Raw genomic sequence first — 57,671 nt, forward strand, 5'->3', positions numbered from 1 at the left:
TCCAACCACCGAGATATCCCGCCCTTCCCATTCATGTGGAAGCTCATCTGCCAGCCTGATCTGTGCCCATAACGCTGCCCAGAAAAAACCAGCACCCAGCATGACGGCGAACAGGAGACCTCTGCCTGCCAGTATGAAAAAGCGCGTCCGAAATCGAAAAAGGACCGCCACCACCATTGCTACCGGCACGAACCCGATCGCCCAATAAAGTTCCGGCAGAACCGGCTGCTGCAGTAGCCAAAGGGTACCGAATACAAATGCAAGGCTGTAGATTCCAATTACCACTATTCGATACTAAAGAATTCTGAAAAAACACTGATATCTATCGTGTCATTTATTAAACTTCATGGATTTATAAAAGAAGCTTCAGATAAATATCCAGCAATTAATAAATCGGCATACAAACAGCATTAACGTCATGTATTACCATTATCTATAATTAGAATCTATTCCAAGTACTTCTAAAAGCGCTGTTATTTCACAATTAAAGCAACATGCATCTGACCTGACCGGACTTTTTCGATCCGAGATAACTTGAGGCAATGGCCTCTCAGAGAGTGAGAGGCGTATGGAGGAGACGCAATACAGCGACGAACAGATACTCCGGATCCTGCGTGAGGCCGATAAGGGCACGTAGCCAAGGTGGCCAGGTGCCACGGCGTGAGCGAAACCGCGATCTACGTGTGGCGTAAGAAGTTCGGCAGCATGGAAACGGACGAGGTTAAACGACTGAAGGTGCTGGAGGCGAAGAACGCCAGGCTACGCAAGTTGCTGGTCGACCGGGAGCTGGAAATCGATGTGATGAAGGAGATCAGCTCAACAAAATGGTAGGCACACAGGCTCATCTGGATTACCAAACCCCACATGAATTTGTGGAAGACCTGACCAAAGAATTAACAACCGAGGCCAGAATCTCCAGTTCTTACTGGTGGGAAATACACAGACAAGTCACGCTCTTGATACAGGTCGTTTTGCAAAGAGTATTCTAAAGCTACCGCGGACAATTTTTCTCATCTTGTCATATTACTGTCCGATCACAACCGTTATCCTGACACTTTAAATTCATGAAAAGGAGAACACTATGGACAACGAAGCCCGAAACACCACAAGTACTCCATCTCTCCACAATCAAAGCAGTTATAGTCCACCTGTGTACGAGACAGGTCAGCTACGACGTGCAAAAATGCATGCTGCTCACCTGGCTGGCAATTTTGATAACAGGAAAAATTTCCCTCCGGCATTACTTCAACTACTCGAAACCAGCATTATTCTGAAAACAATGGATTCAGAAGTACTTGCTAACCGGCTCAAACGCGAACAGACTGCAATTCATGCTGATTTGCAAAAAATACGTCATCTCCTCGTGAAAGAACCGGAATGATTATTTCCGGCTTGTGATCCGCCCCCGAACCTGAAGGATTACAACCAAACTACAAAACGATCAACCATTGGGCGAAGTATTGTTTTCAACTTAGCAGAATCCATGTACCATCTCTTTGTTGATGAACTCTTGAAACCTCAAGAAAGACCACGCAAGACTAAATCGGAACGAAAAAGTAGAGCACACTCAGAAAATATATGCCTACAAATAGTTAGGTCGTCAGAAAAGGAATTACGTGATTTTTCACTTTTTCACTGATGATCAATGCATGATATTTCATTGCAAATTAGCTGGAGAGTCTCTGCAAAACCATCTGCATTGCATTTTTGTGTTAAAGATCGGTTCGAAAACACTCATGTATTATGTATAAACCCCGATTTTTGCCTTGAACCAACTGCCTCGTTTGCGTTTCGCAGGATGTTCTCTACCAGATTCTCACGACCTATCATTTTCCTGTTTGACAAGGGAATATAAAAAATGAAACTTTTTATAATAGCCTTGCTGTTGCTGATGATACCTGTTTCATTTGCAGCCGATAATTTATCCAGTCTGCAACAACAAGCTAATAAAGCTTATGAACAGATGAAACAGGCCGAAAGCCAAGCCAGCAAAGCAAGAAAAGAGATGCAGATCAAGCAGGATAACTTGCGCTACTATCAGGGAAAAATAACTGAGACCGAAAAAGAATTCCAGGCTGCGCAACAGGCTTCACAAAGAGCTGAAGAAAATCTGGCCGCAGCCAGAAAAAGATGGAACGATCATTCTGAAGAACTATACCAAAAATGGCGTCAATAGCAATAAAGGGATCCAGGCGTGCGAAGACTACCGGCCCCTCCCCACTGCCAGGATTATTCAAGTGCTTTTCCGAAAGGATGGTGAAAGACGATTGTTTCAGTTCGATCAGGACCGGTTGAAATCATAGCTATGGGTGTCTGGCAGATTTCTTCCATGCGTTTGAGGTAGTCTTGTGCTGCCTTGGGAAGTTGATCAAAATCCTTGATCCCTGCAGTACGCGCCTGCCAACCAGGAAGTTCTTCATAAACCGATTCAATATTAGCCAGCTCATCCGCACCAAATGGCAAAGCATCATAATACCTGTCTGATTGCTTCAATCTGTAGCCCGTACAAATCTTCAGGCTTTCCAGGCCATCAAGTACATCCAGTTTAGTAATACACAACCCCGAAACACCGTTAATCTGGATGGAACGTCTGGCAGCTACGGCATCAAACCAGCCACAACGACGTGGACGCCCGGTGGTGGAACCAAACTCGTTGCCACGCTGTGCCAGATATTCTCCAGTCGCATCTGACAGTTCAGTTGGAAAAGGGCCCGAACCGACACGTGTGGTATACGCTTTGGTGATTCCCAGCACATAATTCAGTATTTGCGGTCCGATACCGCTGCCTACTGAAGCTGCACCGGCAATACAGTTACTGGAAGTAACAAAGGGATAGGTGCCGTGGTCAATATCCAGCAGGGCTCCCTGTGCTCCCTCGAACAACAGATTGTCTCCAGCCTTGTCAGCTTCAAATAGCAATTTAGGGACATCTGCGACCATTGGCTGAATTCTTCCTGCTTGCTTCAGACTTTCATCCAATATTTGGTGATAATCGACTGTTGCTGTACGGTAATAATTTTTCAGCAGAAAATTATGATAATCGAGTACTTCTTTCAACTTGTAAGCAAATCGCTCTGGATAAAACAGATCCTGCAAGCGTATTGCGCGCCGCGCAATCTTGTCTTCGTAAGCCGGACCTATCCCTCTGCCGGTTGTACCAATTTTTTCCGATCCTTTTGCCAGCTCACGCGCGCCATCCACCGCAATGTGGTAAGGCAAAATCAGTGGACACGCCTCACTGATACGCAGTCTGCCAGACACATCCACGCCAGCCTGCTCCAGCATATCCACTTCATCCAGCAACGCACCGGGAGACAGAACCACACCATTACCAATATAACAAACTACATGCCTGCGTAATATTCCCGAAGGGATCAAATGCAACACGGTTTTCTCGCCATTGACCACTAGCGTATGGCCAGCATTGTGCCCACCCTGGAAACGGATAACACCCGCGGCCTGATCAGTCAGCCAGTCAACGATCTTGCCCTTACCCTCATCCCCCCACTGCGTTCCAATAACTACAACATTCCTGGCCATACACTCATTGATCTCTCAGAAATTACTTCCAAAATAAAGCACCACGCTCTTTACAGCGTGATGCTTTTGCCATGTTCTTCCAGAGTTTATCTTCAAGAACCGGCTCACGATTCCAAAGAAGGCTATTTACCCCGACATAGGGCAAACTTCCCACTTACCATTCCGCCATACCAATTCTCTATCACATCGTGTTACCTCTCTGCTGTTTTCCCCAGGCAATCCGATCACCACAATATGCCCCGTACTACGCAACTGCTTGATCATTGCGGCAAGCTCATCATCCTGAGGCTTCCACGGCGCCAATATCCCCCAGGGGTAATCATTTATATCAGTCAGGCGCGACAGCTGTTTCAGATCAAGACTGAATCCGGTTGCCGGCCTTGCTCTGCCGAACGATTTACCGATTTCGTCATAACGCCCTCCCAATGCAATAGCGACGGGGCTTTCCGGTGTATACGCAGCAAATACCATCCCTGTGTGGTAGTGATAACCTCTCAAGTCAGCCAGATCAAAAATTATCTTGTCAACATAGGGCTTCAGTGCTTTCGCAACATGCTCCAGTTGATCAAGAGCCTCGCTGATCTCCGGAAAATCCGGCAGCAATTTGCGTGCACGCAATAGAATCGCTTCATCCCCGTACAATTCCGGTAGCAGTAGCAATGCTTCCCGAACAACCTTATCCGGACGTCCATTCAAGCCAGTGTACACTAGCTCCCTGAGAGCACTTGTATCCTTGGCCCATAATGCGGCATAAAGCTCCGTCTCGAACTCGGCTCCGATTCCTGAATCATGAATCAGACTGCGAAAGACTCTGATATGCCCAAGATCAAGATGAATTGATTTAATCCCAGAAACAGACAGGCATTCTAATAGCAGGCGCTGAATTTCAAGATCACTCTCAATACCGGAATGCCCGTACAATTCAGCCCCTACCTGAAAGGGCTCCCGTGTGCGCGTAATTTCATCGGGTACCGTATGAACAACACTACTGGCATAGCAAAGCCGGGTCACGCCACTGCTGTTCAGCAAATGTGCATCAATTCGGGCTGCCTGTGGTGTCATATCTGCCCGTAATCCCATTGCTCTGCCGCTCAGCTGATCGACAACCTTGAACATACGTAAATTCATACCGCTGCCACTGCCGGCCAGCAATGACTCCACATATTCCAGCAAGGGTGGCATCACAAACTGGTATCCGTGAACAAACAGCATATCCATGATAAGACGGCGGATTTTCTCGATACGATAAGCATCACGCGGCAGCACATCTTCGATATATTCAGGCAGCAGCCAGTTACGCATTTTGAGTGTTGATCTAAGTAAATTAGCCCGGATTAAGAACAGGAACAGCCAAGGGTCATTAGAGGAGAGATCAAATCAGCTAACCAGATAAAGAATAATGAGGCCGGTCAGCATTGTGCTGAGACCCATAAATCTTATCTGGCCATCATTCAGTTGCAGAAGTTTTTGAAAAGCTTCTCGCCAGGCACCTGGAGATGAAAAGGGAAAGATACCTTCCAGAATCAGCATCAGTGCAATCGCGCTCAGCAAGGTATCCCACATGTCAAATCCCAAACATCACTTGAAAAGTATTTTATATAAATAGTTACTTATACCCACCTTCCTCCTCTCCTGAATACAAATTTCAGCTTTGTATTCAGGAGAGGAGCTGCATAACCATTGGAGCTCCTATTTTTTAGGATCCGACGCGCTTTTCATATATTTGAAAAACTCCGAGCTGGGCTCCACAACAAGAATATCCTCTTTGTTCTTGAAGGATTTTTTATACGCATCCAAGCTCCGGTAAAATTCATAGAACTTTGCATCCTTCTGGAAGGCTTCAGCATAAATTGCTGTGGCCTGTGCATCACCCTGTCCCATGGTTTTCTGTGCGTCACGATAGGCTTCTGCCAAAATCACTTCATTCTGACGGTCTGCATCTGCACGTATTTTCTCTGCTTCAGCAGCACCGGTTGATCGCAACTCGTTTGCCACCCGTTTACGCTCTGCCTCCATTCTGCGATAAACAGATTCACTCACTTCCTGCGGCAAATCAACGCGCTTGAGCCGCACATCCACCACTTCCACACCAATCTTTCGGGCATCTGCATTCGCTTTCTGACGCATAATTTCCATGATGTTGTCACGCTCTCCAGAAACGACATCATGTACCGTCCGATTACCGAATTCATCACGTATGCTGGAATTGATCGTTTGTGCAAGACGAACCCGCGCCAGCGTTTCATCTCCCTGCACGCTGATATAGTACTGCTTCACATCTACGATGCGCCATTTGACAAACAGATCCACCAAAACGTTTTTCTTCTCTGAAGTAATAAAACGTTCAGGTTCTTCTGAATCCATCGTCAAGATGCGGGAATCAAAGAAACGGATATTCTGGACAAAAGGCACCTTGAAATACAAGCCGGGAGATGTTTTTACCTCTACAACCTCCCCCAACTGAAATAACAGTGCCTGCTCACGCTGATCAACAACATAAACAGCAGAGCTCCCCACAATTGCCAGAACCAGTAAAAGCCCGGCAAATACAGATGAAACCGCCTTCATTATCTCACCTCCCGTTCACGACTGCGAAAAGACTCACGCGAACGCGAGCTGATATCCGAGGAAAAGTCCTGCGCTTCACTCTGCGGCCTGCTTGCTCCAGCAGACGATCTCATTGCGCCGGAATCACCCTGGATCAGTTTGTCCAACGGCAGATAAAGCAGATTTCCTCCTCCTTTTTCCTGATCGATCAGGATTTTGCTGGTATTGGATAATACTTGCTGAATTGTATCAATATACATCCGTTCACGCGTTACTTCAGGTGCCTTGACATATTCCACCAGCACCTGCTCAAACCGGCTGGCATCACCCTCTGCGGACGAAATAACCTTTTGTTTGTATCCCTCGGCTTCTTCCAGTAACCGGGCCGCGCTACCTCTAGCCCTTGGAACCACGTCATTCGCGTAAGCTTGCCCTTCATTTCTTTGACGTTCCCTATCCTGATTGGCTTTGACTGCATCATCAAAAGCCGCCTGTACCTGCTCGGGCGGCTGCGCATTCTGCATGGTTACCCGGTTGATGGAAATACCAATCTGGTAACGATCAAGAATTTTTTGCATTAATACAGTTGTTTTTGCAGCAACTTCTTCACGTCCCTCATACAAGACAAAGTCCATTTTGCTGTTACCAATTACTTCCCGGATAGCCGTTTCCGCCACCTGCAAAACGGTACTTTCCGGCTCACGATTAGAGAACAGGAAATTTTCGGGGCTATTAAGTACATATTGCACAGCAAACTGGATATCAACGATATTTTCATCATCCGTAAGAATCAATGATTCTTTTAACACCTTGCTGCGCACGTTATTTCGATATCCGATTTCCACTGTACGCACCTGACCTATATCGACATCCTCAACAGATTCAATCGGTGAAGGAACATGCCAGCGCAATCCAGGCAGAGTCGTCTCCACATGCTTGCCAAATCGCAACACCACTCCTCGATGGCCTTCATCAACGATGTAGAATCCGCTTCCCACCCATGCGACCAGAAGCAGGAATATAATAACCACGACACCCTTGCCACTTGGTCCATCAGGACTTCTTTCATTAGAATCCCCGTTACTATTGCCCCCGCCTTTCCGGCCAAAAAGCTCGTTTATTTTCTGGTTAAAGCTACGTATAACTTCTTCAAGGTCAGGAGGACCCGGATTGCCTCTCCTCTTCCCCCATTGCGGATCATTCAAGCCCATGTGGTTTAGTCCTTTTCATTATTTATAAAAGTGGCACTGACATTGTCCTTCGTGCTTACAGATATTGCTGAATGCTGTTTCAATCTACTCAAGTTTTGGTCAAACGCTTCTGTCAGCGCTTGATAGAGATAACTCAAACCCGCTCCTGTCCTTGCGCTGAGATGAATTTTAGTAATTTTACCATACTCGTCGCGCATGTAATTCCCTGGCGATCCCGGTTCAACAAGATCGATCTTGTTTAGGATTAGAACTTGCGGTATAGCATCCGCGCCAATCTCCTGTAGTAATTTATTAACTTCGTTGATCTGCACATCCCGGCTGGAACCGGAAGCATCAATCACATGCAGAAGCAGGTCGGCCCGGATGGTTTCTTCCAGCGTGGCACGAAAAGCAGCGACAAGCGTATGGGGCAAATCCCGAATAAAACCAACCGTATCGGAGATCACAATCAAGCCACGTTCGGGAAGAAAAAGTCTCCTGGTAGTCGTATCCAGCGTAGCAAACAGCTTGTCTGCGGCATACGTATCCGATCGAACAAGGCGGTTGAACAAAGTTGATTTACCCGCATTGGTATAACCCACGATAGAAACAGACATGATCTCAGAGCGCTTTCTTGCACGCCGCTGTACATTCCACTGCTGCTTGAGTTTAGCCAGCTTCTCCTTCAGGAATTTTACGCGCTTTGCCAGCAGGCGTCTGTCAGTTTCCAGCTGGGTCTCCCCCGGACCACGCAGTCCGATTCCTCCTTTCTGACGTTCCAAGTGCGTCCACCCCCTTACCAGCCGAGTGGAAAGATATTCCAGCTGGGCAAGCTCAACCTGCAGTTTGCCCTCGTGACTTTTGGCACGTCGCGCAAAAATGTCCAGGATCAGACTGGTGCGATCTATGACGTGACAAGCCAGCGCTTCAGAAAGATTTCTTTGCTGTACCGGAGATAGTTCGTGGTTGAATATCACCATTGCGGCTCGCACCTGCTCCAGTATCTGCCTGACTTCCTCCACCTTGCCCTTTCCAATAAAGGTAGCAGAATCAGGTTGTTTTCGCGCTCCTTCGACGACTGCAATTACGGACAGCTGATCGCTACGAGCAAGCTCTTTCAACTCATCCAGACTTTCCTTATCATTTCTGCCAAAATCAATATCTACCAATATTGCGGTATTATTCTCTGCCACTTTGGCATCATGATTCATTTTGCTCGGACAGTGTTTCAGCTGCTGCCGGAATAGAAATCGCCTTACCCGGTACTATAGTAGAAATCGCATGTTTATAAACCATTTGCGTAACAGAGTTCCTCAACAGAACTACGTACTGGTCAAAAGAATCAATATGTCCCTGCAACTTGATACCATTAACTAGATAGATGGAGACCGGAATACGTTCCTTGCGCAAGATATTCAAAAATGGATCCTGTAATAACTGTCCTTTAACGCCCACTGTTTACCCTCCCTGGTTGAATTTGTAGTTATTTGGTAACAGACTGTTGAAAGTTATCTGTGTTGCCGATGCGGTGCTAAAAACAGGTTCAGAATGCTCATTTGTCACGCATAAATTCTGCTTTTCTGCCTAGCATCGGCTTACTCCGAATATATTTTTCATATGGCCCGCTAAAGTCAATACCCTCACGGGCAAACCGGCTGACTCCGATTATGTTTTTGCCAAGATCCCAAACCTGTCCGTGTCATCAAATCAGCATAAAAAATCAAAATATATAAAAATTCACCCCGGGTATTTTGACGCTGAAAAAGTATATGATGCGAGAAACCATAAGTCTAACACGGTATATCACGACGTTTGTATGCACGAATAATCAGCAGCTGGCTGACACCATGGAATTCGGATATCACTCAGCTATATTTTCAGCATACAGCACTCGATCGCCAGGAAACCATATCCTGAAAGTACTTCCCTCTCCAGGTTGGCTGGTAACTTCCATACTTGCCTGATGGCGATTCAGAACATGTTTGACGATAGCAAGTCCCAGGCCGGTACCACCGGTTTCGCGGGAACGGCCACGATCCACCCGGTAAAAGCGTTCTGTCAACCGGGGAATATGATTCGGCTCGATACCAATGCCACTGTCCTGAACGTAAAACAGTCCTTTTCCATTTTCCACCGTCCAGCCCAAGGAAATCACTCCATTGTCAGGGGTGTATCGAACAGCATTGCTAATGAGGTTCTCAAATGCACTGCGTAGTTCATCTTGATTGCCAAACAGCATGGCATGACTGGCGAGATCAAGAGAAATAATATGGCGACCGGCGCTCAATGATTGAGCTTCCTGATAAAGTCCCTGCAACAGCTGAACAATATTCACCTTTTCCTCAGTCAGATTATTTCCAGCATTTTCCAGCTGGGACAGTGTCAGCAAATCCTCTACCAAACGGCGCATACGGGTGGTCTGATCAAACATCAGTCGCAGCGCATTTTTTTCCATGTCACCAGATATCTTGTTTTCCTCCAGCAGTGTTTCAAGGAATCCCCCGATTACTGTCAAAGGCGTACGCAATTCATGCGATACATTTGCGACAAAATCGCGCCGCATGATTTCAAGTTTCTCAAAACGTGTTATATCCCGGCTGATCAGCAATTTTTCACTATCGCCATAAGGCACAATTTGAATAGAAAGCAGCATATCGCGGAAGCGTGTCTGTTTGAGCAAAAAGGGCTTGCTGAAATCTCCAGCGTCAAGGTAGGCTACAAATCGTACCTGGCGCACCATGCGAGTTACATGCTGGCCGACATCCATCCCAAGATCGAGACCCAGGTGCAGCTCAGCAGACGAATTACACCATTCGATCTGATCCTTATCACCCAGGATGACAATCCCCTCCGGCAAAACAGAAGTTGCACGCTGCAATCGCTCCAGGGAAATGTTCAGACCCAGACGCTCCTTGTCTCGACGCCTGACGAAACGCGCTAATCTGGCAAAAACGACCCCCCATAAGCCAGATCGATCGGGCACCGTCGAATAGGAATAATCCGAGTAGCGCAGCCATTGATCCAGACAATGCAACGTATAAAGATGGTAAATGACAATCCCGAGCAGAATAACACCGTACAAACCCAGCACAATTGCTGTATCAAATACTATTCCCAGCAGTGCAACAATAACAGTCAACCATACAATGGGGACAAGGCTTAGCCAGAAGGTGTTCACGTAATCATGAGCAGTGATGGGATCGATTTTCCGATTCAGCTACGGCAGCATTGGCTTTCCCAGTCCCGCCTCTCGTTCAGAATAATGTCCGGATTTTATAAAGATGAGAAGAAATTCACAATACGCCGTGGCAGCCAGTCCAGTCTTCCTGGAAACACGCCATGCATAAAGCCAACATGGCCTCCCTGCTGTGGAAACTCCAGTGAAACAAAGGAGGAAACTTCGGATGCCCGCGGCAATACACTTTCAGGTAAAAAAGGATCATTGCGCGCATTGATTAACATCGTAGGTACACGAATAGATTCAAGCCACGGTTTGCTGCTGGATCGACGCCAGTAATCGTTCGTATCGCGAAAACCATGCAGCGGTGCCGTAACCAGATTATCAAACTCATACAATGAACGGCAGGCAGCAACCGCCTTCGCATTCAGCAAGCCTGGAAACTGTTTGTTTTTTCTCAGCGCCTTGCGTTTAAGCGTAACAAGAAAATGACGAGTATAGACCCGGTTAAAACCGGAATCGAGCACCTTGCCAGCTATTGCCAGATCAAGAGGAACTGAAACTGCAACAGCACCTGAAATCAATCTGGCTGACTGAGTACCCTGCTCGCCCAACCATTTCAACAACGCATTGCCACCGAGCGAAATACCCACAACGTAACAGGCCGCTTGCTGTTCTTTGCACGAATTATTCTGCTGCGCCATATATCGCAGCATGCGATCTATTTCCTGCGAATCACCAGCATGATAAGCACGAGGCAGCCGATTGGGAGATCCGGAACAGCCACGAAAATGAATAACAGCTCCGCGCCAACGCAACATCTGCAAGAAATGCATGATATTCAGGGCATAATGGCTTTGTGAACTCCCCTCCAAACCATGAAACAGAATTACCAGTGGCTGATCCGGCTCACCCTCCAGCCAGTCAATATCAACAAAATCTCCGTCATCCATCTCCCAGCGCTCGCGCCGGTAACGAATTTCTGGATTCAGGTTAACGAAATACGGAAAAATAGTCTGTGCATTTCCTCCGGGTAGCCATCTGGGCGCACGATAAAACAAGGGTAACCGGGATCCGGGCAAAGAAAAAGGAGTAGTCATACAAATAATATCAAGCCTTCCAAACAGGCAAATACAGTAAATCAAGCCATCACAGAATAACCAGGTTATCTCGGTGGATCAGTTCATACTCACCTACATAGCCCAGTATCGTTTCTATCCGACTGGTAGGCTGGCGCATGATTTTGCGTGATTCACGGGCACCGTAATTGATCAGGCCACGGGCAATTTCACGACCATCGGCATTCAGACAGGATACAGCCTCACCTCGCTCGAAATTCCCTCTCACCTCCACCACACCAATAGGCAACAGGCTTTTACCCCCTGACAGCAATGCCCGACTGGCACCATCATCCAACACCACACTGCCTCGTACCTGAAGTTGATCAGCCAGCCACAACTTGCGTGCGACCTTCACCGGAACATCGGCCAGCAGACTGGTTCCGATTGTCTCCCCATTGGCCAGGCGAACCAGTACATTATCCACTCTGCCTGATGCAATCACGGTATGCGCTCCGCTACGGGCTGCACGTCTAGCCGCCATCACCTTGCTTTGCATGCCACCACGCCCGATGCTGCTGCCGGCCCCACCAGCCATAGCACCAATATGTGGATCACTGACACTGATTTCAGAAATCATCTTCGCATCAGCATACTTGCGTGGATCATTTGTAAACAGACCTTCCTGATCGGTCAGAATAACCAGCACCTCAGCCACCACCAGATTGGCAACCAATGCCGCCAGATTATCATTGTCACCAAACCGGATTTCATCCGAAACCACCGTGTCATTCTCATTGATCACCGGAACGATATCCAGATTCAACAATGTGAGAATCGTCGAACGGGCATTCAGATAGCGTTTACGACTCGATAAATCATCATGCGTCAACAGAATCTGAGCAGTCAGTAATTGATATTCACTGAAACAATCTGCATAAGCTCGGGCAAGATCCATCTGACCTACCGCCGCTGCCGCCTGCAGCTCGTAAAGTGCAACAGGACGTGTTTCCCAGCCCAAGCGCTGCATACCTTCAGCTACCGCGCCAGATGAAACCAGCACAACCTCTTTGCCCATTTGCTTGAGGCGAGAGATCTGTCTGGCCCAACCGCCAAGCACCTGCCGATCAAGACCGTTTCCTTCATTTGTCACCAGGCTACTGCCAACCTTTACAACAATCCGGTGCGCAGATTGCAGAATTGATAACGTCATAAAAATCAGGCTTCTTCAGTAACAGGCTGTAGTTGTTGCAGATACTCCATAATGGCATAGGTCAGCGCCTGACACCCCCTTCCCGTCAGCGCAGAAATGGCAAACCAACGATCTTTCCAGTCAAGCACCTTCAGAAAATGTGCGTAAACAGCCTGCTGCTCATCCTCAGGCAGCAGATCCACTTTATTAAATACCAGCCAGCGCGGCTTATGATAAAGCGCCTCATCAAACTTGAGTAGCTCGTCTACCAATGCCCTGGCTGACTGAACAGGATCAATACTTTCATCAAAAGGAGCCACATCAATAACATGTAACAGCAAATAAGTACGGGTGAGGTGTTTAAGAAAACGGTGTCCGAGACCAGCTCCTTCCGCAGCACCTTCAATCAAGCCAGGAATATCCGCCATCACAAAGCTGCGCCCGGCATCGACCCGCACCACCCCAAGATTGGGGTGCAGCGTAGTAAATGGATAATCAGCCACCTTGGGACGCGCAGCGGAAACAGCACGAATCAAGGTAGATTTACCGGCATTAGGTAACCCTAACAGCCCAACATCTGCCAGCACCCTGAGTTCCAGCCTGAGTTCGAACTGTTCTCCTGCCTCACCGTGGGTAAATTGCCGCGGAGCACGATTGGTACTGGACTTAAAATGGAGATTACCCAGCCCACCGTTGCCCCCCTTTGCCAGCAACATCTTCTGCTGATTATGTTTTAGGTCTGCCACGAGCTCGCCTGTTTGATTATTGATAATCATCGTACCAACCGGCATCCGCAACACAATGTCTTCCGCTCCTTTACCGTAACAATCGGAGCCTCGCCCATTTTCTCCCCGTTTCGCACGAAAAACCGGCGTAAAACGATAATCGATCAATGTATTGAGGTTGTGATCTGCCAACACATAAATACTACCACCACGGCCCCCATCCCCTCCATCCGGCCCGCCCTTGGGAATAAATTTTTCACGGCGGAAGCTGGCAACACCATTACCACCATCTCCAGCAAAGACCTGTATTTTCACTTCATCGATATATTTCATGAGTGCTCCGAGCAACTACTCTGATTGCAGACAGAAAAATTTATCCTGGCAGGAAGCTACAACCAAAGCAAAAAGCCCCATTCAAGCAATGGGGCTCTTCTTCGGCTTATTCGATCCGACGGGTCAGATGATTAGGAGGGAATAACTGCAACTGTCCTCCGGTTAAATCGACCTTTGACGGCAAAAACAATTTTTCCATCCACCTTAGCAAACAGCGTGTGATCACGCCCGATGCCTACGTTATCACCCGGATGAAACTGGGTACCGCGCTGACGTACGATAATTCCACCTGCCCTGATTACCTCACCACCATAACGCTTCACACCTAATCGCTTGGAATGAGAATCACGCCCGTTTCTGGAGCTTCCGCCCGCTTTTTTATGTGCCATGAACCAATCTCCTTATGCAGAAATACCGGTTATCTGAATTTCAGTGTAATTCTGACGGTGCCCCTGTTGCTTCCGGTAGTGTTTACGACGGCGCATTTTGAATATACGTATCTTGTCGTGCCGCCCGTGGCTGATTACTGTTGCACTGACCTGTGCCTGATCGAGCAGCGGGGTCCCCGTAGAAATAACTTCTCCATCCGCAACCATCAGAATCTGGTCCAGCTGAATAGCACTCCCTACTTCCGCAGGAAGTGTTTCCACTTTCAATTTATTGCCGACCTGAACCCGATACTGTTTGCCACCTGTCTTGATTACTGCGTACATATCCATCTCCCGTCCTTCCTAGAACCGCGCATTATAATAACATCCGCGAATTTTGTGTAATAAATTCAATCACGCGCCGGCATACATCACTCAAAAATCAACACACCTTAAGGAATCTCTGATTAAATCCCACATGGACACACTGTGTTTTGCAGATAGAGTGCAAAGGATTGCGGAAAAAATCATGCGTTCACTATGTCGCACTTTTTGCGATCATAACGATTCCGCTGCAATATTTCCCTGACACCTGCCTCCCAGGCACACTTTTCAACCTGCTGATAAAGTGCATTTCTTGCCCCTGTCACAGACAGGGGCTGACCACTCAAGTGCAGTGCTATAATCAGTCGGTTTATTTCCAAGCAACAGATACCTCATGCCGATACCCCATCTCACCAACACACTGAATGCACCCACCCTCGATCTGGAGAAACGTATTCTGGCTGCCAAGCCGACGATTGAACACTGGTTACGCAAGCAATGGCAACATCACTCTATCCCTTTTTATTGCTCGGTAGACCTGCGCAACAGTGGCTTCAAGCTGGCACCAGTTGATACCAACCTGTTTCCCGGTGGATTCAATAATCTTAATCCAACTTTCATCCCACTATGTATTCAGGCAATGATGAACGCTGTCGAAAAAATCTGCCCGGATGCACACAATGTCCTGCTCATTCCAGAAAATCACACCCGTAATATTTTCTACCTGCAGAATATCGCCACGCTGCAATCCATCATGCAGCAAGCCGGTATGAATATCCGTATCGGCTCATTATTGCCAGGGATTGATCGCCCTGTGTCCGTACCGCTGCCTGGTGGCGAGCCTTTGTTACTGGAGCCGGTACAGCGCAAGAAAAACAAGCTGTTTATCCAGGATTTTGACCCATGCGCCATTCTTCTGAATAACGATCTATCCGGTGGGGTACCTGAAATCCTGCAAAATCTGGATCAGATTATTATCCCACCTCTCCACGCAGGCTGGGCCACTCGTCGAAAATCCTGGCATTTCAGCGCCTATGATAATGTGGCCCAAGACTTTGCAGAACTAATCGATATCGATCCCTGGCTTATCAACCCTTACTTTACCTCTTGTGGAAAAGTTGATTTTCAGGAAAAAGAGGGATTGGACTGTGTCGCTGCAGCTGTAGATGAAATTCTGAGCCAGATCAGAGAAAAATATGCACAATATGGCATCAATGAAAAGCCGTTTGTCATTATCAAGGCCGATTCGGGTACTTACGGCATGGGAATCATGAGTATTAAAGACGGCGCTGAAGTCTACAAACTCAACCGCAAACAGCGCAACAAAATGACGACAATCAAGGAAGGGCTCGTTGTAAAAAACGTACTGGTGCAGGAAGGCGTGCATACATTTGAAAGTATCCACCAGGCCGTAGCTGAACCTGTCATTTACATGATCGATCACCATGTAGTGGGAGGATTCTATCGGGTTCATGCCAACCGGGGAGTTGATGAAAACCTGAATGCACCAGGCATGCATTTTGTGCCGCTGGCATTTGATACCACTTGCATGCAGACCACCGACCCTACTGCCCGGCCAGATGCCGCTCCCAACCGTTTTTATACCTATGGTGTCATCGCCAGGCTGGCACTGCTTGCCTCCGCTATCGAACTGGAACGATATATTCACCTTCCCTCACCCGCACTGGCAGTGGCTGAAACCTGATGAAACTGGCTTTTATTCTGGATCCGCTCGACAGCATCAAAATTGGCAAGGATTCAAGCTATGCCATGATGCGTGAAGCGGCGCGCCGTCATCACCAGCTGTATACTTTGCAGCAAAATAACCTGGCCTGGAAAAACCATCAGGTAATCGGTTTTGCGCGATCACTGACACTGATCGATTCACCAGACAATCCTTACCGTTGGTATAAAGAAGGCGCTGTGGAAGAAATTCCACTGACTAAATTTGATGCTGTACTCATGCGCAAGGATCCGCCCTTCGATACCGAATATATCTACAGTACCTATCTGCTTGAACTGGCCGAACATCAGGGCGCTTATGTTGTGAACAGTCCGCGAGGCATTCGAGATCACAATGAAAAACTGGCAATCACAGAATTTCCGGAATTTATACCACCTTCATTGGTAACCAGCCAGGAGCAGCTGATTCTCCAGTTTCTCGCCGAACACGAGGATATTATCCTGAAACCACTGGATGGCATGGGGGGTGCCGGTATTTTTCGCATGCAGAATACCGATCATAACATCGGCGTTATCATTGAAACGTTAACGCGTTACGGTACTCGCACCATCATGGCGCAACGCTTTCTGTCTGAAATCCAGGAAGGAGACAAGCGCATATTACTGATTGCCGGGAAACCTGTCGATTATGCGCTCGCGCGCATCCCAAAACCAGGAGAAACACGCGGCAACCTGGCAGCCGGTGGTATCGGCAAAGTACAGCCGCTGTCAGCACGTGACAAAGAAATTTCCGGGAAACTCGGACCAATCCTCTATGCTCGCGGTCTGATGCTGATAGGACTGGATGTTATTGGCAACCATCTAACTGAAATAAATGTCACCAGCCCAACCGGTATGCAGGAAATTTCTGAGCAGACAGGAATAAATGTTGCAGGATTAATGATCGACGCGCTGGAAAAAATATCCATTGAAGCTCGAATAAATAAAAAGGCCTGATCAATCAGGCCTTTTCCTAAGCAAACAGAATGGATTAATAACCGCCCTGCCAAGCGTCACCCGATTCTTCCCTTGCTTTCTGGACAAGCGCTACGACATCGCCACATTTTACTCTAACGACTTTTCCATTCTCAACTTCAGTATGGCTTTTTACAACATCGGTCGGTTTTTTATCCTTGCAAGCCAGGTAGCTCAATAAATCCTTGGCACTGATTGGTGCCAGGGAAGATTCCAGGTTACCACTTGCAAACGTTGCTGTGGAACCCAGTACAAAAACAGAAACGAAAGCTGCGACGATCACCTTGTTCATTTGCACTCCTCTTCAAATTTCCTAAAACAAAATTTCTTACCTGATAACTTTTCTTTCAGGCCCTCCCGTAATCTGCTCCCCGAATTATCAGTACAGATCACCATTTTAGGAACCTCTGTAAAACCATCTGCGTTGCCATTTTTGCGTTAAAAGCCGGCTTAAAATGCTCATTTATTACGCATAAACTCCGCTTCCTCACCGACTTTTGCCGTGAACTGACTACCTCGCTAATGTTTTTCAGAGGTTCCTTAATCCTCTCGTCAGTCATGGTTAATACAAACCGGCTACATTCTATCAAGTAATTCATTCATGTTGCATCTAAAAAACGAATGGTTTATTACTTTCCCTGCCTACCGCAACAAAAAACACAGCCATCAACTTACTATTCCTTATTCTGGGATACGATGCAAAGCAACCCCTTTCATTTTGGTATGCTGTCCTATATAAGAAACCTCTGATCAAGCCCTCCATGAATCGCATTGCAAGCAGAATTGTTATGATCGCAAAAAGCACGACATAGCGAGCGCATAATTTTCCCGCATCCTTTGCGCACTGGTTTTGCATTCCATCCGCAAAGTACAATGCGCAGCCACGCTGAATTTAATCAGAAGTTCCTTAAGACACACCGGCTTTATTTAAAGCCCGAACCTTCTCCATGCTGATAAATTAACAAATGAAACACAATATTCATCGCCCACGCACACTGATTCTTCCACCTGCACCCTACGCTGCAGCCATACTTGCCGGTTGGTGGATGGATCGCAATATTCGAGCACTTCACTGGGGATGGAATACAACAACCCAGCCATTCGGCTGGCTGTGTATATTTTTAGGGCTGCTGTTGCTCACATGGACAGCCATTACTCTCTGGTATCATCGAACCACTGTTAATCCCTACAAAGCCGCCTCCAACTTGTGCACCACCGGGCCATTCCATTACAGTCGTAATCCAATTTATCTCGGTGACTGGTTGATTTTCATCGGTGCATCAATATTGCTGTCAACCTGGTGGCCACTGCTCTTTACGCCACTGATCTGGGCAATATTACGCTACGGCGTTATTCGCCATGAAGAAGCACATCTTGAAGCCAGATTCGGAGATGCCTACCTGGATTACAAAACCAGAGTACGACGCTGGCTTTAACAGGCCGTTAGAACCACCCTCTAAACACACACTCACCTCGACAAATTACATACTTCTCCAGCTTATTGCTACACAATCATCTGCTTTTCCTTTCCTTTCCCATAACAAATCTCTGCTCATCGCGAACGTAAACGGCACGAGACAATCTAGAAAGAGTATCAACAGAATGTGTAAAGTCACTTTTGCTCCTGCCGTTATGGTGTCTCAGTATCAACCACAACGGTTGATACTCTTGTGGAGAAGGGGCAGTGTGCTCAGACAACAGCACAAGGCACAATCATTCAGGATTGCCGCATAGCTACGCAGCTAGAGGATGCGAAAACGGTAAGAAAATTGACGAATCAACTCAAATCAAACCAAGGATATAAGCCATGCTTTCATCACTAGGAATCGGTTCTGAACTGGATATCAGCAGGATTATCAGCCAATTGATGCAAGTTGAACAACGCCCACTCACTCAGCTCAACACCAAGGAAGCCAAACAACAGGCACAACTTTCCGCCTTTGGCAGCCTGAAAAGTGCACTCTCGACATCTCAGGACAGCGTCAAGGCGCTGGCAAAACCCTCGCTGTTCAACGGCTTCAAAGCCACGCTGGCAGATACAACGTTAGCCGCGGCAAGCACTTCCTCCAGCGTGGCAACAGGCACGCATCAAATCGAAGTGCAATTCTTGGCGCCGGCGCAAAAAATCAAATCGGAAGCATTCTCCACCACCGGTACGCTGATCGGCAGCGGCTCACTGACGATCAGATTCGGAACATATAACGAAGACGGCACCTTTACTGCTAGTACAGAAAAGATAGCAAAAGCCATCACAATTGACTCGACGAAATCAACGCTGACGGTGGAAAAGGACAAAAATAGCGTTGAAACAGCTATAAAGGCACTTATCACCCCTTACAACGAGCTGGAAGAAACCATTGGCAACCTTTCGCGTTACGACGCGGCCAACAAGCAGGCATCAGTACTGACCGGAGATTCTACTGTGCGCATGTCCAGAGCCAGGTACGCACCATGCTGAACGGCAATCAATCCACTGCCAGCGGAATCAGCTCGCTATCCGAACTGGGTATCAACTTTCAGAAGAATAGCACGCTAGCATCGGATAACAACAAACTGAGCGCTGCGCTAAATAATCCGGACAAGAACGTCGCCGCATTTTTCACGACGCAGGTAGAAAGCGCCGGTAGCTTCGTCTCCCGCTTGGGAAGTCTAATCGATAACATGATCTGCAGCGATGGCCTGAAAACCAGCCTGGAAAAGATAACGAGTGGAGCACTGGCAACACGACTCGATCAGCTCTATGACTACATGACCGTTCGCCTACTTACAGCCAATATTCAAAATAACCTCGCTATTATCGAAGAAGTCAGCCGGTTGCCGAGTGAGCTGCAAGAAACCTGGATTTCCATTGGAAAACAGCCTATAAGAAAAGTAAATGCAAGAACAACTGCCAACCCAGCGATCAAACAAATAACTGAAGCAGGTGCTATCGCATGAGTTTCGACAGTTCTTCGTCCAACCATCCACCGGATAACGGTAAAAACGAGATGCAAGTGATCGCCACGTACGAGGCAATCCTGGCAATCGCCGATCAAATGCTGCAAGCAGCAAGAAACAGCGACTGGGATGAACTGGTCGCACTGGAGCACGACTGCAAACACCTGGCAAACCGATTGATGAAGCAACACACCCAGCAACCATTAAATGAAGCTCAGCAGAAAAAAAAATTTGATCTGATCCAGCAAATACTCGCCCGTGACGCTGAAATACGTGCTATCACTGAGCCGCAAATGACACTCCTGCAAAACATGCTGACCACAAACGGAAACTAAGACAAATCTATTGAACAGATGCGTAATGACACTCTGGATTATCATGACTCACAGCCCCAGCTGTTTATCCAGCCAGAGTACTGTGCAAGTCTAAATCTGAATATAGCCAGTTAAAGAATCCCAATAAAGTGGATTCTTTAACTGGCTATAAAAACTACTGTGATCAAAATATAAAACTATTGCCAGCAACGCGCTTTTATAGCTGCTGTTATCAGGCTCTTCGGATCAAATCAATCTGTATCCAACTGACAGACTCAGGTTTAATGATTATGATCTGTTTTTATAACTTTCAATTTCTCAATCTGTTCAGGTGTCAATATACTGAGAATCGCTTTCCGTTCCTCTACATGGTGCGCGATCATTTCATTAAAACTATCAACATGCTTCTGTCCCAGTTTACGTAAAGTTTCTTCATCAACAGCTGGCTCGGCAACCGCTTTACGAAAAGCTTGCATGCTTTCTTTCATTTTATTCTTGAGGCGCCCATGTACCTCGGGATCTTCTTTCAGATGGATACGTACAATCTTGCCAAGCTGTTCATCAGAAAGTCCAAGCACTTCTGCTTGTACGGCAACATTATGCGTATAGCTGTGATGGTGATGATCTCCTTTATCTCCATGATCGTGCCTTTCTTTGTTCCCATCTTTATTTTTGTCTTTACCCTTACACATACCTTTTTCTTGCTTTGTCTGATCTCCATGATTATGACCATGGCTGCCATGATCTGATTCATTTGAATATCCCTGCCCCTTCTCCTCTTCCCCTTCTTTACTTTGAAATTGATGTTGTTGAGCCTGCACCAGAACAAGAGTAGCCACCTCCCCCTGCTGGATCGGCGCTACAGTAACTGGAGAAACTGCTGTTGCCGTAGCAGGAATGGCAAATAAAGCACCAACAAGAATGGATAATCCGGTCAATCTGATATTCATACAACATCTCCTGTTATAAAAATAATTACCAAGAAATTACCATAAAGCCTTGTTATCTCAAAAAATGTAACCTTTATCCATAATACCAAACGTAATAAACAATAATACTGCAGAAGTTATCGTAGACAATCTGTCTTGCACAAAATTTATAAAACCCCGAAACTCTTACCACGCAACGTACTTCTATTATCAATAGATTTCCCAACTGCCGAGAATTTTCTACTCTCCTCTAACATGGTAATGCTCTTGACATGGCATCTGAAAAAACAATTGAAGAACGTCTGGGAGCACTGCGTGCAGTCATCACATCGCACAATTTTCATTATTACGTGCAGGATGCACCGGTAATTCAAGATGCAGAATACGACTTGATTTTCCGTGAGCTGCAGCAGCTGGAGCAACAGTATCCACATTTAATCACACCGGATTCACCGACTCAACGGGTAGGTGCTCCCCCGCTGAAAGCATTTGCCCAGCTCGCCCATGAAACACCGATGCTGTCACTGGCCAACGCTTTTTCGGATGAGGAAGTCATCGCATTTGACCGGCGCGTCCGAGAAGCTCTGGATGTGAAAAAAGTCGATTACGCGGTTGAACCTAAATTTGATGGCCTGGCTGTCAGTCTGATGTATGAGAACGGCATGCTGGTACGGGGTGCCACTCGAGGGAATGGTTATACCGGAGAAGATATCACCCTGAATCTACGTACGATTTCATCCATCCCACTGCGACTGCCAGTCGTTCCAGCGCGCAGTCGATTTGAAGTGCGCGGCGAAGTCGTCATGCTGAAAGCGGATTTCGAACAACTCAATCAGCGTCAGCAGCAAAAAGGCGAGAAAATCTTCGTCAATCCACGTAACGCAGCAGCCGGTTCACTACGTCAGCTTGATTCACGCGTTACCGCAACTCGCAAGCTAACGTTCTTCGCATATGACATCGGTATGTTGCGCAATCATCAGCCAGATTTTTTAGAACACAGTGCTGTTCTGGCTTATTTAGCCTCCCAGCAGTTCCGGGTGGCACAGCAGAATCGGATTGTAACAGGCGCGGATGCTCTGCTCGCCTGTTACCACGAGATGGCAGCTTCACGTTCAACCCTGCCCTATGAAATTGACGGTGTAGTCTACAAAGTCAATAATCTGGCGCAGCAGGAAACACTCGGCTATGTCTCGCGCGCACCCCGCTTTGCCATTGCCCATAAATTTCCGGCACAGGAAGCCAGCACCGAACTGCTGGCGATTGAAATTCAGGTCGGCCGTACCGGTGCATTGACGCCGGTTGCACGCCTGGCACCGGTATTCGTCGGAGGCGTCACCGTCACCAATGCTACACTGCACAACGAGGATGAAATTCAGCGTAAGCAGATTATGATCGGTGATACCGTGATCGTACGACGGGCGGGTGACGTCATCCCGGAAGTAGTTGCAGCCATACCGGAGCACCGCCCTGCTGATGCACAATCGTTTGTCATGCCGGATCACTGTCCGATATGCGACTCCCGGGCAGTACGTCTGCCGGGGGAAGCCGTGACCCGCTGCACCGGCGGGCTGTATTGTCCGGCACAGCGCAAACAGGCACTCTGGCACTTTGCTTCCCGCAGCGCGATGGATATTGACGGGCTGGGTGAAAAGCTGATCGACCAGCTGGTTGAACGTAAACTGGTACACACCCCTGCCGATTTGTACAAACTGGATGTTGAAACACTCGCCAAACTGGAACGCATGGCGGAAAAATCCGCGCATAATCTCGTCACCGCAATTGAGCGCAGCAAACACACCACGCTGTCACGTTTTATTTATGCACTGGGCATTCGCCATGTCGGCGAAGCAACTGCGAAGGCACTTGCCAGTCACGCCGGCGAACTTAACGTACTGATGAAGATGCGCGCCGATGAGCTACAGCAGATTCCGGATATCGGACCGGTTGTTGCACAAAGTATCGAGGATTTTTTTATCGAGGCGCACAACCGTGATGTCATCGCACAGCTGATACAACACGGTCTGCAGTGGAAAAAAACGCCCCCGGCGGCTCAGGCAACTTCTGAATCAGGATTGATATTTTCCGGAAAAACTTTTGTCCTGACCGGCACCCTCTCCACAATGACGCGTGAACAGGCTAAAAATAGGATTGAACAACAGGGCGGCAAAGTCACTGCCAGCGTTTCATCTGTCACCAGTTATGTTGTCGTCGGCACCGATCCTGGCAGCAAATATACCAGAGCAACTGAATTAGGCATTCCTGTACTCGATGAAGATCAGCTGTTGTCACTACTGCAAAAACAGAGTGAATGAATAACGCATAGCACAGCAGCAAGTCGGTCACCCTCTCCGTCACGGCTACGTTCTCTTACACGCGCATTCCGTCTATGCTGCCGGTTATAATAAAGCACGAGAAAATACTTCATTATTATCAGGATCAATATGATTGCAATCATCGGTGGCAGACGTATGAACAAACTTGCCGGCCTGGAAGTCACGCATCGTCAAGTCATCAGAACCCCTTACGGAGAACCATCCGGCTCATTAATTTTTGGCATGATCTGCAAGCGGGAAATTGTTTTTCTGTCGCGACACGGCCACGGCATTACCATCCCCCCTCACATCGTCAACTATCGTGCTAACATCTGGGCCCTGCATACCCTGCAGGTCAAAACAATCATTGCGGTAACCTCGGTTGGTGGTATTCGTAAAGATATGAAACCTGGAAAGATCGTGATTCCTGACCAGATCATAGACTACACCCATAGCCGGGAGGCCACTTTCCATGATCGATCTGACAAAAGCATCACCAATACAGATTTCACACAGCCCTATTGCCCTGTTGCACGCATCTGTCTCCTGAAAGCAGCGCAGGAAGCAGGTGAATCAGTCATTGACGGGGGCGTCTATGCCGCCACCCAGGGTCCCAGATTTGAAACAGCTGCAGAAATCAACCGTCTGGAACGGGATGGTGCGGATATCGTCGGGATGACAGGCATGCCGGAAGCAATTCTCGCGAGGGAATTAAACATTTCTTACGCAACTGTTGCCGCTATTGCAAATCATGCAGCCGGACGCGGGGAAAGTACGCAGGCTATTCCGTTTCAGGCTGCGCACAAAGCGTTGGAAGATGCCATGATAAATGTCAGGAATATATTAGAGCATTTGGTAAGGCACGAAGATGATTAAACCAGTATTAAAAATGGGGGAGCCACGCCTGCTGCAAACGGCACGTCGTATCGATCAGTTTGATACGCCGGTGCTCAAAGAACTACTGCAGGATATGCAGGACACAATGGCGGCACTTAATGGTGCCGGATTAGCGGCACCACAGATTGGCGTGGATCTGCAGGTAGTCATTTTCGGTGTAGAGTCTTCTCCGCGCTACCCTGATGCGGAAAACATCCCGTTTACCGTGCTAATCAACCCAATTCTAACGCCGCTGACTGAAGAACAGGAAGAAGACTGGGAAGGTTGTCTGAGTATTCCAGGCATGCGTGGATTGGTTCCACGTTACACCCGGCTGCGTTACCAGGGCGTAGATGAAACGGGTACTCCTATTGATAGAACAGTGACCGGGTTTCATGCTCGCGTGGTGCAGCATGAATGCGATCACCTGAACGGGATCCTCTACCCGATGCGGATAACTGATCTGCGCAAATTTGGCTATACCGATACGCTCTTTCCGGACCAGAGCATCGCAGAAGATTAATTCACGGACGTCTCATCTGCCTAATAAGGTTTGACGACCACCAGGATAACGATGGCAAATAATACCAGAACCGGTAATTCATTGAACCAGCGATAATAAATATGGCCATGCCGGTTACGGTCATTCTTGAAGTCGATCAGCAGCTTTCCGCAATAGAGGTGGTAGGCAACCAGTAACACCACCAGCCCCAGTTTAGTATGCAGCCATCCCCCGGAAAAACCATAGCCCAGCCACAGCCACGTACCAAAAACGATCGTCAGCAGCCCACCGGGAGCCATAATGCCATAATAGAGTTTGCGCTCCATCACCTTGAACCGGTCTATACCCGCCTGATCCGTACACATGGCGTGATAGACAAACAGCCGGGGCAAATAAAACAACCCGGCAAACCAGGTCACCATGAAAATAATGTGCAGTGATTTAATCCAGAGCATAATGAAATATCAGGTTTAGAATCAAAAAAAACTTCAAGCAATCAATGCAGTCACTCATTCTTGAAACCAGGTAGTTGCTTCATGGAAACAGAAATATCTCTTATCTGCCCAGAAGTTTTTGATATGACTGCATATTCCGGTAATTATAACGAACTGTTCGTCCAGTTCCTGCCAAAATAAAGGTACCGGATGTTTTAGACACCGCAACCCGATCGCTGATCCACGACAGATAGCAGGTATGAAATATCATGATAACCAACCATAGCAGCAGACATTTATCCTTCAGTACAAAAATACTGATTGTTCTCATCCTGCTTATCACGTATGGATCTCTTTACCCAGGAAATTTCACAAGCACTGCCCCGGGAGCATTTGAACAATTTTTCACAGACCCGAGATGGACACCCTCTATCGGCGACATCTTAGGCAATATCGTACTCTTTCTCCCGCTTGGTATTGCCGGAGAACGAGCTATTCGTTCTCAAAACAAGACACTGAAGCTATTATTACTCAGCATCGCCAGCTTTATATTCTCGCTCGTCCTACAAATCCTGCAGATCTGGCTACCTACCCGATCCGCAGCACTGGCAGATGTATTCTGGAATATGGTGGGCCTGTTCTCAGGAATTGGAATAAGTATCCTGACAAAACAGATGCTCTCGTCATTGCCTGGCAGACAGTCTTTTTCAAACAACAAAGCCATCCTTCCCCTGGCAATACTATGTCTCTGGCTATGCAGTGAATTATTACCTCTCGTTCCATCTCTGGATTGGCAAAAATTCAAGGATGCCCTTAAACCCCTGCAAACACCGGATTTCAATTTTCCCCTTGCCTGGATGCATGCAGCGAGCATCATCACAGCTGGAAGTATTCTTTCTCTACTGACTCCAAGATCTCTGGCCTGGCTAACAGGAGCACTATTACTTACTCTGATCGGAAAAATCACGATTGTAAATCAGTTCCTTGATGTATCAACCCTATCGGGACTATTAGCGGGTTATCTGGCCAGCATTTTTCTATCGAAAACCGATCCATACATCCGGGTAGCCGTCGCTTTCTGGTCATTGCTATCTGCCTGGACTATTGATGCCCTAACCCCCCTCTCGTTCACGACTGGCGGCACCTTCAACCTGATCCCCTTCACCTCCATGCTTGAAGGTTCAATGCTTACCAACGCGATGGCATTGTCTCGATCCTTTTATATCTACTCTGCCCTGTTATGGTTTACCTCATATATCGGTGGAAATTCACGAGGTATGACTCTGGCACTGATCTTCTGGTCGATAATCATCGAACTGATTCAAATGGGACTACTTGGGCGCAGTGCTGACATTACCGAACCGCTACTGATCGGGCTGATCGCATGGGGGCTGTCCGAATTCAGACAGTTTGAACATCGGGTTGAAGCGCTTGATTCCAGCTCTTTCCCTGTACGAAATAAACCCATTCCATCCACATCCCGTTCTCATCAGGCTGGTTCCTCCGAAAATCAACCTGCGTTCAGGCTCAAGAAATGGATGCCCATCATTCTTTTGTCAACGGGAACTGCAGGCCTACTTTGGTTAGTTTTGCGCCTGCCCCAAATACCTTATAACCTCAAAGAGCTATTTCTATTTGACGGCAACATATTGTTTATATTCATTTTTGTTCTGGCATTACTATGGATCGGGGCAGGGGCCGCATGGATCAGCCCCAAAATACTTTCCAGTACCAGGCCATATATAAGCCTGCCAGGATGGGTGTTTGCAGCCAGTCTTATCAGCCTGGGGCTACTCTCAATCAGTGTCACTCAGGAAAGTATTGCCGATATCACCGGATCAAATAATCTTTACTGGTTTGTTGTTAACAAAGATATCTGGGGTGAAAGCTGGCGGAATATTTTTATATGGCTTGGGCCAACATTGATTTCCATACTGGAAAGACCGGTCCGCTATACAGCACTACATGCACCTCTTATTATCTTTCTGGCACTGATTATCAGCTTCTTTAGCCTGCGCAAGCAACGTAAACAAATTACAAGAAAAATACTCACTCTGATTATCAGTGCGCTACCTTGGCTCTGGCTAGCCAAAACCATTGCCTTTAGCTGGTCCTCAACCGATAACCTGAATGAATTGATTGCCCGCAGTGGCGCCATGGCTATGGGAGGAGGTTTTTACCTTTACGTTCTACTTTTCGTACTCTGCGTCAATGCCGTCATCCTTGCCAATATGTCTGGTCATGCTACAGAATGGATTGTGGGAACAGTGTTATCTCTCACAATGCTGCCGCTAGGATGGTTGCTACTCTCTTTGGGACTGGAGCCCGAAGTTCACAAATATGGACACACTTTCTCCGGAGCCCAGTTTCTACTCGGCCCTGACCGCAGACAAATTCTGTCCGAAACAGAATTATTCGCCCGCTGGTGCCTGGTACAAACCGGCTTCATCACTATTGTCAGCTCAGGCATACGCAGTTTCGGCAGAATAACCCAGCAACACGTGTAATCACTTTCTTCGAATAGCGATAAAGTGTTTCCCTACCAAGGATGAGTTGGTATAATTGCCGCCTTTGGGTCGTTAGCTCAGTCGGTAGAGCAGCGGACTTTTAATCCGTTGGTCGCGAGTTCGAATCTCGCACGGCCTACCAGATACAGGCACTTGATCAGAAATGGGCAAGTGCCTTTTTTTATTGCTCAATCAAGTATATATGCTCCAAAATAATTCATACAATATTCTTATATCGATTGTGATGAATAAGATCTATCATTCATCATCAAATAATATTCTCTCTCATGTTTTTTATCGATTTCATCATCCATATTGATAGCCATCTGCAGGCGCTTGTCTCGGAATACGGAATATGGGTCAATGGCCTTCTTTTCCTGATTATATTTTGTGAAACCGGGCTGGTCGTACTCCCTTTTTTACCTGGAGATTCCTTGTTGTTTGCCGCAGGATCACTGGCATCATTGCCAGGATCACAGCTTAACCCCCATATCCTGTTTGTCGGGCTAACGCTGGCGGGTATTCTGGGAGACAGCGTTAATTACTGGGTAGGCAAAGAATTCGGGCTCAAGGTTTTTACCCCGGCAAGATTCCGCTTCCTTAAACAGGAATATCTTGACAAGACGCATGCCTTTTATCTCAAATACGGCGGCAAAACGATTATCATCGCCCGCTTCATCCCCATCATCCGTACTTTCGCTCCGTTTGTTGCAGGCATTGGCACCATGCCTTATCGCACCTTTCTTGCTTATAACGTCATCGGTGCCATACTGTGGGTCGGAACATTCATTTACGCCGGATTTTATTTCGGGCAGCTTCCGTTCATCCAAAAAAACTTCAAGCTGGTTATTATTGCGATCATTATTTTATCGATCACGCCACCTGTAATCGAGTACCTCAAACACCGCTACGGAAAAAACAGGGCAGACCTGGACTAACTGTCCTGTTCGAGCATACCGGGACAAAAATTTTACGACACCGTTCGCCGGTCGGGATTCCCCAGTAGGGATGGCAGAATAACAAGCGTACAGATCAGGGTGAATGCCAGCCCGACAGTAAGTAATGTCCCCATACTCGCTGTTCCTTTATGTGGTGAAAACATGAGGCTGGAAAAATCAACTAGCGCAGTCAGTGCACTGTAAAAAATAGCACGCGCCGTACTGGTATGGATCAAAACTTCGCTTGCAGTCTGGTTATCCATGCTGCGATGTACCATGTGCAAACTGCTATCAATTCCCAGGCCCAGCAAAAGGGGCAGTGCAATAATATTGGCGAAGTTGAATGGCGTATCCAGCAAGACAGTGAAAACACCAGTAAATATGCTGGACAGCAACAACGGGATCAGTACCAGCACAGTATATTTGATACTGCGCAGCATGAGCAGCAGTGCAATCACCACCCCTACCAAAGTCAGTGAAAATGCCTGAATAAATGCATCGATTACCGCATCACCCGCCTCCAGACTGATGACAGGTATCCCGGTTGCATGAGGAGCCACTTGTTGCACCGATCTGACAAAACGACGCAACGATTCATTATCACCAATATCATCAGACGGATACACTGCAACAAGATATTCCCCCGAGTGACTGTGCCAGCGATTGGCGAGCGATGTGGGCAGCTCCTGTTCACTGAAAGGAGCGGCTTCAATCAGGTTGTATAAACGTCGAAGTGCGACAGACAATGTGGATAACAGATTGTCTTCCAGCGTATGCAGTAATTTATACTGCTCGTCTGAATTCGCCTGATTCAGCTGGTAAAGCAACGATTCTACTGAATTTCCAAGCGCAAACGCAGAAGCTGCAGCAGGGGAATCCGGATAATCCGTCGTCAAGCGTTCCAGCGCGGCATGCAAAGAAGCAAGTATCTGCCGTTGTTGCGATACCGTTTTCTTATCCGCAGAGGATGCTGTCATTGCCAATTCTGGACCAATGATAAGTGACATTTCCTCAATTACAGCCAGCTTTTCTTCCTGTTCCGATGGTACAAAATCCTTGATAGAGACCACCTTGTTCACCTCCGGAAGTTTACCCAAATCTTCCTTTAGCTGATTAATTTCATCGCGATCTTCAGTCAAAACAACCGCATACCATGGCGAGTGATCAGGTGATGCCAGTAACTCCCGAAAAGTCTGAACAGCCTCCCCCTTCGGATCCTGCATATTGAGCAGGTTGTAGTCAAACCTGATTTGTGGCCACAGCACCGCCGCCAGCAGCAACATTAAACAAACAGAAATATGCGTCAGTTTTCGCCATCTCAGCGAAATCTCAAGCACTTTGCCCAACATTTGCCTGCCATTGGATTTAACAGCTGTTTGGTCTGACAAATAGCGCAGTAACGCCGATCCGATAATAAAGGTAACGATCAGACTAATCAGCATACCTGTGCCCGAGATAATTCCAAGCTCGGCCACTCCGCTATAGCTGGTAGGTATAAATGCATAAAAACCAATGGCATTTGCAATCGTGCAGGCAGTCAGGGCAACCCCGGCTTCGCCACCTGCCCGATATACTGCAATCTTTGTGAGCAAACCATTTTCTTGCATTTCCCGGTAACGAAGCAAAAAATGAATGGCAAAATCCGCACCCAAGCCGATATACAACACCGCAAAAGCGATGGAAATCACATTCAGCTGGCCAATGGCAACCGTTGCAAAAGCAGCGGTAAGCACCAAACCCGCTACCAGACAAATCAGTACAGCCAGGGTCATGCCAACCGTATACATGGCCGAATACAACACTGCGCCCACCATGATGAATGTAACCACTCCGGCAATTTCCATCCCATCCAATGAGCTCTTGAGCTCATCATCAGCCAGCGCCATATCCCCGGTAATACGCAATTGAATCGGCCCATCGTCGGTCAAACCTACCGCTTCTGCAGCCGCACGTACCGCCATAATAGGCTGCTTGCTCGGCAGCAGTGCTGAATAATCCGGGATGGGTTTAACAACAATTATTTCCTGATAACCAGCCTGCAACGGTTCACCACGAAATAATGTCTGCCATGACAAGGGGCGCGATCTGCCGGCAAGTTGCGCATTGATCGTCTCGCTCACCCCCTGAAAAACCGGTCCCAGCTCCAGATGCTGACCTTTGTTTAACTCATCGGTCGCTTGCGTCAACAGCGTGATAAATGCATGCAGTGTGGGATTCCGGGTAATTTGCGCAATCAGCGGCTGAGCTTCAGCCAGATGATCCGTGATACGTTCCAGCTGTGGAATATCTTCATACAGCAATCCATTCCGCCCAAAAAAATCCTCCACGGCAGGTGCATAAACATCGGAAAAATTTTTTTTATCTTTTTTCAGAAGAGCCACCAACCGGTTCGCTGTGGAATAAGCCTGTTCCGGAGTGGGTGCATTGAGTACCAGCAGCAGAATATCCGTATCCTGGGGAAAAGCTTTATCGTACTTTTCACTATTGATACGGAACGGTAAATGCTCGGAGAGCATATCCGTTGTATCCGTATTCATGCCAAGATTACGTGCGGTATATACCGCACTAATTGCGACAAAAATAAATGAGATTAATAAAACCCAGGGCGCATGGCGATAACAGAAACTGGTACAAGAGGCAAAGATGTTATAAGTTCTGCTATGTGAAGATTCCATTGTTTTCTGCCATTGCTCCAGATTAAGTGCTGCATTTCATAGTTTTAATACCGGACAGTCTTTTAGAACTGTTTTAACAAACATTCAGACTGATCCAGTCTTTACGGAATTCGAAGTGTACTGACAAGATGAATAGCAAATATTGGTATCAAATGCACCTTGCGGTCCCCAGCTGCCAGTAAATTTCTTGCCAATCCAGCACACTTTTCCTGAAGTATTGAGACATCTCCTGCTAGCTCCTGCCAGACTCCATTCATATATCGAGGTCATGGACTGCCGGGTAATTTGGTGCTGCCTTCGCACGACGATACAAAAATCGCCATTTTGTCATCCACACCGCAGGTTACCTCTACTTCGGTACTGAGTGAATTAATAGACCCTCTATACTTTTGATGTGGCTGATGGTTCAGACGCGCTGCCTTTTACTCCGTGCATGCCAGACATAGCATAAGTCAGATTGACTGCCAGCATACCGGTAGCGTGGAACAAAGCCTCACAACAGAGCTATCTATCATTCTGCTTCTCCTCCCCGGACAAAAGTCAACCAATTGTTCTCTTTTTAAGATTGAGAAGATAGGCAATGAATTGCTGATGTATCAAGCCAGAGAAATAGTACAAGCTCTCATACCATTCCTCCGCTTGACGTTGACAAATTGAGCTTTTAACCTGAATACAGATCTACTACGGACAGGTATAAATCTCCAGGATTTTACTTACCACTCAAAACATTCTGCAGCAGCAACTCATTCAATCGTTTGACGAAACTAGCTGGATCTTCCAGCTGTCCCCCTTCAGCCAGCAATGCCTGATCAAACAGAATATGACTCCAGTCGGCAAATTTTGCTTCTTCATATTTCAGTCGCTGGATCATAGGATGATGCGGATTGATTTCTAAAAACGGTTTACTATCTGGCACTTTCTGTCCAGCTGATTTCAGCAGTCGTCCCAGATTGCCACTCATATCGTGTGTATCCGCCACCAGGCAAGCAGGCGATTCAGTCAGACGATAGGTAATGCGCACGTCCCTAACCAGTTCACCCAGTACTTCCTTCATTTTCGTTGTCAATTCCTGAAAATCCCCCGCCTCCTTTTCATGCTCTTTCTTTTCCAGTTCATCTTCCAGCTTGCCCAGATCAAGATTACCCTTGGCAATAGATTGTAGGGGTTTACCTGCGTATTCATTTAAATTAGCTGTCAGCCATTCATCAATACGATCATGCAGCAGCAGTACCTCGATCCCTTTTTTTCGGAATATTTCCAGATGCGGGCTACTCTGAGCAGCCTTCAGACCGTCTGCGGTGATGTAGTAGATTTTTTCCTGTTCCGGTTTCATCCGGGCGATGTAGTCATCCAATGAGACCGTCTGCTCATCCCGTTCATCATGCGTCGAAGTAAATCTCAGTAACTTGGCGATACGCTCACGATTGCTGTAATCTTCCGCAACCCCTTCCTTCAGTACCTGGCCGAATTCGCGCCAGAAGGTTCTGAATTTTTCCTGATCTTCACTCTTATCACTTGTTGCAAGATCTTCGATCAACCCCAGTACTTTCTTCACCGAACCGGCACGAATACCGTCAATATCTTTTGATTCCTGCAGAATTTCACGGGAAACATTCAGAGGTAGATCATTTGAATCGATAATACCGCGGACAAAACGCAAATAGCCTGGCAGGAGTTTCTCTGCATCATCCATGATGAATACCCGCCTGATGTAAAGCTTGAGACCATGGCGATGGTCCCGATCGAACAAATCAAACGGAGCGTGTGCCGGGATATACAGCAGCTGGATATATTCCTGCTTACCTTCAACTTTGGCATGTATATGCGCAAGTGGCGGTTCAAAATCATGGGCAACATGCTTATAGAATTCATCGTACTGTTCTTGCGTAATCTCGTTTTTCGGACGTGCCCAGATCGCACTAGCCTGATTTACAGTTTCTTTTTCTTCACTTGTTTTATATGCCTTACTCTCGTCATCCCATACCTCTTTCTGCATGACGATGGGAAGTGTAATGTGATCAGAATACTTGCGGATGATGGAATGCAGCCGAGAGCTGTTCAACAGATCATCCTCACCCTCACGCAAATACAAAACGATCTCTGTTCCCCGTTCTTTTTTTTCCACGGTTTCCAGTGTGTATTCACCTTCGCCACTGGATTCCCAGCGCACACCATGTTCAGCAGTCAGACCCGCGCGACGTGTGGTCAGCGTTACCTTGTCTGCCACAATAAACGCCGAGTAAAAACCCACACCAAACTGCCCGATCAGGTTTGCATCCCTGGCCTGATCTCCTGTCAGGGAATTGATAAATTCTCGCGTACCGGATTTGGCAATGGTACCAATGTTATCAATTACTTCCTGCCTGGACATACCGATACCGTTATCGACAATAGTGATCGTACGTGCTTCTTTATCGTAGGCAATACGGATTTCAAGATTCGAATCGGATTCATATAATGCCGCATCGGATAATCCTTCAAATCTCAGTTTGTCTGCCGCATCCGAAGCATTCGAAATTAACTCTCGTAAAAAAATTTCCTTGTTACTGTAAAGAGAATGAATCATCAGCTTCAAAAGCTGTTTTGCTTCAGCCTGAAAATTCAAATGCTCGACGTTTTCCGTGGTTTGCATACTTTCCTCCTTAAAAAATGCGCTAACATTGTAGGGTCAGGTTTCCTGATTTCAAGTTACTTCAATCCCGAATCTTAATTTTTATTCGTTCGATCGTATGAAATTTTTATCTTTTATCTTTTCAATATCGCTGTGCGCAATCACCTCCCAGATCAATGCCCAGAAACTCGATCTGACTCTTGATAAGATCGAGCTGCCACCGGGATTTTCAATCAACGTCTGGGCGCATGTGCCGGATGCGCACGCCATGACACTGGGTGATAAAGGGACGGTATTTGTTGGCTCCAAAACAGCCGGCAGCGTTTATGCCATCACGGAAAATGATGGAGAACGTCAAGTCCGCACTATTGCCAGCAAGCTCAAAATGCCTACTGGAGTAGCATTTCATAACGGTGCTTTATATGTATCCTCGGTTAACAAGATCCTGCGTTTCGATAGCATCGAAAATACACTTGATCACCCTGCGCCACCGCGCATTATAACGGCTGATTACCCCAAAGAAACATATCATGGCTGGAGATACATTGCGTTCGGCCCGGACGACTGGTTATACATTTCAGTTGGTTCACCCTGCAATATTTGCGAAAACAATCTGGATCGTTTCGCTCTTATTTCACGTATAAAACCAGATGGCACAAATTATGAAGTATTCGCGAGAGGTGTTCGTAATACAGAAGGATTCGACTGGCATCCTGCCACCAAAGAATTATGGTTCACCGATATCAGCCGTGAATGGATGGGAGATAACCTGCCGCCAGATGAGTTGAATCATGCATCTAAAAAAGGCATGCATTTCGGCTTTCCTTACTGTCATGGACAAGAAGTCGCCGATCCCAAACTTGGAGCTAAACATGACTGTAACAAGTTTATCCCGCCCGTTGTCGAGCTCGATCCTCACGTCACGCCAAAAGGAATGCGATTTTATACCGGCAGCATGTTCCCCAGCGAATACCGTGGCAATATCTTTATTGCGGAACATGGTTCACGGAACCGTAGCACAAAAACAGGCTACCGTATTGAACGGATACAGTTAGAGGCAAATAAAATGATGAAAAAAGAAATATTTGCAGAAGGCTGGCTACAGGATAACGAAGCCTGGGGCAGGCCGGTCGATATACTCATAACAATGGATGGGGCTATGTTGGTTTCGGATGATATGGCAGGTGTGATTTATCGCATCAGCTACAATCAACCGTAAAGAACCACTCCTGCCAGCCAAATGATGATTGATTTGATTTTGTCACATGGAATGCTGAATGGCGGTCAGACTCAGACCCATAAGTGCCTGCGGAAATATACCTAAAAGTATTATAGCCAGTCCATTTGTACTGATCAGTATCTGGACATCCGGCTTGAACAAAATCGGCTGGGTGTCCACTGGCGCATCAAAGTACATAAACTTGATAATACGCAAATAGTAAAAAGCGCCAATCAATGCCAGCACAACCGCAACAACTACTAGCCATACATATCCTGCTTCCAAGACAGCTTGGAATACAGCCAGTTTTGCATAAAATCCGATCATGGGAGGAACGCCAGCCATGGAAAACATTATCAGCAGCATCATGAATGCAAGCCAGGGGCTGCGCTGATTAAGCCCTTTAAAATCAGTGATTCTGTCTGCCTCAAATCCTTCCCGGGAGAGCAACATAATAATCCCGAATGCGCCCAACGTCATTAATACGTAAGCAATCACATAGAACATGGCAGAGCTGTAACCGTTTTCGCCTACTGCAATAAAACCAAGTAAAATAAAACCAACGTGCGAAATAGTCGAATAAGCCAGCATTCGTTTAATATTCAGCTGAACTATCGCCACAAAGTTTCCGACTGTCATTGAAGCCACTGACAGCAAGATTAACATTCCCTGCCAATCGACAGCCAACTCTCCCAAACCTTCCACCAGCAATCTCATTACGAAACCAAAGGCCGCCAATTTCGGCGCTGATCCAATAAATAGTGTTATCGCTGTAGGCGCTCCTTCATAAACATCTGGAACCCACATGTGGAACGGCACTGCACTGAGCTTAAAACTGATGCCAGCAACAACGAAAACCAGACCAATGATAAAAATGTCATAATTTCCTGTGTCTTGCTGAATACTTTTCGTTAATTCCGGAATATGCAATGTTCCAGTAGCACCATACAGCATTGACATGCCATAAAGTAAAAATCCGGAGGCCAGCGCACCTAGCACAAAAAACTTGATGGCAGCCTCAGTAGCAACAGCCGATTCACGTTGTAATGCCACCATGGCATACAGCGACAGGGATAACAGCTCAATTCCCAAGTAAAGTGTAATAAGATGGCTTGCTGAAACCATGACCATCATACCCAGTGTGGCAAACAATGCGAGACTAAAAAATTCGCCTTTCAACAACCCTCGGAGGCTGATATATTCACGAGAATAAATCAGCACAGCTGCAACAGTGGGATAAATCATCAGCTTCAACGTATCTGACATTGCATCACCGACAAACATACCCGAGAAAGTATAACGTACCTCTGTGCTATATATAGCACATGTAATAAATGCACATCCAGCCAGCGCAAATAGTGACAAATAAAATGATAGAAGCCGATTTTTTTCTCCTGCACACAAATCAGCGAGCATGACTACACAAATCATGAACAGCAAAAAAATCTCAGGATAGGCCGGGGTAAAGTCAGGTAACAGAAAATCCATGAAAAATCCTTAATTTCCAGTCAGGAAAGTATCTTTATCATCCAAAAATTTAGCTCAATATTTCAAAGCTTTGTACGCGCAACATGCTCCAGCAGATTATCAACAGTAACATGCATAACCTCGGTCAATGGCAACGGATAAATACCTAATGCCAGAACTGCTATCGCCAGGATAGCTAAAACCAGAAATTCACGCGCGGAAATATCCTTCATTCCTTCAACATTAGGATTTGCCACGGCACCAAACACAACTCTTTTATACAACCAAAGGCTATACGACGCACCCAAAATCAATGTCAGCGCGGCAAAAAATGCATACCAGAAATTTACTTCCATCGCACCCATGATCACCATAAATTCACCTACGAAACCACTGGTGCCAGGAAGTCCGGAATTAGCCATTGCAAACAACATAAAAAGAGCAGCAAAAACCGGCATTTTATTAACTACCCCACCGTAGTTTGCAATCATCCGGGTATGCAAACGGTCATACAAGACACCGACACATAGAAACAAAGCACCAGAGATAAATCCATGCGAAATCATCTGTATCACAGCCCCTTCCATTCCAATAGGATTGAACAGAAAGAAACCCAGGGTGACAAATCCCATATGAGAAACCGAAGAATAAGCAATCAGTTTTTTCATATCGGGCTGCATTAACGCAACAATGCCAATATATACAATGGCAATAAGCGATAAAGTAATCAATATCCCCGCCAATTCATGACTTGCATCTGGTGTAATCGGCAAAGAAAATCTGAGAAAACCGTATCCGCCCAGTTTAAGCAGAATGGCTGCCAACACCACTGAACCACCTGTAGGTGCTTCGACGTGCGCATCAGGTAGCCAAGTATGTACTGGCCACATTGGCACCTTAACCGCAAAGGCAGCCATGAATCCTATAAAAATAAGGATTTGCTCAGTCATCGGTATCCGGAGATGGTGATAATCAAGGATCGAAAAGCTGCCGCCAGAAGCATGATATAAATAAATCAGCGCCACCAGCATCAACAAAGACCCTAGAAACGTATAAAGAAAAAACTTTAGAGCCGCATAAATCCGGTTGGGCCCTCCCCAGACGCCAATAATGATAAACATTGGAACCAGTGATGCTTCCCAGAAGGAATAAAACAGTATGGCATCCAATGACGCGAACACCCCATTGAGGACACCTGACATGATCAAGAAAGCTCCCATATATTGGGAAACTCGTTCACGGATCACTTCCCATCCAGCAATCACAACTAACGGGGTTGTAAAACTATTCAGCAAAATCAGGGGCATTGATATGCCATCAACTCCTAAATAATAATAGACGTTGAGGCGTTCAAACCATACATTCCGTTCGACAAACTGCATCGAACCCAAGGATGTATCAAATCCGCTATAAAGTGGAAGTGCTACGAGGAAACCGGCCACAGATCCAGCCAGAGCAACCCAGCGTACCACCTGAATATTCCGGTCGTTCATTAAAAATACGACTAAACCGGAAATAATCGGTAACCAGATAATTAGACTTAACAGCGGAAATCCAAATAACATGTTTTTTTCGTCTTAAATCGCATTTCAATGCGTATTAGTTATCCCAGAGAACAGAACAAATGATTAATCCGTTTTCAATTCCCTGAAGCCTAAAGAGGAAACAGCCATATACTCATAAGAACAAATACACCCACAATCATGCTAAACGCATAATGGTAGATATACCCAGACTGAAACCGGCGCCCTATCATCGCAAACCAACCCATCGCTCGCGCCGTACCATTAACCATCAAACCGTCTATGATTTTCATATCCACATACTTCCACAATATGGTACTCATCGTACGCAAACCACCCGCAAACAACCAGCTGTACAGCTCATCAATAAAATACTTCCGATCAAGCAGAACATAAATTGGATACGCCAGTCTTTTGATTTTAGTGGGCAACTCAGTTCGATAACGATACAAGAACCAAGCTGTAAAAATTCCTGACATTGCTAGCCAGAAAGGAGGAGTTGTCAAAGCATGTATCATCATGCCAAAAATACCTGTGAAGTTTTCACCCATTTTGGCCATGACATCATGCTCGGCATCTACATAAATAGCTTCACTGAAGAATCCTCCAAAAAGCATCGGCTCAATTAGCCAGCCAGCCGCCACGGTAGGAATTGCCAATATAATCAGTGGTACCGTCACTACCCAGGGAGATTCGCGCAGATGATCACGCGTGTGGCTGTCCATGCGTGGTTCACCATAGAAAGTCATGAATATTAATCGGAAGGTATACAATGCAGTAACAAATACCGTACTTAATGCACAAACATAGGCGAATCCTGCTCCAGGAATTTCTGAGAGAAGCGCTCCTTCAATAATCGCATCTTTGGAGAAGAATCCCGAAAAACCTGGCACACCCGCGCTGGCCAATGCAGCAACAAACATGGTGCCAAATGTAATCGGCATATATCGCTTGAGACCACCCATCTTGCGCATATCCTGTTCATGATGCATGGCGATAATGACAGATCCTGCGCCTAAAAATAGTAATGCCTTGAAGAAAGCATGTGTCATCAAATGAAAGATAGCAGCTGAATAAGCAGATGCGCCCAATGCTATAGTCATATAACCAAGCTGGGATAGCGTTGAGTACGCAATAACCCGTTTGATATCGTTTTGCACCACCGCTACCAACGCCATGAACAAGGTAGTAATTCCACCAATCACAAGAATAACCGAGTGCACTGTAATGGATAACTCAAACAGAGGAGACATGCGAGCCACCATAAAAATACCAGCAGTCACCATGGTTGCAGCATGAATCAAAGCCGAAATTGGCGTAGGTCCTTCCATTGAATCCGGTAGCCAAACGTGCAGAGGAAATTGGGCAGATTTACCCATCGCACCTATAAAAAGCAGCAAACATATTACTGTCATCAACATCCAGGATTCACCTGGCATGATTTCGATAGTACGAGATGCGAGGTATTCCGCATGGGTAAATACAAGTTCGTAGTCCAGAGTACCGACATTCGCCAGTATTAAAGCAATGCCCAGCAGAAAACCTATATCAGCAACCCGGTTAACCAAAAATGCTTTCAGGTTGGCATAAATTGCTGTCGGACGCGTATACCAGAAACCAATTAATAAATAGGAAACCAGACCTACCGCTTCCCAACCGAAAAACAATTGAAGGAAATTATTTGACATTACCAGCATCAGCATCGAAAACGTAAATAGCGATATATAGCTAAAAAACCGCTGGTAGCCCGGATCTCCCTGCATGTATCCGATCGTATAAATATGTACCATCAGAGATACACCCGTCACCACCATCATCATGGTGGCTGACAGTGTATCAATCAAAAATCCTATCTCAATTACGGTTTCGCCTGACGTCATCCAAGTGTAAACGCTGCCGTTATAAAGATTCCCCTGTAACACATCAATAAAAATTACAACGGATGCAATAAACGACAGTGCCACCAGTGCAATCGTCGTACGATGACTCCATACCAGACCAATCCGCCGGCCAAACAGCCCGGCAATGATTGCTCCTAATAAAGGTGCTACTGGAACCAGTAAATAAAGATTTTCCATCTAAGCTATTAATTAACAGTATTGTTTAACAAACCGACTGGGTGCAAAAACTGCCTGCCGTTCAACCTTTAAGTTTATCCAGATCATCTACGTTGATAGTACGCAAATTTCTAAATAAAGCGACCAAAATTGCCAAACCAATAGCAGCCTCGGCTGCAGCTACAGTCAGAATAAAAAAGACAAAGATCTGTCCGGCCATATCCTGTAAATAATGCGAGAAAGCGACAAAGTTCATATTGACCGCTAACAGCATCAGCTCAATGGACATCAGTAAAATAATGACGTTTTTACGGTTGAGAAAAATGCCCACAACCCCAATGGCAAACAGAACAGCACCCAGCACAAGATAATGTGATAGCGATACCAAGATGATTACCTTTCAGATGAAATGATTTGAAACAGTTGAAATTCCCGGGAAGAAATTATTCTTTTTTTTCTGCAGTCATGGATACCACTCTCAATCGTTCGTCACGGCTAACAGCTATCTGCCTACGGGCATCAGAAGATTTTTTATCTGTACGATAGCGTAAAGTTATCGCTATCGCAGCAATCATCGCCACTAACAAAATGACTGCTGCCAGTTCAAAAGCATATACATATTCAGTATAAAGCAATTGGCCCAATTCCTTAGTATTGCTGTAATCAGCCGATTTATACTCCGGAGTTTGCATCGCTTCGGGTCCAAATTGTTTACTCATCAGCACCATACTCATCTCGACTGTCATAATCAAAGCCAGTATTGCGCCAAACGGAAACCATTTCCAAAATCCTTCCCGCATGCGATCTAGATTTATATCCAGCATCATGACCACAAACAGGAACAACACCATGACAGCACCTACATATACCAGCACCAAAGCTATTGCTAAAAACTCTGCTTCAAGCAAAATCCATAATCCGGAAGATGTCACAAAAACAAGCACCAGTAGCAGTACTGAGTGAACAGGATTGCGTAATGTAATTACTCCCAACGCGGCAACTATCGCCACGCTAGCTAGGCTATAAAAGACAAAATCCAGAAAATTCATAAGTTTACGTCTACGTATTTAACGATAAGGGGCATCATCTTCTCTGTCTTTGGCTATTTGTTCTTCATACTGCTCACCCACAGCCAGCAGCATTTCTTTGGTATAAGTCAGATCACCACGAACTTCGCCGTGATACTCAAGTACACGTGTCTCGACAATCGCATCCACTGGACAAGCTTCTTCGCAAAATCCACAAAAAATACACTTAATCAGATCAATATCATAGCGCGTGGTCCGCCGTGTACCATCATCACGTTGTTCTGATTCGATAGTAATTGCCATCGCCGGGCAAACTGCTTCACACAATTTGCAGGCAATACAACGCTCCTCTCCATTAGGATAACGGCGCAAAGCATGCAATCCTCTAAAACGAGGTGATTGTGGTGTCTTTTCCTCCGGATAATGCACAGTAATTTTGGGTGCAAACAAATAGCGCCCGGTTACTTTCATTCCCTTCAACAACTCAAATAACAAAAAGGATTTAAAAAACTGTTTAATACGTTCCATTTTGAAATTCCTCTTGACTTAGAACCAAAGATTTAATGGGAAACTTTGTAATGCGGCCTCAGGCAATTGCATTACTGCGCCCAATAAAACAATCCAGATCAATGTAATTGGAATAAATACCTTCCATCCTAACCGCATAATCTGATCATAGCGGTAACGAGGAAAAGTAGCACGGAACCACAGAAAGAAAAACAACATGAGGGCTATCTTGAGCAGTAGCCAGATCATGCCCGGAATCAGATTGAAAGGGGCGATATCCACAGGAGGCAGCCATCCTCCAAGGAACATAATGCTGGTTAAGGTTGCAACCAGAATCATATTCGCATACTCGGCAAGAAAAAATATGGTAAAAGCCATTCCCGAGTAATCCACATGGAAACCTGCTACGATTTCTGATTCCCCTTCAGCCACATCGAAAGGTAGTCGGTTGGTCTCGGCAACCCCTGAAATAAAGTAAACCAGAAACATTGGAAACAATGGAACCATATTCCAGTTAAGCAAACTTCCTCCTTCCTGCCCTGCCACGATATCCCCCAGATTAAGACTCGAAGACATCATCAGTACACAAACCAAGGCAAATCCCATAGCCAGTTCATATGAAATAACCTGTGCAGCAGAACGCATGGCGCCTAAAAAAGCATATTTAGAATTAGATGCCCACCCAGCAATAATGACACCATAGACGCCCAGAGAGGTCATGGCCAGAATATACAACAACGCAGCATCGATATCAGCCAATACCAGTTCTGGTGAAAAAGGAACAACAGCCCATGCTGCTAACGCAGGCGCTATAGCAAGTATTGGCGCAAGAAGAAATAGAAATTTATTAGCACCAGTCGGGATAATAATTTCCTTCATGATGGCTTTAACTGCATCGGCGATAGGTTGCCCCCACCCGCCCAACCACGGTATGCCGAAGAATGTTACCCGGTTCGGCCCCACCCTGACTTGCATGTATGCAATAATTTTTCTCTCTGCAAAAGTAAGGTACGCCACTGCCAGCAGTAACGGGACAATGATTGCCAGAATCAACAGCAGATTTTTTGTCAGCAGAAAAAGGGGAATCCCCCACTCACTGCCGAATAATTGCTCAAATAACGATTGAAAACTATCCATTGATCAGATTCCAAGTCCAGGTTCTTATCATTTTGCCAGTTTGATTTCACCAAACATTGCTCCCAGTTTGGATGTTTGTGGGTAAGCGCACGCTAAGCGAATACAATCATCAGGCAAGTTGTCATCAGCAGAAATCATCAGATGAATTTCCTCATCTTGTTGACTTATTCTGATTACTTCACCAGCCAGAATTCCCACTTTACTGAGCAGAGCGGAAGAAGCGAATGCCGCAGGTGGAGCTGCATCATGTGTTTTCTGTAAAGACATCGCACGCCTCACGATTGGATCAGCCTGATAAATTGGTATCTCTCCAATTCTTTCTATCTTGCCATTTTTCTGGCCAAGATCCTTGATAGAAAGTACACCCAGTGAATTATTTAAATTTTGTGCAAATTCCTCTTTATCGGAAATAATTTCCGCACGAACCTGCTCTGATGAATCGTAGTCAAATCCCTCCAGATCTAGTAAATTTCCTAACACACGCAATACTTTCCACGCAGGACGTACCTCACCAGGAGGAGATACCACACCCTGAAAACTCTGTATTCTTCCCTCGGTATTCACAAAAGTACCGGAGGTTTCCGTAAAAGGAGAAATAGGCAGAATAACATCCGCATAACTGGGAATATCACCCTTATAACTACTCAAGGAAACTACAAATTTAGCATGATTCATAACCTGTAGCGCCCGGTGCGTATCGTAACTATCCAGCTCCGGCTCAAGATTCAGCAGCACATAAGCACTACAGACTGATTCCTCTTCCGAAGTACCCAGCCCTAGCATCTGCCCCGCGTTCAAGCCAGATTTCCCTGACCCAGCTTTACTTGTAGATTCAACGCCGACACTCCACGGTATCGCACCGGCAGAATAAGCACCCACACTATTTGCAGCTTCTCCCAAAACACCGAATCTTGCTCCGGTTATTTCTGAAATAGCTTGTATTGCGCTGAATAAATCAGCATAGTGAGGATGATGTTGAGCAAGGTTACCTAGAAAAACAGCAGCAGGAGAATGTTCGATAATACTGGCGGCTATTTCCCGTGCGTTTTCTGAGATATTAACCTGATCCATTGCGAAGGCGGCCTGTTCAGGAACGGATGTATTTTTAATTTCTGCCGCCGCTTTAAGAATCTGCAATACCACACCCAACATCGCTGATGGTGCAACAATGACCTGATAAGCGAGCGCGGTAAGCAGATCATCTACGATTGGGTTAATGACACTCAGCTGCGCACCCTGTTTTACGGCCTGACGTATCCGCTGAGCAAGCAATGGATGGTCTTTACGCAGTGTACTACCGATAACCAGTATTGATTTCAGCTGTGAAACTTCAGCAATCTGCATCCCCAACCATGGGGTTCCCTGCAATACGATATCTGCACGAAAATCGGATTGGCGTACCCGATGATCAATATTATGACTCCCTAATCCGCGCATCAGTTTTTGCAGCAAATAGAGCTCTTCCAACGTACTATGGGCGGATCCTAAGGCACCAATGTCCTGTGCACCATGCTCATTAATTACATTCCTGATGCCTTCCGCAGCAAAAGCCAATGCTTCCTGCCAATCACAAACCTCCCACTCCCCGGATTTCCTTATCATCGGAGCAGTTAAACGATCTTCAGAATTTAATCCTTCATAGGAAAAACGATCCTTATCCGATAACCAACACTCATTGATAGCCTCATTTTCGCGTGGCAGCACCCGCATAACTCGATTATTCTTCACTTGCACAACCAGATTACTGCCCAATCCACAATGTGCGCTGATTGATTTTCGACGCGATAACTCCCAAGTTCTTGCTGAATAACGAAAAGGTTTACTGACCAGAGCTCCGACCGGACACAGGTCAATTACATTACCTGATAGCTCGGAATCAACTGTCTTACCAACAAACGTCAAAATCTCAGAATGCTCCCCACGACCAGCCATCCCAAGCTCCATGATTCCAGCTATTTCCTGTCCAAAACGAACACATCGCGTGCAATGGATGCAGCGAGTCATATCCGTTGAGATAAGTGGACCAAGATTTTTGTTGGTTACCGCACGCTTGGCCTCCTGATAACGTGAACCACTTGAACCATACCCGACAGCCAAATCCTGCAACTGACATTCACCCCCTTGGTCACAAATAGGACAGTCCAGTGGATGATTAATCAGCAGAAACTCCATTACACCTTTCTGTGCTGTAACCGCTTGCTGAGAATGCGTTGAAACTTTCATGCCCTCAGCAACCGGTGTCGCACAAGCAGGCAGAGGTTTAGGTGCTTTCTCGACCTCAACCAGACACATCCGGCAATTGGCAGCTATCGACAGCTTTTTGTGGTAACAAAAATGTGGAATATATACACCAATCTGCCTGGCAGCATCCATCACAGTACTACCCTGTGTAACAGCTACCTGCTTGCCATCAATTTCAATATTAATCATCAGCAATAATTCCCAAGATTATCGGGAGTCAGATAAATACAGTACTCAAACCATGGTTCATCAGACCATGCACTTTTTATGCTCAATATGGAAAACAAATTCATCCCAGAAGTGATGTAACATAGCTCTTACTGGCATGGCTGCAGCATCTCCCAACGCACAGATGGTTCTACCCTGGATGTTATCTGCAAGATTGTTGAGTATATCCAGATCTTCAGTCCTTCCTTTTCCATGCTCAATCCGATTGATGATCCGATAGAGCCACCCTGTCCCCTCCCGACATGGAGTACATTGTCCACAAGACTCCTCATAATAGAAATAGGAAAGACGCTCTAATGCACGTACCATGCAAGTCGTATCATCCATAATAATGACTGCCCCTGAACCTAACATGGATCCCGCTTTTGCTATTGAGTCATAATCCATATCTGTTTCCATCATGACGTCTCCCGGCAAAACCGGCATTGATGAGCCTCCAGGGATACAACCTTTCAATTTTCGCCCTCCGCGCATCCCACCGGCTAATTCCAGTAACTTTGCAAATGAAGTACCCATGGGGACTTCATAGTTACCCGGTTTATTCACATGACCGGAAACCGAAAATATCTTGGTGCCTCCATTATTCGGCTTACCTAACTGCAAATAGGAATCGCCCCCATTGCGAATGATCCAAGGAACTGAAGCAAATGTTTCCGTGTTGTTAATCGTGGTCGGTTTTCCGTACAAACCAAAATTAGCTGGAAACGGAGGTTTAAAGCGCGGCTGCCCTTTTTTACCTTCTATTGATTCCAAGAGCGCGGTTTCTTCTCCACATATATAGGCGCCGTATCCATGATGGTTATAGAGTCGGAAACTAAATCCGGAGCCGAGAATATTATCTCCGAGAAATCCCGCTTCATTGGCTTCCTCTACGGCCTCTTCCATTCGTTCATAAACATCCCAGATTTCGCCGTGCACATAGTTGTATCCGGTCCGGATGCCCATTGCATAGGCAGCAATTAGCATGCCTTCAATCAGAACATGTGGATTGAAGCGCATGATATCGCGATCCTTAAATGTACCTGGCTCTCCTTCATCAGAATTACAGACAAGATACTTCTCACCCGTATATTGCTTTGGCATGAAACTCCATTTCAAGCCGGTAGGAAAGCCAGCACCACCACGACCACGCAATGCAGATTTTTTTACTTCCTCAATCACAGTCTCCGGAGATATTTTCTGTGAAAGAATCTTTCTCAGTGCCACATATCCATCACGCTTCAAATAGTTCTTCAAGCGCCAATTATCTGGCTCCACAATATCCACATCTGCCATGATGACTTGAGTAGATTGAGTCATTCTTTTAATTCCTCAAGCAATTTATCTATTTGATTCTCAGTCATAAAACTGCACATACGCTTGTTATTCACCAGGAGCACAGGCGCATCACCACACGCCCCCATACATTCGCCTTCCTTAAGAGTAAACAATCCATCCGCAGTGGTTTCATTGAAACCTATGCCAAGCTTCTTCTTAAGATAATCCACGGCCTGATTGCTACCCGATAACGCACACGGCAAATTGGTACAAATAGTCAATTTGTATTTTCCAATCGGCTTCAGGTTATACATATTGTAGAAGGTAGCAACTTCATAGACGGCGATTGCGGGCATCTCCAGATAATTCGCAATAAAATCCATTGTTTCCGTTGCCAGCCAGCCTTTTTCATCTTGAGCAATAGCCAACGCAGACATAACTGCCGACTGCTTTTTATCTACAGGATACTTGGCAATTTCCCGATCAATTTTTTTCAAAGATTCCGTGCTTAACATCAGCGAATTCATCTGTCTATTTCACCAAACACTATATCCTGGGTACCAATAATTGCCACAAGATCAGCAATCATATGCCCCCTGGCCATTTCATCCATCGCGGCCAAATGTGCGAATCCGGGAGCACGTATTTTCAGACGATAAGGCATATTGGCGCCATCTGAAATAATATAAATACCGAATTCACCTTTTGGATGCTCTACAGCCGCATAGGCCTCCCCTCTTGGAACATGCATACCTTCCGTGAACAGCTTGAAATGATGAATCATTTCTTCCATGTTTTGTTTCATAGCCAACCTGGATGGTGGCGCAACTTTGTGATTGCTGGTAATAACAGGACCAGGATTTTTCCTTAACCAATCGATACACTGTTCGACGATACGATTAGACTGACGCATCTCTTCAATACGCACTAAATAGCGATCATAACAATCACCATTAACGCCAACCGGTATATCAAAATCTACCCGATCATAAACTTCATAGGATTGTTTTTTACGTAAATCCCATTCCACCCCGGATCCACGCAACATTGGCCCGGTAAATCCCAAAGCTTTAGCACGGTCAGGAGAAACCACACCGATATCGACTAAACGTTGTTTCCAGATTCTATTGTCTGTCAATAATGTTTCGTAATCATCCACGTAACCTGGGAAACGACGGGTAAAGTCCTCAATAAAATCCAGCAGGGAACCTTGCCGATTTTCATTACGCACCTTCGTTGTTTTCTCATCGTGTATCGCTGACGATTGATACTGTGGCATGCTGTCTGGCAGGTCACGGTAAACCCCTCCTGGCCGATAATAGGCTGCATGTAACCGAGCACCTGATACTGCCTCATAGCAGTCCATCAGATCTTCTCTTTCCCGAAAGGTATACAGAAAAACAGTCATTGCCCCAACATCCAGCGCATGGGCACCCAACCACAACAAATGATTGAGAATACGCGTTATTTCATCAAACATGACACGAATATATTGCGCTCTTATGGGCACATCAATCTGTAATAGCTTCTCGATCGCCATTACATATGCATGCTCATTGACCATCATAGATACATAATCCAGACGATCCATATAAGGCACAGATTGGATATAGGTCTTGTTTTCCGCGAGCTTCTCCGTGGCACGATGAAGCAATCCGATATGTGGATCAGCACGGCGAATAACTTCACCATCCAACTCCATCACCAAGCGCAAGACTCCATGTGCTGCAGGATGCTGTGGCCCAAAATTCATAGTGTAATTACGAATCTCGGCCATTTATAAATATCCTTCTAAAAAACTTTGTGAGAACCGCTGGTTATTTATAGAACGCATCATGCTTCTCCCTTACCGTATTGTTCTTCACGAACGATATACGGTGTAATTTCACGAGGCTCAATAGTAACAGGCTGATACACAACTCGTTTTTGCTCCGGATCATATTGCATCTCCATATGCCCCGATAGCGGAAAATCCTTGCGGAACGGATTTCCTATAAAACCATAATCCGTAAGAATTCTTCTTAAATCCGGATGATTATTAAAAACCACCCCAAACAGATCAAACGCTTCTCGCTCAAACCAGTTAGCTGAAGGCCATATATGCATCACTGAATCAAGCATGGGAAACTCATTATCTTCTATAAAGACGCGCATCCGCAGTCTGTGATTATGTTTGACTGAAAGCAAGTGATACACCACTGCAAACCGCCGCTCACCCCTTTTATATCCAGCATGTGTATTTGTCGTATATTTACTGTAATCTACGCCACACAGGTCAATCAGCGTATCAAACCCCAGATCGGCGTGGCTTTTCAAGGCTTCAGCAACATCCGGCAAATCTTGAGAATGAATTAAAACCGTCAACTCCCCCAGCGCATGATTAATATCAACCAGCCGATCACTCAATATCTGCTGTAAATTTACTGCAAGTTTATCTATGCGATTGTCTGTCATTTTGTTCTCTAACGCGCAATTGTGTTAGTACGCCAGATCTTATTCTGCAGCTGAATAATCCCATAAAGCAACGCTTCCGCAGTAGGAGGACAGCCTGGTACATAGATATCGACGGGCACTATCCGATCACATCCTCGAACAACCGAATAGGAATAGTGATAATATCCGCCACCATTTGCACAAGATCCCATAGAAATGACCCAACGTGGCTCAGCCATTTGATCATAAACTTTGCGCAAGGCAGGTGCCATTTTATTACACAGTGTACCTGCCACAATCATGACATCAGACTGACGGGGGCTTGGACGAAAAACAATTCCAAACCGATCCAGGTCATAGCGAGAGGCACCGGTCTGCATCATTTCAACCGCACAACAGGCCAATCCAAAGGTCATGGGCCACATTGAGCCTGTACGCCCCCAATTGATCAAAGAATCAAGGTTTGTAGTAACAAATCCCTTGTCTAATGCCCCTTCAATACCCATTATTTAATCCCATTCCAAAGCACCCTTAGCCCACTCGTAAATAAAACCGACAACGAGCAACCCAAGAAACACCAGCATCGCAACAAAACCAAACCATCCAATTTCTTTCAACGCAACTGCCCAAGGAAATAAAAATGCTATTTCCAAATCAAACAGGATAAACAGGATGGCGATCAAATAATAACGCACATCAAACTTCATACGTGCATCCTCAAATGCACCAAACCCACACTCATAGGTGGATAGTTTTTCAGCATCCGGATTATTCGGCGCAAGAAACCAACCCGCCAGCAAACACAATATGCCAACCAGCAGCCCCACTAGAATAAACAATAAAATGGGGAAATAATTCCCAAGCATGGTATCCATCATCTCCAGCATCCTTACTAAACTATGGAAATCAAGTCAAAACTTATGTTCAATATCCAGTTATACATATACTCGCCTGGTGCCGACGGCGAGAATCGAACTCGCACAGCTTTCGCCACCGCCCCCTCAAGACGGCGTGTCTACCAATTCCACCACGTCGGCGAATGAATTTATCTATAAGCGCAGGTTAATCCGGAATCTCACCAGCTCTTGATGCAGAATCACTTTTATCCTCTACACCCGATTTTTCACTATTTTCGGTAGTACCGGCTGCCTTATCTGATTTCAATTCCAAATTTTGCATGATACTTCCTTCGTCTTTATCACCATTTGAGTAATACGTTAGCGTCAAGCTGGTCACAAAAAAGATAGTGGCTGCCAATGCAGTCATCCTGCTTAAAAAATTAGCAGAACCACTCGCACCAAACAAACTCCCGGAAGCACCACCCCCAAATGCCGCCCCCATATCTGCACCTTTTCCCTGCTGCAACAGAACCAAGACAATAATAACTACCGCTGCGATGATGTGTACCGACCAGATGAGTGTTTCCACAATATGCCTTATCCTTGATCAACCTTGCGCTGCGAAACAAATCGAAATAAATTCCGAAGCAACTAATGAAGCTCCTCCAATCAACCCCCCGTCAATATCAGCCATTGCAAATAATTCAGATGCATTATCTGCTTTTACACTTCCGCCATAAATTATCTGAATATCTGCCGCAATCTCGTCATTGTGAGAAGCTATCCTATTCCTTATAAACGCATGGACATCCTGCGCTTGCTGGGGAGTAGCTGTTTTTCCCGTACCGATTGCCCACACCGGCTCATATGCAATAACTGATTGCCTTATCGCATCAATGCCCGCAAAATCAATCACAGCATCAAGTTGCATGGCTATAACCTGCTCAGTGTCATTTGCCTCTCGCTGCGCCAATGTCTCACCAACGCAAAGTATTGGCACCAGCAATCGTTCTTGTGCGGAGCAAAATTTCTCCGCAACCACCTTATTACCCTCACCATACAACGTACGCCGTTCTGAATGACCTACGATCACATAGCGACAACCAAAATCGGCCAGCATACCTGCCGATATCTCCCCAGTATAAGCGCCTTGGTGATGCTGGCTGACATTTTGTCCTCCCCACTCTACATGAGTACCCCCTAATACCAGCTGCGCTTGCGCCAAGTAGGGATAGGGAACACAAACCGCACAGGACACATTTTGCAATGACTGGGTGCCCGAAACGATTGAAGCAAGCAACTCCTGATTCCGAATCAAATTGCCATGCATTTTCCAGTTTCCTGCCACAAGCCCCGCACGCGCCATCCCACCTCCTTTGACTTTAAATCAATCTGCAAAACCCAAGGATGCTACCCGCGAAACCGGATCACGTCAATGCCTGCATCATCCAACCAAATCGTAATGATTATGTATTGAACCGACTTTGATTTGCTGCGACTTTAAGGCAAAGTATAATAAAATATAAAAGTTGTTTATATGTAATCTGCTCCCCCGTTCAACTAAGGCTGACATGAAAAAACTTGTTCTCCTACGACATGGAGAAAGCATCTGGAACCAGGAAAACCGCTTTACCGGCTGGACCGATGTTGATCTGACACCCAAGGGGCTTGAAGAAGCCAGAAATGCCGGAAGGCTGCTTCACGAAAATGGCTTTGTCTTCGACATTGCACATACATCGCTACTCAAACGGGCAATCCGCACACTGTGGATCGCGCTGGATGAAATGGATCAGATGTGGATTCCGATCGAGCTCAACTGGCGACTCAACGAGCGTCATTACGGAGCACTGCAAGGCTTGAACAAGGTAGAAACTGCTAAAGAATACGGCGATGAACAAGTACTCACGTGGCGGCGAAGCTATGAAACTCGTCCACCTTCCATCGCGATCGAGGATAGGCGCTACCCTGGTTTTGACATACGCTATCGCAGTCTTTCCTCCTCTGATATCCCGGTTGCCGAAAGCCTAAAGGATACCGTTGCAAGATTTCTTCCCTACTGGAATCAGTCCATTGCTCCGCAGATCAGGGCAGAAAAAAAAGTGATTATTGTGGCGCATGGAAACTCACTACGTGCACTGATTAAACATCTCGACAATATCTCGGATCAAGAGATCCTGAACTGCAACATACCGACCGGAATTCCTCTGATTTATGAGCTGGATGATAATCTGAAGCCACTTACGAACTATTACCTGGGAGACACAGGCGTAATTGGAGAGGCGATATCAGCAGTCGCAAATCAGGGCAAGGCTGAAACTTGACGTTGACTGGTTTAACACAAACCTCATATTTATACTACCACTCCTTGGAAAGTGAAGATCTCGCTTGGTGAACTTAAGACTCCAAGATGGTGTAATTCGTAACTCATTGAATCTGTCAAAAGTAAATTTCATTTGCATAAATCGAAATTACCGCTCAGCCAATATCTTATGCAAAAAATCCAACAGGCTGCCACAGCTGCCTATTTTCTGCTTTTGGTAAATATACTTTCATCTCCCCCGTTACACGCGATTCCTCAAGCCAACCGGGATAATCAAAAGCAGCTGCATGATTTGCGTACGCGTATCGACATCCTGCAAAAAGATCTGACTGATAAAGAATCTTCCAAGATCAAGGCGGTTGATGCACTTCGTGATTCTGAACAATCAATAAACAATTTGCACAACAAGCTTTCCCAGCTAGCACACCAACAAAAAAATATACAAGACAAACTTACCCGTTTACAAACTAAATCGGCACAGCTTCAAAATGAAACCAGCGCCAGGCAAACGCAGCTTGGAAAGTTGATCTATTATCAGCACTTGACAAAACACAAACAATATTTGCAATTATTATTCAAACAACAAAACCCTGACAATGCTACGCGTAACCTCTACTACTATAGATATATAGCACAAGCACGCTCCCAAAATATTGATGAGTTACGTAACCAGCTGGCTGATTTGGATACATTGGCTCATGCAAGCCATATCCAAAATCAATCCCTTGAACACATCCGGAACGAGCAACTTCGACAAAAGCAGCAGCTCGAGCTGGAAAAAAACCAGCGATCGGAAATCCTGGCATCGCTCTCCGCAGAGGTTTCTCGTCAGCAAAAAAAAATTAATGAACTGAAGCAGGATGAACAGCGTCTTTCCAAGTTGATTGAGAAACTCAATAAACAACTCGCACGTAAAAAAAATCCTCCTACAAAACAAAATAGTAACAAATCAGCATTACGCAATAACAAGTTACCGGAAGCCATTGAACAAAAGGGATCGTTTGCTGCACTAAAAGGAAAATTACGATTACCTGTCCAAGGAGAACTGATCAACCGCTTTGGCAGCCCGCGCGAGAATGGTGGTATAAAGTGGCAGGGGTTGTTCATACGCTCTTCCGGAGGTAACACAGTCAAAGCTATTGCAAATGGAGAAGTTATATTTTCTGACTGGCTACGAGGGTTTGGAAATTTAATGATTCTGGATCACGGCAACCATTACATGAGCTTATACGGCAACAACGAAGCAATTTACAAACGGGTGGGCAATAAAGTTAGAAGTGGTGATACGATAGCAACAGTCGGCAACAGTGGCGGAAACGCTGAATCAGGCCTGTATTTCGAACTCAGATATCAAGGCAAGCCTTTTGACCCGCTCGGCTGGGTAAAAATAGAATAGCTTAAAAAACTAATATCAAATATTTTAATAAAAATATACAGATTCCTCCGAAAAAATAAAGGGCAGAGCAAATATACCATGCGTAATTTTATGAAAAAAATCAGTTTAGTTTTCGTCGGCATCATTGCCGGAGTCATGGTCAGCCTGAACTTCTCCGCTATTGCGGATAAAGAGATCAAGGAAGAATTACAAACTCTTCCGATCGAGGAGTTGCGCACATTCTCGCAAGTGTTCGGTCGTATCAAAAGCGACTATGTTGAGCCTGTAGAAGATAAAAAACTGATTACCGAAGCAATTAACGGAATGCTGGTCGGACTGGATTCGCACTCGGCTTTCCTGGACAGCGAGGAGTACAAGGAATTGCAAATCGGGACACAAGGAGAATTTGGAGGATTAGGCATACAAGTAACAATGGAAGATGGACTGGTCAAGGTCATCTCCCCAATCGAAGATACACCTGCATACCGTGCAGGCATCAAAACCGGCGATCTCATCATAAAAATTGATGATACAGCTGTTAAAGGTATGACACTCAACGACGCCATCAAGCGGATGCGAGGAAAGCCGGATACTTCGATTGTCCTCACTGTTATTCGCGAAGGTGAAGCCGAGCCTCTTACCTTCACACTTGTTCGCGCTGTTATCAAAATCGAAAGCGTCAAATTCAAGCTTATTGAACCGGGTTACGCCTATATACGCATTACCCAGTTTCAGGAACGCACCGGAGAAAATCTGGCTGAAGCCATTACCAAACTTTACAGCGAAAGCAAGGTTCCCATGAAAGGCCTGGTGCTGGATTTAAGAAACGATCCGGGTGGACTACTAAATAGTGCAGTAGCAGTTTCAGCTGCTTTTCTGCCAAGTAATGCACTGGTGGTTTACACGGAAGGACGCACTAATGACGCCAAAATGCAGCTGCGCGCAAATCCCGAATATTATCTCCGCAGTACCGGCCATGATTTTCTGGCGGGCCTGCCGCAAAGTATCAAGACCATACCAATGGTAACGCTGGTTAATGGTGGCTCTGCTTCCGCATCGGAAATTGTTGCTGGAGCATTGCAGGATTACAAACGATCCATCATCATGGGTTCACAAACCTTTGGCAAGGGATCGGTACAAACCATCTTGCCACTCAGCAACAATACGGCCATTAAACTGACAACAGCACGCTACTACACACCCAACGGTCAATCGATACAGGCAAAAGGTATCATTCCGGATATACTGGATGAAGATACTGATAACAACTCTCGTCTGTTAAGAGAAGTTGATCTTAATCGCCATTTAAATAATGGTCAGGAAGGAAACAACATTCGCCAGAAATCAGCGCTCGAGGAAAAAGGTGCTGAGTCTTCCAAGGAATCAAAAAACAAAACAGGCGAGAAACCAAAGAGCCACGAGCCTATGGAATTTGGATCCAGTAATGACCAGCTGTTGACCAAAGCAATTAATTACCTGAAATCTGGATCTAAAAAATCCAAACACGAAACAGCTAAGGCAAATCAAGATTGATTCATTCCGGACAAGGTGGCAGAGCAACGTGGATGATCAACAGCTGTTACGTTACAGTCGCCACATTTTGTTACCGGAAATCGATATTCTTGGTCAGGAAAAATTAACGCAGTCTAGTGTTTTCATCCTGGGGGCTGGCGGATTAGGCTCTCCTGCCGCACTCTATCTTGCCGCCAGCGGGATTGGAAGGCTTATTATTTGTGACTATGACCGGGTTGATCTGACAAACTTGCAACGGCAAATTCTGCATGACACGGCTTCAATTGGCAAACTCAAAACTGATTCTGCCAGAAATACACTGCAGCGCATTAACCCGGAAATAGAAATTATCTCCCTGGCAGAGCATGCCACTACTGATCTGTTCAATAGTGAAATTGGTAGCGTTAATATTGTAATTGATGCCAGTGACAATTTCCCGGTACGTCACATGCTCAATCAAGCTTGCCTGAATCATCGTAAACCCTTGATATCAGGGGCTGCCGTCCGATTCACCGGGCAAGTTGCCGTATTCGACCTACGCCAGAATACCAGTCCCTGTTATCATTGCCTGTTCCCTGACTCGGGTGACAGCGATGATCCCGGGTGTGCCGTAATGGGTGTATTTTCTCCGCTAACAGGTATTATTGGCTGTATTCAGGCCGCCGAAACGATCAAGGTGTTGCTGGGTATCGGCGAAACACTCCATGGTCGCTTGCTTCTTCTGGACGGGTTAACTATGCGCTGGCGCTCACTCAGACTGAGCAAAGATCCACAGTGCCCTGCATGTGGCTCAGCTCATTAGGGCACAAAATGGAGGTGAAGTAGGTTGCGAGACTTTTACCTTGGGAGAAGAGGAGCCTATAGATGCCGAGCAAACAAAAAAATAGCCGCAAACCGATCATCCACGATCGCACCGGCATCACAACCTAATGAATTATTCAGGTTTAACAAACGTCAGCCAGATACCTGAAACTGTGATGTTGCAAGACGTGCATAGAGATCGCTGGACTTCATCAACTCCGCATGTGTCTCCAATGCTTCCAGACAACCATAATGGATAAGAGCAATACGATCAGAAGCAACCACCGTACTCAGGCGATGCGCAATAACAATAGTCGTCCGGCCTGTACTCAATCTGGCAATTGCCTGCTGCACCCGATGCTCACTCTGACTATCCAGTGCACTGGTCGCTTCATCCAGCAATAAAACAGGGGCATCTGCCAAAACAGCTCGGGCAATTGCCAGACGCTGCTTCTGGCCACCGGACAACCCTAAACCGGTGTCACCCAGATTGGTCTGATAACCCTGCGGCAAAGACATAATAAAATCATGTATGAAGGCCGCCTTCGCAGCCGCTTCAATTTCAGTATTCGTGGCATCTGGACGTGCATAACGCAGGTTCTGTTCGATACTGCCATGAAATAACGCAGGATTCTGTGAGACCAGCGCAAAACTGCGCCTGAGATCCGATAAATCCAGATCACGGATATCCACACCTTCCAGCTTGATACTCCCCGATTGCACATCGTAAAAACGTAGCAGCAAGTCAAACAAAGTCGATTTACCCGCGCCTGAGAGTCCTACCAGTGCCAGCGTTTCACCTGGCCGTACAGTTAGTGAAAAATCATTGATAGCCTGCACCTCCGGTCGCGACGGATAGGCAAAACATATCTGGTGGAACACGATATCGCCCGTTACCACAGGCAATCGGCGTGGATTGGCAGGTGAATAGATTTGGCAGGGCTCCTCCAGCAGCTCCATGGTGCGCTCCGCAGCGCCTGCTGCGCGCTGCAAGTCACCCAGCACTTCTGAGACCGACCCTACTGCAGAGCCAACGATAATACTGTAAAAAATGAATGCCGCCAGCTCCCCACCACTGATTCTGCCTTCGATTACATCCATACCACCAATCCAGAGCATCATGCCGATTGCACCGAACACCAAAACAATCACCACTGCGATCAACCAGGCACGCTGTAATGTCCGCTGACGGGCAATGAGAAATGCATCCTCTACATATTGATTGAAACGTATTTTATCCACAGCCTGATGGTTATATGCCTGTACCGTCTTAATCTGCCCAAGCATTTCTCCGACATAAGCGCCGACAGTTGCCACCTTGTCCTGGCTCTGTCGTGACAACAAACGCACACGTCGTCCAAACAATAAAATAGGTATTATGACCAGTGGAATGCTGAACATAACGATGACAGTCAGCTTGATATTAGTGATAAATAACAGGATCACACCACCAATCAGCATAATCAGGTTGCGCAACGCAACCGAAATGGAAGAACCCACTACGGATTGCAACAAAGTCATATCTGCGGTCAGGCGGGAC

Annotated in this window: 54 protein-coding genes, 2 tRNA genes and 1 pseudogene (2 of these 57 only partly in view); 20 read left to right on the forward strand and 37 right to left on the reverse strand. The window is 46.2% G+C overall.

Translation table 11 applies throughout. The features are described 5' to 3' along the window. Positions 1-285, reverse strand: partial view of a DNA internalization-related competence protein ComEC/Rec2 gene (locus tag ABO04_RS01555; RefSeq protein ID WP_160808847.1) — the 5' end (the start) only. It extends 2,115 nt beyond the left edge of the window; only the first 285 of its 2,400 coding nucleotides appear in the window; it begins with the start codon at positions 283-285; its stop codon lies beyond the left edge, outside the window. A 357-nt stretch (positions 286-642) separates the two neighbouring features. Between ABO04_RS01555 and ABO04_RS01560 the strand changes: the two genes are divergently transcribed. The 3 genes from ABO04_RS01560 (at position 643) to ABO04_RS01570 (ending at position 2,176) form a co-directional block, all read left to right on the forward strand. Beyond that, entirely contained in the window at positions 643-831 is a 189-nt protein-coding gene (locus ABO04_RS01560) for a transposase (RefSeq protein WP_345852742.1), read from the forward strand. Between the two features lie 250 nt (positions 832-1,081). After that, positions 1,082-1,381 carry a hypothetical protein gene (locus ABO04_RS01565; protein WP_160808849.1) on the forward strand — a complete coding sequence of 100 codons (300 nt, stop codon included), beginning with the start codon at positions 1,082-1,084 and terminating at the stop codon, positions 1,379-1,381. A 477-nt stretch (positions 1,382-1,858) separates the two neighbouring features. After that, on the forward strand, positions 1,859-2,176 hold the full coding sequence (locus ABO04_RS01570; RefSeq protein ID WP_160808850.1) for a hypothetical protein: 318 nt from the start codon (positions 1,859-1,861) through the stop codon (positions 2,174-2,176). Positions 2,177-2,229: 53 nt separating this feature from the next. On the opposite strand, the gene ABO04_RS01575 is transcribed toward ABO04_RS01570, so the two are convergent. The 13 genes from ABO04_RS01575 to rplU all read right to left on the reverse strand — a co-directional run bounded on the left by ABO04_RS01575 (position 2,230) and on the right by rplU (position 14,476). After that, positions 2,230-3,540 (reverse strand): adenylosuccinate synthase, encoded by a 1,311-nt coding sequence (locus tag ABO04_RS01575; protein WP_160808851.1) that lies wholly within the window; start codon positions 3,538-3,540, stop codon positions 2,230-2,232. A 126-nt stretch (positions 3,541-3,666) separates the two neighbouring features. Further along, on the reverse strand, positions 3,667-4,842 hold the full coding sequence (locus ABO04_RS01580) for an ATP phosphoribosyltransferase regulatory subunit (protein ID WP_160808852.1): 1,176 nt from the start codon (positions 4,840-4,842) through the stop codon (positions 3,667-3,669). 75 nt (positions 4,843-4,917) lie between these two features. Continuing rightward, entirely contained in the window at positions 4,918-5,103 is a 186-nt protein-coding gene (locus ABO04_RS01585) for a DUF2065 domain-containing protein (RefSeq protein ID WP_160808853.1), read from the reverse strand. 126 nt (positions 5,104-5,229) lie between these two features. Further along, positions 5,230-6,108 (reverse strand): protease modulator HflC, encoded by an 879-nt coding sequence (gene hflC, locus ABO04_RS01590; RefSeq protein WP_160808854.1) that lies wholly within the window; start codon positions 6,106-6,108, stop codon positions 5,230-5,232. Next, positions 6,108-7,298, reverse strand: a complete 1,191-nt coding sequence (gene hflK / locus ABO04_RS01595) for an FtsH protease activity modulator HflK (RefSeq protein WP_160808855.1) — start codon at positions 7,296-7,298, stop codon at positions 6,108-6,110. Before hflK ends, hflC begins: the two co-directional genes overlap by 1 nt. A 5-nt stretch (positions 7,299-7,303) precedes the next feature. Next, on the reverse strand, positions 7,304-8,488 hold the full coding sequence (gene hflX, locus ABO04_RS01600; RefSeq protein WP_160808856.1) for a GTPase HflX: 1,185 nt from the start codon (positions 8,486-8,488) through the stop codon (positions 7,304-7,306). Next, positions 8,478-8,732 (reverse strand): RNA chaperone Hfq, encoded by a 255-nt coding sequence (hfq, locus tag ABO04_RS01605; RefSeq protein WP_160808857.1) that lies wholly within the window; start codon positions 8,730-8,732, stop codon positions 8,478-8,480. The genes hflX and hfq overlap by 11 nt, the downstream gene beginning before the upstream one ends. A 406-nt stretch (positions 8,733-9,138) precedes the next feature. Further along, positions 9,139-10,455, reverse strand: coding sequence for a phosphate regulon sensor histidine kinase PhoR (phoR, locus tag ABO04_RS01610; RefSeq protein ID WP_160808858.1), 1,317 nt, complete (start codon positions 10,453-10,455; stop codon positions 9,139-9,141). Between the two features lie 95 nt (positions 10,456-10,550). Further along, on the reverse strand, positions 10,551-11,555 hold the full coding sequence (locus tag ABO04_RS01615; RefSeq protein WP_160808859.1) for a hydrolase: 1,005 nt from the start codon (positions 11,553-11,555) through the stop codon (positions 10,551-10,553). Positions 11,556-11,604: 49 nt separating this feature from the next. Continuing rightward, entirely contained in the window at positions 11,605-12,726 is a 1,122-nt protein-coding gene (gene proB, locus ABO04_RS01620; RefSeq protein WP_160808860.1) for a glutamate 5-kinase, read from the reverse strand. Positions 12,727-12,731: 5 nt separating this feature from the next. Beyond that, positions 12,732-13,763 carry an Obg family GTPase CgtA gene (cgtA, locus tag ABO04_RS01625; RefSeq protein WP_160808861.1) on the reverse strand — a complete coding sequence of 344 codons (1,032 nt, stop codon included), beginning with the start codon at positions 13,761-13,763 and terminating at the stop codon, positions 12,732-12,734. 131 nt (positions 13,764-13,894) lie between these two features. Then, positions 13,895-14,152, reverse strand: a complete 258-nt coding sequence (gene rpmA, locus ABO04_RS01630) for a 50S ribosomal protein L27 (protein ID WP_160808862.1) — start codon at positions 14,150-14,152, stop codon at positions 13,895-13,897. 12 nt (positions 14,153-14,164) lie between these two features. Then, on the reverse strand, positions 14,165-14,476 hold the full coding sequence (gene rplU / locus ABO04_RS01635) for a 50S ribosomal protein L21 (protein ID WP_160808863.1): 312 nt from the start codon (positions 14,474-14,476) through the stop codon (positions 14,165-14,167). A 373-nt stretch (positions 14,477-14,849) separates the two neighbouring features. Between rplU and gshA the strand changes: the two genes are divergently transcribed. Next, the gene (gene gshA / locus ABO04_RS01640) at positions 14,850-16,160 is read left to right on the forward strand and encodes a glutamate--cysteine ligase (protein WP_160808864.1); all 1,311 of its coding nucleotides are present in this window, start codon (positions 14,850-14,852) and stop codon (positions 16,158-16,160) included. After that, the gene (gshB, locus tag ABO04_RS01645) at positions 16,160-17,134 is read left to right on the forward strand and encodes a glutathione synthase (RefSeq protein WP_160808865.1); all 975 of its coding nucleotides are present in this window, start codon (positions 16,160-16,162) and stop codon (positions 17,132-17,134) included. Before gshA ends, gshB begins: the two co-directional genes overlap by 1 nt. Before the next feature lie 34 nt (positions 17,135-17,168). Here gshB and ABO04_RS01650 read toward each other — a convergent pair whose 3' ends face one another. Further along, positions 17,169-17,444, reverse strand: a complete 276-nt coding sequence (locus ABO04_RS01650) for a hypothetical protein (RefSeq protein WP_160808866.1) — start codon at positions 17,442-17,444, stop codon at positions 17,169-17,171. 673 nt (positions 17,445-18,117) lie between these two features. On the opposite strand from ABO04_RS01650, the gene ABO04_RS01655 reads away from it, so the two are divergent. The 4 genes and pseudogenes from ABO04_RS01655 to ABO04_RS01665 all read left to right on the forward strand — a co-directional run bounded on the left by ABO04_RS01655 (position 18,118) and on the right by ABO04_RS01665 (position 20,424). Then, entirely contained in the window at positions 18,118-18,588 is a 471-nt protein-coding gene (locus ABO04_RS01655; RefSeq protein WP_160808867.1) for an isoprenylcysteine carboxylmethyltransferase family protein, read from the forward strand. A 431-nt stretch (positions 18,589-19,019) separates the two neighbouring features. Continuing rightward, positions 19,020-19,810, forward strand: a pseudogene (gene fliD, locus ABO04_RS01660) (flagellar filament capping protein FliD); the annotation flags it as partial. 3 nt (positions 19,811-19,813) lie between these two features. Beyond that, on the forward strand, positions 19,814-20,089 hold the full coding sequence (locus ABO04_RS11980; protein ID WP_240141372.1) for a flagellar export chaperone FliS: 276 nt from the start codon (positions 19,814-19,816) through the stop codon (positions 20,087-20,089). After that, complete coding sequence (locus tag ABO04_RS01665; RefSeq protein WP_160808868.1) at positions 20,086-20,424, forward strand: flagellar protein FliT; 339 nt, start codon at positions 20,086-20,088, stop codon at positions 20,422-20,424. The genes ABO04_RS11980 and ABO04_RS01665 overlap by 4 nt, the downstream gene beginning before the upstream one ends. Positions 20,425-20,684: 260 nt before the next feature. Here ABO04_RS01665 and ABO04_RS01670 read toward each other — a convergent pair whose 3' ends face one another. Beyond that, complete coding sequence (locus ABO04_RS01670; RefSeq protein ID WP_160808869.1) at positions 20,685-21,353, reverse strand: Spy/CpxP family protein refolding chaperone; 669 nt, start codon at positions 21,351-21,353, stop codon at positions 20,685-20,687. A 251-nt stretch (positions 21,354-21,604) separates the two neighbouring features. On the opposite strand from ABO04_RS01670, the gene ligA reads away from it, so the two are divergent. From ligA to def, 3 genes are all read left to right on the forward strand, one after another. After that, positions 21,605-23,644, forward strand: a complete 2,040-nt coding sequence (gene ligA, locus ABO04_RS01675) for an NAD-dependent DNA ligase LigA (RefSeq protein ID WP_160808870.1) — start codon at positions 21,605-21,607, stop codon at positions 23,642-23,644. Between the two features lie 129 nt (positions 23,645-23,773). Next, the gene (locus tag ABO04_RS01680; protein ID WP_160808871.1) at positions 23,774-24,520 is read left to right on the forward strand and encodes an S-methyl-5'-thioinosine phosphorylase; all 747 of its coding nucleotides are present in this window, start codon (positions 23,774-23,776) and stop codon (positions 24,518-24,520) included. After that, positions 24,513-25,043: a peptide deformylase gene (gene def, locus ABO04_RS01685; protein ID WP_160808872.1), complete on the forward strand. Its 531-nt coding sequence runs from the start codon at positions 24,513-24,515 to the stop codon at positions 25,041-25,043. Before ABO04_RS01680 ends, def begins: the two co-directional genes overlap by 8 nt. Positions 25,044-25,063: 20 nt before the next feature. On the opposite strand, the gene ABO04_RS01690 is transcribed toward def, so the two are convergent. Next, entirely contained in the window at positions 25,064-25,477 is a 414-nt protein-coding gene (locus ABO04_RS01690) for a CopD family protein (protein ID WP_160808873.1), read from the reverse strand. 248 nt (positions 25,478-25,725) lie between these two features. Between ABO04_RS01690 and ABO04_RS01695 the strand changes: the two genes are divergently transcribed. The 3 genes from ABO04_RS01695 (at position 25,726) to ABO04_RS01705 (ending at position 28,901) form a co-directional block, all read left to right on the forward strand. Then, the gene (locus ABO04_RS01695) at positions 25,726-27,963 is read left to right on the forward strand and encodes a VanZ family protein (protein WP_160808874.1); all 2,238 of its coding nucleotides are present in this window, start codon (positions 25,726-25,728) and stop codon (positions 27,961-27,963) included. A 66-nt stretch (positions 27,964-28,029) separates the two neighbouring features. Continuing rightward, positions 28,030-28,105: transfer RNA gene (locus ABO04_RS01700), tRNA-Lys, on the forward strand. Between the two features lie 145 nt (positions 28,106-28,250). Further along, a complete protein-coding gene (locus ABO04_RS01705; RefSeq protein ID WP_160808875.1) occupies positions 28,251-28,901 on the forward strand; it encodes a DedA family protein in 651 nt (216 codons plus the stop codon). Positions 28,902-28,933: 32 nt separating this feature from the next. Here ABO04_RS01705 and ABO04_RS01710 read toward each other — a convergent pair whose 3' ends face one another. Next, positions 28,934-31,576 (reverse strand): MMPL family transporter, encoded by a 2,643-nt coding sequence (locus ABO04_RS01710; protein ID WP_160808876.1) that lies wholly within the window; start codon positions 31,574-31,576, stop codon positions 28,934-28,936. A gap of 709 nt (positions 31,577-32,285) precedes the next feature. Beyond that, positions 32,286-34,208, reverse strand: coding sequence for a molecular chaperone HtpG (gene htpG, locus ABO04_RS01715; protein WP_160808877.1), 1,923 nt, complete (start codon positions 34,206-34,208; stop codon positions 32,286-32,288). Positions 34,209-34,305: 97 nt separating this feature from the next. Here htpG and ABO04_RS01720 point away from each other — a divergent pair, with 97 nt between their 5' ends. Next, complete coding sequence (locus ABO04_RS01720; RefSeq protein ID WP_160808878.1) at positions 34,306-35,406, forward strand: PQQ-dependent sugar dehydrogenase; 1,101 nt, start codon at positions 34,306-34,308, stop codon at positions 35,404-35,406. Positions 35,407-35,448: 42 nt separating this feature from the next. On the opposite strand, the gene nuoN is transcribed toward ABO04_RS01720, so the two are convergent. From nuoN to tpiA, 17 genes are all read right to left on the reverse strand, one after another. After that, complete coding sequence (nuoN, locus tag ABO04_RS01725; protein ID WP_160808879.1) at positions 35,449-36,894, reverse strand: NADH-quinone oxidoreductase subunit NuoN; 1,446 nt, start codon at positions 36,892-36,894, stop codon at positions 35,449-35,451. Positions 36,895-36,956: 62 nt separating this feature from the next. Beyond that, on the reverse strand, positions 36,957-38,438 hold the full coding sequence (locus tag ABO04_RS01730) for an NADH-quinone oxidoreductase subunit M (RefSeq protein ID WP_160808880.1): 1,482 nt from the start codon (positions 38,436-38,438) through the stop codon (positions 36,957-36,959). A gap of 89 nt (positions 38,439-38,527) precedes the next feature. After that, positions 38,528-40,474, reverse strand: coding sequence for an NADH-quinone oxidoreductase subunit L (gene nuoL, locus ABO04_RS01735; protein WP_160808881.1), 1,947 nt, complete (start codon positions 40,472-40,474; stop codon positions 38,528-38,530). 61 nt (positions 40,475-40,535) lie between these two features. Beyond that, positions 40,536-40,841 carry an NADH-quinone oxidoreductase subunit NuoK gene (gene nuoK, locus ABO04_RS01740; protein WP_160808882.1) on the reverse strand — a complete coding sequence of 102 codons (306 nt, stop codon included), beginning with the start codon at positions 40,839-40,841 and terminating at the stop codon, positions 40,536-40,538. Between the two features lie 55 nt (positions 40,842-40,896). Beyond that, positions 40,897-41,502 (reverse strand): NADH-quinone oxidoreductase subunit J, encoded by a 606-nt coding sequence (locus ABO04_RS01745; protein ID WP_160808883.1) that lies wholly within the window; start codon positions 41,500-41,502, stop codon positions 40,897-40,899. Between the two features lie 18 nt (positions 41,503-41,520). Then, positions 41,521-42,009 (reverse strand): NADH-quinone oxidoreductase subunit NuoI, encoded by a 489-nt coding sequence (gene nuoI / locus ABO04_RS01750; RefSeq protein ID WP_160808884.1) that lies wholly within the window; start codon positions 42,007-42,009, stop codon positions 41,521-41,523. A gap of 18 nt (positions 42,010-42,027) precedes the next feature. Further along, positions 42,028-43,125, reverse strand: a complete 1,098-nt coding sequence (gene nuoH / locus ABO04_RS01755; protein WP_160808885.1) for an NADH-quinone oxidoreductase subunit NuoH — start codon at positions 43,123-43,125, stop codon at positions 42,028-42,030. Between the two features lie 27 nt (positions 43,126-43,152). Then, on the reverse strand, positions 43,153-45,555 hold the full coding sequence (gene nuoG / locus ABO04_RS01760) for an NADH-quinone oxidoreductase subunit NuoG (RefSeq protein ID WP_160808886.1): 2,403 nt from the start codon (positions 45,553-45,555) through the stop codon (positions 43,153-43,155). 60 nt (positions 45,556-45,615) lie between these two features. Next, the gene (gene nuoF / locus ABO04_RS01765; protein ID WP_160808887.1) at positions 45,616-46,893 is read right to left on the reverse strand and encodes an NADH-quinone oxidoreductase subunit NuoF; all 1,278 of its coding nucleotides are present in this window, start codon (positions 46,891-46,893) and stop codon (positions 45,616-45,618) included. Continuing rightward, complete coding sequence (gene nuoE, locus ABO04_RS01770; RefSeq protein ID WP_160808926.1) at positions 46,890-47,366, reverse strand: NADH-quinone oxidoreductase subunit NuoE; 477 nt, start codon at positions 47,364-47,366, stop codon at positions 46,890-46,892. The genes nuoF and nuoE overlap by 4 nt, the downstream gene beginning before the upstream one ends. Positions 47,367-47,374: 8 nt before the next feature. Next, positions 47,375-48,628, reverse strand: a complete 1,254-nt coding sequence (locus ABO04_RS01775) for an NADH-quinone oxidoreductase subunit D (RefSeq protein WP_160808888.1) — start codon at positions 48,626-48,628, stop codon at positions 47,375-47,377. A 56-nt stretch (positions 48,629-48,684) separates the two neighbouring features. Next, positions 48,685-49,305, reverse strand: a complete 621-nt coding sequence (locus tag ABO04_RS01780; RefSeq protein WP_160808889.1) for an NADH-quinone oxidoreductase subunit C — start codon at positions 49,303-49,305, stop codon at positions 48,685-48,687. Between the two features lie 8 nt (positions 49,306-49,313). After that, positions 49,314-49,790 (reverse strand): NADH-quinone oxidoreductase subunit B, encoded by a 477-nt coding sequence (locus tag ABO04_RS01785; RefSeq protein WP_011634007.1) that lies wholly within the window; start codon positions 49,788-49,790, stop codon positions 49,314-49,316. 3 nt (positions 49,791-49,793) lie between these two features. Then, positions 49,794-50,150 (reverse strand): NADH-quinone oxidoreductase subunit A, encoded by a 357-nt coding sequence (locus ABO04_RS01790; RefSeq protein WP_160808927.1) that lies wholly within the window; start codon positions 50,148-50,150, stop codon positions 49,794-49,796. Between the two features lie 86 nt (positions 50,151-50,236). After that, positions 50,237-50,321, reverse strand: a tRNA-Leu gene (locus ABO04_RS01795). Positions 50,322-50,346: 25 nt separating this feature from the next. Continuing rightward, entirely contained in the window at positions 50,347-50,712 is a 366-nt protein-coding gene (gene secG / locus ABO04_RS01800; RefSeq protein WP_160808890.1) for a preprotein translocase subunit SecG, read from the reverse strand. Between the two features lie 18 nt (positions 50,713-50,730). Beyond that, positions 50,731-51,489: a triose-phosphate isomerase gene (gene tpiA, locus ABO04_RS01805; protein WP_160808891.1), complete on the reverse strand. Its 759-nt coding sequence runs from the start codon at positions 51,487-51,489 to the stop codon at positions 50,731-50,733. A 205-nt stretch (positions 51,490-51,694) separates the two neighbouring features. Between tpiA and gpmA the strand changes: the two genes are divergently transcribed. The 4 genes from gpmA (at position 51,695) to ABO04_RS01825 (ending at position 56,132) form a co-directional block, all read left to right on the forward strand. Continuing rightward, positions 51,695-52,444, forward strand: coding sequence for a 2,3-diphosphoglycerate-dependent phosphoglycerate mutase (gpmA, locus tag ABO04_RS01810; protein ID WP_160808892.1), 750 nt, complete (start codon positions 51,695-51,697; stop codon positions 52,442-52,444). A gap of 132 nt (positions 52,445-52,576) precedes the next feature. Further along, positions 52,577-53,839, forward strand: a complete 1,263-nt coding sequence (locus tag ABO04_RS01815) for a peptidoglycan DD-metalloendopeptidase family protein (protein ID WP_240141365.1) — start codon at positions 52,577-52,579, stop codon at positions 53,837-53,839. 78 nt (positions 53,840-53,917) lie between these two features. Next, on the forward strand, positions 53,918-55,351 hold the full coding sequence (locus ABO04_RS01820; RefSeq protein ID WP_160808893.1) for a S41 family peptidase: 1,434 nt from the start codon (positions 53,918-53,920) through the stop codon (positions 55,349-55,351). Positions 55,352-55,379: 28 nt separating this feature from the next. Further along, the gene (locus tag ABO04_RS01825; protein ID WP_160808894.1) at positions 55,380-56,132 is read left to right on the forward strand and encodes a HesA/MoeB/ThiF family protein; all 753 of its coding nucleotides are present in this window, start codon (positions 55,380-55,382) and stop codon (positions 56,130-56,132) included. A gap of 152 nt (positions 56,133-56,284) precedes the next feature. Here ABO04_RS01825 and ABO04_RS01830 read toward each other — a convergent pair whose 3' ends face one another. Beyond that, a protein-coding gene (locus tag ABO04_RS01830) for an ABC transporter transmembrane domain-containing protein (RefSeq protein ID WP_160808929.1) crosses the window boundary here: on the reverse strand, positions 56,285-57,671 show its 3' portion. The gene runs 359 nt beyond the window's last position; only the last 1,387 of its 1,746 coding nucleotides appear in the window; its start codon lies beyond the right edge, outside the window — the gene reads right to left on this strand; the stop codon is at positions 56,285-56,287.

Source organism: Nitrosomonas sp. HPC101, assembly GCF_009833125.1.
GTDB lineage: Bacteria > Pseudomonadota > Gammaproteobacteria > Burkholderiales > Nitrosomonadaceae > Nitrosomonas.

Coding starts and splice junctions, on each gene's coding strand:
- ABO04_RS01565 (WP_160808849.1), top strand. CDS start 1,082: ATGGACAACGAAGCCCGAAACACCACAAGTACTCCATCTCTCCACAAT.
- ABO04_RS01570 (WP_160808850.1), top strand. CDS start 1,859: ATGAAACTTTTTATAATAGCCTTGCTGTTGCTGATGATACCTGTTTCA.
- ABO04_RS01575 (WP_160808851.1), bottom strand. CDS start 3,540: ATGGCCAGGAATGTTGTAGTTATTGGAACGCAGTGGGGGGATGAGGGT.
- ABO04_RS01580 (WP_160808852.1), bottom strand. CDS start 4,842: ATGCGTAACTGGCTGCTGCCTGAATATATCGAAGATGTGCTGCCGCGT.
- ABO04_RS01585 (WP_160808853.1), bottom strand. CDS start 5,103: ATGTGGGATACCTTGCTGAGCGCGATTGCACTGATGCTGATTCTGGAA.
- hflC (WP_160808854.1), bottom strand. CDS start 6,108: ATGAAGGCGGTTTCATCTGTATTTGCCGGGCTTTTACTGGTTCTGGCA.
- hflK (WP_160808855.1), bottom strand. CDS start 7,298: ATGGGCTTGAATGATCCGCAATGGGGGAAGAGGAGAGGCAATCCGGGT.
- hflX (WP_160808856.1), bottom strand. CDS start 8,488: ATGAATCATGATGCCAAAGTGGCAGAGAATAATACCGCAATATTGGTA.
- ABO04_RS01615 (WP_160808859.1), bottom strand. CDS start 11,555: ATGACTACTCCTTTTTCTTTGCCCGGATCCCGGTTACCCTTGTTTTAT.
- proB (WP_160808860.1), bottom strand. CDS start 12,726: ATGACGTTATCAATTCTGCAATCTGCGCACCGGATTGTTGTAAAGGTT.
- cgtA (WP_160808861.1), bottom strand. CDS start 13,763: ATGAAATATATCGATGAAGTGAAAATACAGGTCTTTGCTGGAGATGGT.
- rpmA (WP_160808862.1), bottom strand. CDS start 14,152: ATGGCACATAAAAAAGCGGGCGGAAGCTCCAGAAACGGGCGTGATTCT.
- rplU (WP_160808863.1), bottom strand. CDS start 14,476: ATGTACGCAGTAATCAAGACAGGTGGCAAACAGTATCGGGTTCAGGTC.
- gshA (WP_160808864.1), top strand. CDS start 14,850: ATGCCGATACCCCATCTCACCAACACACTGAATGCACCCACCCTCGAT.
- gshB (WP_160808865.1), top strand. CDS start 16,160: ATGAAACTGGCTTTTATTCTGGATCCGCTCGACAGCATCAAAATTGGC.
- ABO04_RS01650 (WP_160808866.1), bottom strand. CDS start 17,444: ATGAACAAGGTGATCGTCGCAGCTTTCGTTTCTGTTTTTGTACTGGGT.
- ABO04_RS01655 (WP_160808867.1), top strand. CDS start 18,118: ATGAAACACAATATTCATCGCCCACGCACACTGATTCTTCCACCTGCA.
- ABO04_RS11980 (WP_240141372.1), top strand. CDS start 19,814: ATGATCTGCAGCGATGGCCTGAAAACCAGCCTGGAAAAGATAACGAGT.
- ABO04_RS01665 (WP_160808868.1), top strand. CDS start 20,086: ATGAGTTTCGACAGTTCTTCGTCCAACCATCCACCGGATAACGGTAAA.
- ABO04_RS01670 (WP_160808869.1), bottom strand. CDS start 21,353: ATGAATATCAGATTGACCGGATTATCCATTCTTGTTGGTGCTTTATTT.
- ligA (WP_160808870.1), top strand. CDS start 21,605: ATGGCATCTGAAAAAACAATTGAAGAACGTCTGGGAGCACTGCGTGCA.
- ABO04_RS01680 (WP_160808871.1), top strand. CDS start 23,774: ATGATTGCAATCATCGGTGGCAGACGTATGAACAAACTTGCCGGCCTG.
- def (WP_160808872.1), top strand. CDS start 24,513: ATGATTAAACCAGTATTAAAAATGGGGGAGCCACGCCTGCTGCAAACG.
- ABO04_RS01690 (WP_160808873.1), bottom strand. CDS start 25,477: ATGCTCTGGATTAAATCACTGCACATTATTTTCATGGTGACCTGGTTT.
- ABO04_RS01695 (WP_160808874.1), top strand. CDS start 25,726: ATGATAACCAACCATAGCAGCAGACATTTATCCTTCAGTACAAAAATA.
- ABO04_RS01705 (WP_160808875.1), top strand. CDS start 28,251: ATGTTTTTTATCGATTTCATCATCCATATTGATAGCCATCTGCAGGCG.
- ABO04_RS01710 (WP_160808876.1), bottom strand. CDS start 31,576: ATGGAATCTTCACATAGCAGAACTTATAACATCTTTGCCTCTTGTACC.
- htpG (WP_160808877.1), bottom strand. CDS start 34,208: ATGCAAACCACGGAAAACGTCGAGCATTTGAATTTTCAGGCTGAAGCA.
- ABO04_RS01720 (WP_160808878.1), top strand. CDS start 34,306: ATGAAATTTTTATCTTTTATCTTTTCAATATCGCTGTGCGCAATCACC.
- nuoN (WP_160808879.1), bottom strand. CDS start 36,894: ATGGATTTTCTGTTACCTGACTTTACCCCGGCCTATCCTGAGATTTTT.
- ABO04_RS01730 (WP_160808880.1), bottom strand. CDS start 38,438: ATGTTATTTGGATTTCCGCTGTTAAGTCTAATTATCTGGTTACCGATT.
- nuoL (WP_160808881.1), bottom strand. CDS start 40,474: ATGGAAAATCTTTATTTACTGGTTCCAGTAGCACCTTTATTAGGAGCA.
- ABO04_RS01745 (WP_160808883.1), bottom strand. CDS start 41,502: ATGAATTTTCTGGATTTTGTCTTTTATAGCCTAGCTAGCGTGGCGATA.
- nuoI (WP_160808884.1), bottom strand. CDS start 42,009: ATGGAACGTATTAAACAGTTTTTTAAATCCTTTTTGTTATTTGAGTTG.
- nuoH (WP_160808885.1), bottom strand. CDS start 43,125: ATGGATAGTTTTCAATCGTTATTTGAGCAATTATTCGGCAGTGAGTGG.
- nuoG (WP_160808886.1), bottom strand. CDS start 45,555: ATGATTAATATTGAAATTGATGGCAAGCAGGTAGCTGTTACACAGGGT.
- nuoF (WP_160808887.1), bottom strand. CDS start 46,893: ATGACTCAATCTACTCAAGTCATCATGGCAGATGTGGATATTGTGGAG.
- nuoE (WP_160808926.1), bottom strand. CDS start 47,366: ATGTTAAGCACGGAATCTTTGAAAAAAATTGATCGGGAAATTGCCAAG.
- ABO04_RS01775 (WP_160808888.1), bottom strand. CDS start 48,628: ATGGCCGAGATTCGTAATTACACTATGAATTTTGGGCCACAGCATCCT.
- ABO04_RS01780 (WP_160808889.1), bottom strand. CDS start 49,305: ATGACAGACAATCGCATAGATAAACTTGCAGTAAATTTACAGCAGATA.
- ABO04_RS01785 (WP_011634007.1), bottom strand. CDS start 49,790: ATGGGTATTGAAGGGGCATTAGACAAGGGATTTGTTACTACAAACCTT.
- ABO04_RS01790 (WP_160808927.1), bottom strand. CDS start 50,150: ATGCTTGGGAATTATTTCCCCATTTTATTGTTTATTCTAGTGGGGCTG.
- tpiA (WP_160808891.1), bottom strand. CDS start 51,489: ATGGCGCGTGCGGGGCTTGTGGCAGGAAACTGGAAAATGCATGGCAAT.
- gpmA (WP_160808892.1), top strand. CDS start 51,695: ATGAAAAAACTTGTTCTCCTACGACATGGAGAAAGCATCTGGAACCAG.
- ABO04_RS01820 (WP_160808893.1), top strand. CDS start 53,918: ATGCGTAATTTTATGAAAAAAATCAGTTTAGTTTTCGTCGGCATCATT.